Below are 57,671 nucleotides of genomic sequence, written 5' to 3' on the forward strand. Positions count from 1 at the left end.
GGGCATTCTGGAGGCGGACATGACGGCGATCGTGGACGTCGTTGAAATGATGGGCAATGAAATCTTCCTGTACCTGATCACGCGCGACAACAAGCAGTTCATCGCCCGCGTGGACCCGCGCGTGCGCTCCCATGCCGGTGACGAGATCGAGCTGGCCGTCAACATGGCCAACGCGCACATCTTCGACCCGAAGACCGAGATTTCGTTGGCAAGCTGATCGGCTTTCTGTGAGGAGCATGGAGGGCCGGAGTTCCACAGGGGCTCCGGCCTTTTATGTTCGCCAGGCTGAACATGAACGAAAAAATGGAGCGCTTGATTGAAAGTGCAGCAGAGATCATCGCAGCTGCGCGACGCATCGCTGTGCTCACCGGCGCAGGCGTAAGCGCCGAGTCCGGCGTCGGCACCTTCCGCGACGCCCAGACGGGGCTGTGGTCGCGCTTTGACCCGCAGCAACTGGCGAGTCAGGAGGGGTTCGCCGCCGACCCTGGAAGAGTGTGGCGCTGGTACATGCATCGGTTGGAAATGGTGGAACGCGCCCGCCCCAACCCTGGCCATGCTGCGCTCGCCGCCCTGGAGGCGATGACGCCCACCTTCACGCTGATCACGCAAAACGTCGACGACCTGCATGAACGCGCCGGCAGCCGCAACGTGCTGCACCTGCACGGGCGCATCGAGCGCTTCCACTGCAACGGGTGTGGACTTCCTTATACGCTGCGCATGGAAGATCGCGATGCGCCGATGCCGCCAACGTGCACCTTTTGCACCGACTATATTCGCCCAAGCGTCGTCTGGTTTGGTGAGTTGCTCCCCGCCCAGGAGCTGGCGGAAGCGCAGCGCGCCGCTGAAACGTGCGACGTTTTCCTGGTGATCGGCACCAGCGGAGTCGTCTACCCGGCCGCCCATTTGCCCGTGATGGCCAAGCGCCGCGCCGCGCCGATCATCGAGGTGAATCCAGAGGAATCGGCATTGTCCGAAATGGCTGAAATCTGGCTGTCCGGCCCAAGCGGAGCCTTGTTGCCGAGGCTGGTCGAAGCCGTGCGCCTCCGCCGGGCCGGACAGGAAAATCCCCGCTAGCGGCGGCCCCCCTCTTCCGCCGACCATTCCCAGAGCGCGCCGCTCACGAGCGCCGATTGCGTCGCATCGCCGACGGTGATGGTGATCGGCAACGGCTGCGTGCCCGACTGGCGCTGGAGAACGAGGCGATAGGCGTCCGGCGTCAACGTCGGCGGCAGCGCGTAGGTGAAGGTCACGGTGTGCTGCTCACCCGGAGGCAGGATGAAATAGCCGGTGAAGACTTGGGTGCGTCGTTCGCCCCGGTGCGTTTCCACGCTGTCCGGCTCGACCCCGGTCGCTTCGATCAGCTCGCTTCCTCTGGGCGCATAGATGCGCACATAGTCGAAGTAGCAGCGCTCGATCAGGTCGGCGTAGCTGTCGCCGTAGCGCGGGGTCAGGTCGCAGCCCGGGTCTTCGCCATCGACCGTGTGGGTGTAGGTGAGCGTCAAGGTCGCTCGCGCCGGTTCTCCGGCTTCCTCAGGCCACTCCACGCGGTAGTCGAGCGACCGCTGGATGGCGGCGTCGGCCTTGTTATAGCCCATGTTGGTGTCGACCACGGCCAGGAAATCGCTGTTCTCCGCCGGACGCAAGGCGCCATCCCATCCTTGGGCGTGCATGACCGCTGCGGCATTGGGATTTTCCAGCCAGATTTGAATGGAACGCTCGTTGAGCGCCTGCAGTGCGGCGGGCGCCAGCCGGAGGATGTTCACCTGGCCGCTCTCCAGGCGGTCAAGCACGGCGGCCGCCAGCCGCGGAATGAAATCCTTGCGCTTGCTCCACCATTCGCTGAAATCCTGCCCCTGGGCTTCTCCGACTGCGACCTGGCTTTCTGCTGGGCGCTCCCAAAGCTGGACGATCTGCGCTTCGACGTTTGCGCCGGTGATCGGCTCGTCGAAGCCCTCGATTTCGATTTCGCCCAGCGCGCTGAAGATGCGTTTGACGGCGTTGAGGTCAATCGTCAGAATTCCATCGACATGGACGCCGGTGTCGCTCTTGTAGATCGCCTGCGCCACGCGCGCGCTGGTCGGGAAATCCGGCGACCAGTTGGCGTCGCGCATCACCAGCATCGGAATGTTCATGTAGCGCTCCATCGGCGCAGGCGGCGGCGGATAGCGAACGCCCTGACGGAAGATGGCGTAGCTGTCGACGAATTCCAGTTCGGCAATCTTGCCTTTGTCCAGCGTCACGCGGCCGATGGCGGCGATGAAGCCGCCGGTGGCGCGCAGCTCATGGTTGTTTTGCACGAGCACCAGATAGGTCTTAGGTCGATCCATGCCGAGCAGCTTGGGCAACTCCGGCCCGAGTTGGCGCACCAGGTCGGTCAGCGCCAGCAAATCGAGCGGCGACTGTTGCGTCGTCCCTGCCGGCGGAAGGTTGCCGGCGCGCGCGGCGTTTTTCGCGTGCGCTGCACCCGGCCCAAATGCAAAGGCGCCTGCAGCCATGATTGCCAGGATCAACAAAACCGACAGACAAACTTTCTTCCACCCCATAAGCCAGACTTCCTGTCTTGTATTCATCATTCCACCTTACTCGTTCAAACGCCACAAAGGGCCGGCTCTCTGCAATCGACTGCTGTCCAGCCAGGTCGGCGCATCGGCGAAATAGATCGGACGCCGTCCGGCGTACATTTCCACCAGATAGGGGACCGAAACGTCAATCCCTGGCAGGTCAGGATATAGGTCGCGTTGTAGACGTTGATACCAGGCGAACTGATAGAGCGATTCGTTCACCGGAATCAAGCCCGGGGCCGCATCGACCAGCGACCCATCTCCCCAAACGCCGTACCAAACGGCGAAGGTTTCCCGGTCGTTCAGCGTCACGAGGATGCTCTCCGGCTCCAGCTCGGCGCCGATCTGCGCAAGGTATGTGCGCGCCTCTGCGTCGTTCCGCAACGCAATCGTCTCCCAGCGCGTGCTCACGAGCAGAGCGATCGACAACGCCGCAAAAAGTCCTGCGACATACGATATCCGCAGAGGGAAACGCATTGCGAGCCACTCGACGACGCTTTTGAAGCCCACCGTCATTGCGACGCTCAACAACCACGCGACGGGCAAGAGATAAATTTCGCTGTCGCGGGTCTGATACAGGATGGCGTAGACGCTGACCGGCGCAATCCACAGGAGGCTGAACGTGCGCAGCGCAGGCGCAACCCGATCCCAGACCGCCAGCCCGACGAAGCCGAGCGCTAATCCGACCGGAGTGAATTGCTCCGTCACCACATAGGCCCATGTCGTCACCCGCTGAAGCACTGCCCCGAGGGAGGCGCCGACCAGATACCCCCGGTATGCTGCTCCCGTCACCAGCCAGAGAAATCCTTCCCAGTTGTCGGCGTATCCCCAGTTGATCGGTGGTGGACCAACGGCTGCCGCGAGAGGAATGCGGATGTAGAATAGCGCGCCGATCACGCCGCCGATCCCCAGCGCAAGGAGCGGCCCTAGCCAGCGTCTCGCCCCTCTGTGCGACGTGATCAGCGCGTACAAGGCCGCCGGCAACAGCAGCAACAGCGTGAGGTGATGCGCAACTCCCAACGCCACCGCCGCAGCCGTATACCTCAGCCGCAACGGCTTTGCCAACACGGCCCAACCGAGCAGCGCAATCAGCAGGGCATGCAGGCTGTACACCTCCGTGAGTATCGATTGGCTCCACAACAAGGGTGAAGCCATCCACGCCAGCCCGGCCAACAGCCCCCACAGCCAGCGCAAGGGATCTTCCTTGAGCAGGTGCGCCGCCACAAGGACGGTGACAAAGACGCTGGCAGCCCCGAAGCATGCGCTCAGTAGATTGCCGCGCCACGCCAGATCGGTGGCCGGCGCCGCCCAACCGATGAACGCCAGCCAGTGCCGCAAGACCATGACGTAGATCGGGTAGCCAGGTGGATGGGGCACGCCGTTGACCACGGCGGCGGCGAGCAATTCTCCACCGTCGGCGCCCTGATGAGCCCAGGTCACTCCCGGGGCCATTGAAAAGAGATAAAGCAACAGTGCAACCCATGCTGCAGCCAGCCCTGCGATGAAAACCGTTGCAGAGCGCCAACGCGCCTCAAAAAGTTTCACAGCGCACCCAGGCGAGGGCCACCATCAAACCACTGCAAATTACCAGAAATCCGGCGGTTCGGCGGGCGGCAAGCCAACCAGCACCGATGTATAGGTCCATTCGGCGTTCGCCGCCTGCACAACAGCGGCGCCGTCAAGGACAGCGCCGTCCGGCAGATCGCCTTCGGCGACGACGTTGATGTTCACGAGGGCGTTGACGCCGACGGCCAGCTCCGGCCAGGCGGCGACGATCACCGAGGTTCCGTTTTCACTCGCCTCCTCCATGACCTCGCCGCCGTCGGTCGCCGATGCGCTGACAAAGCTCAGGCCTATGGGAAGCTCAAAGGAGAACTGCACATCGGTTGCGCTCGTTTCTCCAAGATTGACGACCGTAAACGACAACGTCACGGACTGTCCCTGGATCGCCTGCACCCACGGCTGGACCGTCAGGCCGATCAGGGTCGCCGAGAGCGGGGAGGATGTGGATAGCGTGAAGACGTCGCGGCTCGTGAGGACGGGGAGCGCCGCCAGTTCCGCTTCCGTCGCATTCACCGTGATAAAGCGAGCCGCCACCCAACCGGTGACTTCGTCGCCAAGACAGCAGACCAGCCACCAGTCGCCGTCAACGCTGCGGCCCAGAAGAGAGACGGTTGTTCCTGAGACGAATTTGCCCAAAATTTCAGAATCCGTCGAGGGTTCTGCGCGCACATTGAGCACGGGCGCGGACACTGCGCCGGTCGGTGCGTTTGCCGGCCGTTGTGAGGCCGGAGCGGCGCCTTCAATCGGCAAGAGTGCAAGTTCTTCCTCCGTATAGCGGGGGATCAAAAACTGCGCGCTGACCCAGCCTTGCGTTTGCGCATCAGAGACGCAGCAAATCTTGAGCCAATCGTTGTTCGGGTTGCGCGCTTGAAGCGTCACGGTGGTCCCCTGCGTAAGCCGACCGATGACGGGGAAGGTTGTCCCCGGCCCTTGACGCACATTGAGCGTCACGACGTTGACGGTCGCAGTCAGAACGGTTGCAGGCTGCACGGACGGCGAGCTCTCCTGAGTAGGCGTCGAGACCGAAGCGCCGCCCTGGTTTGTCTCGGGCCGAGGCGTTGGCCGTGGCGGGCGCGGGGTCGGCGTTGGAGGCTGTGGAGTCGGGGTTGCGGTCGGCGGGGGCGGGATCGTCTGTCGATGCTCCAGTCTGCCGTCCGCTGCCCAGGCTTGTGCGCCTCCCCAAAGAATGGCCGCCGCCAGGAAGAACGCGATCCACAGCTTGTTGCGTTGCACCATTTGCCTCAGAAGACGATAGGCTTTCATTCTGTGCTTTCTCCTTCCGTTGTCCATGCTCCCTCTTCGATGCGCGGTCTGCGCCGACGTTGGATTCGGGAGATTGTGCAAAAGCTAATGTGCGCCGTTGCCGCGAATAATGACGGGAAATGTGCGCAGCAGGATCTCAAAATCTTTGCGCAGGCTGTAATGTTCGATGTAGTCCAGCTCCATTTGCAAGCGTTCGGCGAAACTCAAATCGCCGCGGCCGTTGACCTGCATCGGACCGGTCATCCCCGGTTTCACGGCCAGCCGCTTGCGATGGTGATCCTGATAGAGCCGCACGATGCGCTCTTCCTCCGGGCGGGGGCCGACCAGGCTCATTTCGCCGCGTAGCACGTTGTAGAACTGCGGCGCCTCATCGAGCGAGGTGCGTCGTAGAATGCGCCCCACGCGTGTGACGCGCGGATCGTTTTTCAACTTGAAAGCCGGCTCCTCCAGATGTTCGAGATCGACCAGCTCGGGCAGCCGCGCCTCTGCATCGGCGACCATCGTGCGCAGCTTGACGATGCGAAAGGGGCGGCCGTTTTCGCCGATGCGCACCTGCCAGAAAAAGACCGGCCCGGGCGATTCCAGCTTGATGGCGATGGCTGCAATCGCCACCAGGGGAATCGAAATGGTCAGGCCGATGAGTGCGCCGACGATGTCGATCGTGCGCTTGACCAGCCGCTGCCAACCTGAAATCACGGGTTGACGCGCGCCGGGCGGCGTGCCCGCAAAATGGATCGTGCCGATGAGATAGCCGCTGCCTAGCGCCAGGGCGCGCACCACCAGCATCGGCGGCCCGATCAACGCCAACGCCGGCGAGCGCCGCGCCAGCTTGCGCACGAAGGGCAACGTCGTCAACAAAAACAACAACGCGGCCGCAGCGACGGGGGCCCATAGCCAGTTCAGAGGCGGCCAGATCAGGCCGAGCAACGCAAGCGGCGCCAACGCAATGAGGGCGGCCAGCAACACGATCTGCACTTTCAGCACCTGGGGCGTGTGACTGTCCTGCACCATCCGCTCTGGATGCCAGCGGATCATCAGCGCTTTCCAGAAGCCAATGTAGTATTTGCGCCGAAAATACTCGCGCACGCCGCTGTCATGCAGATGGCTGACCCTGGCGGCGGGCGCAAAGACCAGCCGGTATCCTTTTTGCGCCAGTCGAAAGCTGAACTCCTGGTCCTCGACGCTGGCCGTGGTGAAGATTGGATCGAAGCCCTTGTTTTCAAGAAAGATGGCGCGCCGATAGGCCGCCGAATAGGTGTCGATGAAGTCGATCTGCGCCTGACCGGCCATGCGGTCGTAGCGATCCTCATATTCCGCCTGCACGAAGCGCGGCACCAGGCCAGTCTGCTCGGTCACGTAAGCGCCCTTGGCGCCAGCTACATCCGGATCGGCGAAGGGGGCGGTCATGGCCTCGATCCAGGTCGGCGTTGGCGCGCAGTCGGCGTCGGTGAAAAGCAGCAGAGGAGCGCGCGCGGCCGCCGCCCCGCGGTTGCGCGCCGCCGCCGGCCCGGCGTTCGCCTGCGATAACAAAGTGAGCTGAATGTGGGAGTGCGCCCTGCGCCAGCGATCGATCATCGCAGCGGTGTCATCCGTAGAGCCATCGTCAACGACGATCACTTCATAGCGGCCGGGCGCAACCGTCTGGGCAGCGAGCGCATTCAGGCAACGTTCGATGGTGCCGGCTCCGTTATAGACGGGAACAATGACCGAGCAGAGCAGGGTTTCCGACTGCATGGGTTCGCTCATAGAACCTTCAAATCGGCGCATGGGAGACGTCACAACGCAGTCCAGAACAACGAAAACAGCTTTGCTGCGAGTCTTCTGCGCATCGTGAAAACGGGGTGGCGATGGCCATTCACTCCCTGCCCACGTCATTCCGCTTCGTTGGGCGCCAGGAGTGCAATGACGAAAATGCGATGCGTGGTCGTTGCAGCCGGCCAGCCGGTGACCAGCGTCAATCGCGCATCCGTCGTCGGCGCCACATAGGCGGCCGCCAGCGCTCGCTCCGTTTCACTTGCCCCGAACAAGGGAATGGGCTCTGAAATCGCCGCCACCTCATACGTCGCCGTAGCGCCGGTTTCATCCGAGAGCAGAATCTTCTGCCCGACCTCCACCTCGCCCAAGGCGATTGCTTCAAACACGGCCTCTCCCCGCGCTTGATGGCCGGCGATGACGACATTGCCCAGCGCGCCGACGCCTGCGCTGTTGACCGCCCAGCCCGCAGCGTCTTCAGGCGGCGTCCAGCGCGTCGTGCGCTCGCCCTCCACCGTCACAATTTCCCATGTCATTGGGACTACGGGAACGTCGATCTCCAACTCCGGAATCTGAAGTTGCACGGGTGGGGCGCCGACCGACGGCACAGCCGCCAGATCGACTAGAGGTGAGAGTACAAGCGACGCTGTGATAGGCGTAGACGCTGCATTCTCATCGGCGACCGGCGCGGCGACGATGCTCTCCTCTGGAACGAGAAGCGCCAACTGCTGGCAGCCGGCGGTGAGCACACCGCCGATGAGGAAGACGATGAGAAACCAAAGCCCGCGACGAACATTCATCGGATTCACAAATCCTTTCGAGTTTGAACAGCAGACTCAACAACGGATTCGGATGGTGATAACGGAACAACGGGTTCGGATGACAACGGGGTGATCCTTTGACTTCCGAGTCCCCTTCCTCTCTCCATTCGTCGTTGCACCCTGTTTTTCAGCCAACGCCGGTTCAAACAGCAACGAAGAGAGTGGTCTTGCCGACGCAATGCCAAATCTGTTCCTTCTACATCCGTTATGGCAGACCATGCCAAATTGTAGTGGAATCGAGATCGATCCGCAAAATGAGGGTTGGAAACGGCTGAGCCGCTGACGGTGATTTTTGCCGAGCGCCCGAGAGTCGCTAGAATGGACGGTGGGGAGGGATGCGTCCCGGTGGGCGTCCCGGTCTTCAAAACCGGTGGCAGGCGGCGCAGAGCCGGCTGCGGTGGGTTCGACTCCCACGCCTTCCCGCTGGCAGACAGATTGTGGGAGACGAAGGGCCATGGAGATTTCGTTATTTGACGACAACGCCGAGCTGCGCGTTGAGCGGTGCATCCTTTATCCTTATCCCGACCTGAAGCGCATCTGGACTCGTCTCTGGATCACGCCCACGCAGGCCGAAGAGAAGCCCAACATCGAGGTGATCGTCCTCAATCCGGACGGCAGCGAGAACTGCAGCGTCTTCATGATGGCGCACGCCGAAGCGCGCGCCGAGACCACCCTGCACATGCGCAATCCCATCCCGGGCGCAACCTATCGAGTGGCGGTGGAAATGACGCAGGGGTTGGGTGAGGCGCAAAAGGTGCTCGACCGCCATCTCTTCGAGATGGTGCTCGAATTCCGCAACCCCGAAGCCGGTGAGCCGGGGTTTGGGTTCGGCGTGGATTGGGAAGAGCTCAAACGCAAGGCAGGCGCGCGTGAGTGAGGCGGTCTGTCCCGTCTGTCGTCAGCCTGCGGATGTCCGCCTGCTGCGGATGGCGACGCAACTGACGCCGACCGTCATCCGTTCCGTGGCGCGCGCGTCGCCCGATTGGCGGCCGGAGCACGGCCTCTGCCCGGTGTGCGCCGCCGTTCATCAAAATCACGTCGCAGCGCAGCGCAGTCACTTTTCGCTTCACACTTCAACCGATCCGCACACCACGTTTCCGTACTATCATCGCGAGGAAGAGACGCTGCTCAGCCAGCCGGAGCGCCTGCCTGATTATTCCACCTTCACCGGCGCCGGCGTCGCAATGGCGTTTCTGGACAGTGGTTTTTATCCGCATCCGGACCTCACGCAAGGCCTTTCGTGGCTGGATGGGGAGTGGCATCGCATTCCCCAACGGCGCTGGCGCACTCTCCTGGAGGAGGCCGGCCTGCGCATTCGAGAGTACGCCGACCTGACCGACGGCGCCGAATGCGTCGGCCTCAATGCGCCAAGTCTCTGGGACGGCGCAGGCGATAGCTGGCACGGCCTGATGACAACCAGCATCGCAGCGGGCAACGGCTGTTTAAGCGGCGGCCGTTATCGCGGCTATGCACCGGAGGCCTCTATCGTGGCGATCAAGATCGGACGCAGCGGCGGTCGCATTCCAGAGGAGGACATCCTGCGCGGCCTGGAATGGCTGCTGGAGGAAGACCGCTGGCAGCGCTACAATGTGCGCGTCGTCAACATCAGCGTCGGCGGCGACTTCCCAGAAGAATGGAACCGAAACCCGGTCTGTCGCGCCGCCCACGCGCTGGCGCAGCGCGGCCTCTTCGTGGCTGCGGCGGCGGGGAACCGTGGGGTGGACGAGCTGTTGGCGCCGGCGCAAACGCCCACCGTGATGACGGTGGGCGGCGTCGAGGACCACAATCGCCGTTGGCAGCCGCAGACGCCCGGCGCCGCGGCGCTTTCCCTCTATCATCACAACACGGGCGTCGTCATGTATCGGCACGCCATGATCCGCAAGCCGGAAATTCTGGCGCTGGCGCGCTGGGCGCCTTCGCCGGTGTTGCCGCTCAGCCATGTCTTCTATGAAATGGTTGCCATCGACCACGTGCGTCGCGTGTTGCGCGGGGAGACCGGCGACCTGCCGACGGATGTTTTGCGAGCCGGAGGAGCCGATGAAGAGTTTGCGATGCCCGGCGATGTGATCGTCGACGTCGATCACTGGATGCCGGAAGTGTGGCGCGGGTTGCGGCTGCGCATGAATGCACACAAGTGGGTGCATCGATATTATCAGCACGTGGATGGCACTTCCGTTGCAGTGGCTCAGGTCTCGGCGGTGGCGGCGCAGATGTTTCAGGCCAACCCCAATCTGAGCGGAGAAGAGGTGCGCCAATTGATGTTGGAGACGGCGCTGCCGCTGCCTCATCTCACTTCCGTGCAGACGGGTCCCGGCTTATTGCAGCCTGCGTTGGCGGTCGCAGCCGCCCTGCGCGCAAGCGGAGGCCCTTTGCATGGGTTTCCGATCAGCGGCGCTGCGTTGCGTGAGAACGAATTGCATAAATGGCGACTTCACGGTACATTACCCTTGCATTCTTTTTCCCAGTTTGAAAACTCGGGCTGCGTCGTCTACTTCGGCCTGTGGGCGCCCCACGCGCAGAGCGTAAGCCTGCTTGGCTCGTTCAACCGCTGGCAACCCGATGCGCTGCTGCTGCACCAGGTCCATAATGGATGGTGGCACATTGCGCTTCACTTGCCGCCGGGCGTGCATCTCTATCGCTTCTGGGTGACCGACGCCCGCCACCCGCAGGGACGCTGGATGCGCGACCCGGAGAATCCGGACACTGCCGAGAGCGGCTATGGCGACGCCCACAGCCAAATCGTAATTTCATAAGCGTCAAACCCGACGCCAATCGTACGAAATTGTTCTATGCACGCCCCACACAACAGCCAAGACGAGGACGTCCATGCATCGCGAATATCATAAGTGGTATAGCCCGCGCTTGAATCGAGAGATGGAGCTGTTGATCTTCGGCCACGCCGGCGCGCGCGTGCTGGTCTTCCCCACCAGCATGGGGCGTTTTTACGAATATGAGGATCGCGGCATGGTGGCCAATCTCGCCGATCATCTGGAGAACGGCTGGCTGCAACTCTATTGCGTAGACAGCATCGACGGGGAAAGCTTCTATAACAACTGGGCGCACCCGGCCGGCAAAATCTGGCGCCACATTCAATACGAAGAGTATATTTTGAACGAGGTGTTGCCGCTGAGTTGGTCGAAAAATCCGAACCCATTCTTGATTGCGCATGGCTGCAGCTTCGGCGCGTATCACGCCGTCAACATCGCCTTTCGTCATCCGCACCTCTTTGGCCGCGTGCTGGCGCTGAGCGGCAAATACGACATGAGCAACTTTTTCGGCGGCTATTACGACGACAACATCTACTTCAACACGCCCAGCCACTATGTGCCCAACCTGCATGATCCCAACCAAATCGAGGCGTTGCGCCGCATGGACATCATCATTGTGGTCGGCAGAGACGATCCGCACATCGAAAACAACCGCGCCTTGAGTCGAGCGCTCTGGGAAAAGGGCATCCCTCATGCTTTTCGAGAGTGGGATGGGTGGAGTCACGACTGGCCCTACTGGAAGAAGATGGTGCGGCTTTACATCGGAGGACATGATTGAGCGCCCTGCATGTTCTGTGTTGCGTGGTTTTCAGGTCTTGATGAAGCAGGAACACGCAACACTCTTTCTCACCCTATCACGACCACACCCCAGGAGGAGCAACGATGAGCGTCAAGAAAATCGGTTTACTCGTTGGCCGTGAGTGGAGCTTCCCGCCAGCCTTCATCGAAGAAGTGAACAGCCGCGACGCCGGCGTGACGGCGGAATATGTCAAGCTCGGCGGCACGAAGATGAACGAACCCTGTGAATACGCCGTGCTGGTCGATCGCATCAGCCATGAAATCCCCTACTACCGCACCTACATGAAGAACGCCATGCTGCAGGGCGCCTACTGTATCAACAACCCCTTCTGGTGGAGCGCAGACGACAAATTCTTCGGCGCCAGCCTGATCACGCGCATGGGCATCCCTTCGCCCAAGACCATCGTGCTACCGATGAAGTCCTACCCGGAAGGCGTGGTCAGCGAAAGTTTGCGCAATCTCGTCTATCCGCTCAACTGGGAGGCCATCGTCGCCTACACCGGCCTGCCCGCCATCCTCAAGGACGCCTGGGGCGGCGGCTGGAAGAACGTGTATAAAGTCCACACGATCGACGAACTGATTCGCGCCTACGACGAAACCGGCACGCTGTGCATGATTCTGCAAGAGTTTATCGAATACGACCATTTTGTGCGTTGCATCTGCGTCGGACAGACCAATATCATGCCGATCAAGTATGACCCTAAACATCGGCGCTACATTGTCGAACATGACCATCTGACGCCGGAGCTGGGCGCCAAAATCATCGAGTACGCGCGGCGCATCAACGAAGTGATGGGCTATGACATGAACAGCATCGAGTTCGCCATTCGCGACGGCGTCCCCTATGCCATCGACTTCATGAACCCTGCGCCGGACATGGACATCAACAGCATCACGCCTCACTATTTTGACTGGGCGGTGAAAGCCATGGCCGACTTCGCCATCGAAATGGCGCACAATCCCCGGCCACAGCGAGCGGAGCAGCGATGGGCTCGATATGTAGACTGAATGAATGACCTGATTGTTCTGTTCATCGGCGCGATCCTCGGCGGGCTGTTGACCTGGAGCTGGCTGACCATTTCGCGCCACTGGAAAAGCAGCCGAGATCTGCGCAGCAGCGCGGAAAAAGCCGACAAAGAGGCCGTTGAAAAGCGCAAAAAGGCGCGTGACGATCGCCGCAAATCCTTCGATTTGACATTTCGAGCCCTGATCGAAACGATCTTATTTGCGCTCGCCCTATTTGCGGCTGTGGCGCTGCTGTTGAATTTGCTCGGATGAAAGGAAATCGCTGTGTCGAAGAAGCCGTTGACGGCGCTGGTCGCCTGTGCGGGTTGAGCGTCTAAGCTCCCGCCGGGGACATTAGCGCAGGTCGTGCGCCAACTGGCCGGGCTTTTCCCGGCAACTGAATATCCCGATGTGCTGATCGGCCTGGGGGAGCCGGACGACGCAGCCGTCTTCCGGTTAGATGAGACGCGCGCCCTGATCCAGACCACCGACTTTTTTACGCCGATCGTCGACGACCCATGGACCTATGGCGCCATCGCCGCGGCCAACGCCATGAGCGATGTCTTCGCCATGGGCGGCGAGGCGCTCTTTGCGCTCAATATCGCCGGCTTCCCGGAAAGGATGGACGGAGAGACGATTGCCCAGATTTTCGCCGGCGGCGCAACCAAGGTGCGCGAGGCGGGGGCGGCGATCGCCGGCGGGCACACCGTCACCGCTCCGGAGCCGTTTTACGGGTTGGTGGTGACCGGCGTCATTCATCCCGAGCAGGTGATGCGCAAAGGCGGCGCGCGGCCAGGGGATCAGCTCTACCTGACCAAGCCGCTCGGCACCGGCATTCTCACGACGGCGGCCAAACTGACGGGGGCAGCCGAGCACCCACTGCGCCGTCTCATCCGCAGGGTGCAGCGCCGCCCCGATCTCGACGTCAAGGACCTGGATGCGGCTGTGATTTCCATGCTGCGGCTGAACCGCGCAGCCGCCCAGGCGGCGCGCGAGACAGGCGTGCGCGGCGCCACCGACATCACCGGTTTCGGGCTGCTCGGCCATGCCTGCGAAATGGCCATCGCCAGCGGGCGCGAGAGCGGCGCCGGCTTCGTCATCGAGGCTACCTGCGCGCCGTTGCTTCCAGGGGCGATCCGCTACGTCGAAGCCGGCTATCTGACACGCGGGGCGGTGCGCAATCCCCAACACTTCGGCGAGCACGTGCGCTTTGCGACGCACGTCCCCTCCTCTCTGCGCACGATTCTGTGGGAGTCGGAGACGAGCGGCGGGTTGCTGCTCGCCGTGCCTGCGGCCAATGCGGCGCGCTTCGAGCGACTCTGTGCAGAGAATCAACAGCCGGTGTGGCGCATCGGCGAAGTCGTGAAAGGAGAGGGCGTCCAGGTGGTTTGATTGTGCAACGTTCCCCCTTCTTGTCAATTCCCCCTCTCCAGAGGTTTCAAGGTTTTCTTCGAGTTGATTCGCCCCTGCACAACATGGTAAGCTTTGTGACTGCCGGAACGCTGCAACGTTGTGGATGAGGGGGGGCGATGGCCGCCCTCTCTGTGGAACACTCGGGAGAAAGCTTCTATGCGAATCTATCATGAAATCAATCTCGCCGACCGCTCGATCTCGTCGCGCGAGCTGCACGGTAAGGACATTATCTTCGCCGGCCGTTATCTGATTGCCAAAACCTTCGTCGAGCGAGGACTCGCCCGCGTTGATCCGCTTTCGCCGGAAAATCTGCTGATCTTCTCCGCCGGCCCCTTCGCCGGCACGACCTTCTCGAACGCCAACCGCACGAGCGTGGGCTGCAAGAGTCCGCTCACGGGCGGCATCAAGGAGGCGAACGGCGGCGGCACATTCAGCTATGCGTTGGGGCAGCTCCGCATTGCGGGCTTCACGCTCGCCGGCGCTTCGCCGGATTGGGTGGTGATTCACTTCCGCAAGGATGGCGGCATTGCGTTCGATGACGCAACGCCCTACCTCGGCAAAGGCAACTACGCCGCCGCCGAAATGCTCTACGAACGCTACGGCCGCAAGGTGGCGATTGCGCTGTGCGGCCCGGTCGGCGAGTATCAGGGATTGCTGGCCGGCATCGCCTTCAGCGACAAAGACCTGCGGCCCTCGCGGCTGGCCGCGCGCGGGGGCGTCGGCGCCGTCATGGGCAGCAAGCGCGTCAAGGCGATCGTGGTCGATCTCGATAAAACGCCGCCTTTTGGCGACCCTCGCAAGGTCACCGACAGCATTAAGCGCTACACCAAAATGCTGCGCGAGGATTCCATCGTCATGAACTTCTACAACAAAGTCGGCACGATGGGCATGGCCGATTACCAGAACTACATCGGCGGGCTGCCGGTGCGCAACTTCAGCGCCGGACAGCTGGCCGACGTCTCGGCGGGCGAGGTCTTCAGGATGGGCGGCGACTACATCGGCGAGCTGAACACCTCGCGCGGGGGAGAGCAGACCCACCCCTGCATGCCCGGCTGCGCCATCCAGTGCAGCAACGTCTATGTGGACGCCAACGGCAAGGAGGTGGTCTCGCCGGTCGAATATGAAACGTTGGGACTGCTCGGCACAAATTGCGGAATCACCGATCCGGACGATCTGGCGCAGCTCAACTACATCGCCAATGACCTCGGCGTGGACACGATCGAGACGGGCGCCACGCTCGCCGTGTTGATGGAGGCGGGACTGGCCCAATTCGGCGACGTCCGCTGGATGGTCGATGCGCTGGCCGAGATCGGGCGCGGCACGGAGCTGGGCCGACTGTGGGCGCAAGGCACGGCGCGCGTCGGCGAACACTACAAGGTGCGCCGCGTGCCCGTCATCAAAAAACAGGCGATCAGCGCCTATGACCCGCGCGTGGTGGAGGCGACCGGCATCACCATGATGGCCACCGCCCAGGGCGCCGACCACACCGCAGGCAACCTGCCCCGGCTGAAGACGCGCGAGATGGACCTGGAGACCTTGCTCGACCTGAGTCTGAAACAACAGATCAAGGTGGCCGCCAACGATTCGTTGGGCCTGTGCATCTTCGGGCAGACGGTCACCAACGTCAACCTGGAGTTTCTGGCCGAGGCGCTCAACGCCGCGCATGGAACCGACCTCACGCCCGCCTTTTTTGAGGAGCTCGGGCGCTTGACGCTCTATTACGAGCGCGAGTTCAACCGACAGGCCGGCTTCACCGCCGCCGACGACGAGCTGCCCGCCTTCTTCTACGAAGAGCCGCTGCCGCCCACCAACCAGACGGCGCGCTTCCATGGCGAGCAAGTCCATCCTATGTATGACGCCCTGGAGCCTGCAACGGCGTAGAACAACGCAATGATCATTTGCCCGCAGGGGGAGTTCTTCTTTGCGGGTTCAACCTGGAAACTCACGTATGTCCCTGTTACACCAACTTCACCGCGAAGCCGCTGAACTTCAGCCGCAGCTTGTGGCCTGGCGTCGCGACTTTCACATGCATCCAGAGCTTGGCTTTCAGGAAGTGCGCACCGCCGGCGTCGTCGCCGAGCATCTGCGCGCCCTGGGGCTGGAGGTGACAACCGGCGTCGGCAAGACCGGCGTCGTGGCGCTGGTGGAGCCGGACGAGGCGCCCGCCCATGCGGCGACCGTGCTGCTTCGCTTCGACATGGACGCGCTGCCGATTCACGAAGAAAATGACGTTCCCTATCGTTCACAGACGCCCGGGGTGATGCACGCTTGCGGCCACGACGGCCACACCGCCATCGGCATGGGCGTGGCGCAGCTGCTCGCCCGCCATCGCAACGAGCTGGCGGGACGGGTCAAGCTCGTCTTTCAGCCGGCCGAGGAGGGATTGGGCGGCGCACGGGCGATGATCGCCGACGGCGTGCTGGAGAACCCCAAGCCACAGGCGTCCTTTGGGCTGCATCTGTGGAGCCGGTTGCCGCTCAACCAGGTGGTGGTGCAGTCCGGCCCCTTGATGGCGGGCGCCGACAAAGTCGATCTAATCGTCGAAGGCGTGGGCGGTCACGGCGCCATGCCCCACGAGACCGTGGACGCCATCGTCATCGCCAGTCAGATCGTGCTGTCGTGGCAGACGATCATCTCGCGCAACGTCAGCCCGACTACGCCCGCCGTGATCACCGTGGGGGAGTTTCACGCCGGTTCGGCCGCCAATGTGATCGCCGGGCGGGCGGAACTGTCTTGCTCGATCCGCTCCTTTGACCTGGAGACGCGCGACTTTTTGGTGCGGCGCATGCGCGAGGTGGCTGAAGGCGTCTGCACCGCGCACGGCGCCACATGCGCGCTCACATTCACGCCGGGCGTGCTGCCGACCATCAACTCCGAAGCGGGTGCAGCGCTGATGCGCACAGTGGCAACCGAGCTTGTCGGCGCGCAGAATGTCATCACCCAAACGCCCGCCATGGTCGGCGAGGACATGTCGGAATTTCTGATGCGCGCGCCGGGCTGCTATGTGCTCGTCGGCGCCAACGACCCGCACGGTCCGCTCAACAGCCCGCACCACAGCCCCACCTTCGACTTCGACGAACGCATGCTCTCCACCGGCGTGGCGCTGCTGGCCGGCGCAGCGGTCAGATACCTGGAAGAGCAGGCGAAGCCGCCCGCTGCACAGGAACGGAGCACCCGCCCATGAGCGACGTCCACTTTCTGCGCGTCACAGATTTTGTGAAGGCGCCCGGCGCAAAGCCCTTCAAACACACCTTTTTCCAAAGCCAGCGCCTGCTGGTCGGGCTGAACGTGTTGGCTGCTGGACAGGCGCAGGCCATCCATGAACACGCCGATCAGGACAAGTTCTATTACGTGGTGGCGGGCAGCGGTCGCTTCACCGTCGGCGAGAGCGAGCAGACATGTGAGGCGGGGATGCTGATTGTAGCTCCGGCGGGCGTTCCGCACGGCGTCGTCAACGACGGGGACGATCTGTTGACCTTTCTGACCGTGATTGCGCCGTTCGGCTAAAGCGCGTCAAGCTTTTTTCTTCAGCCTGCGCAGCAGCTCGTCATTGGTGGGCGCTTTCTCCAGGAGCTTCAGCAGGCCGAGCAAGGCGCTCTTGTTGTCGCGCTCGGCGAGGGCGCGGCGCAACAGGGTGAGTTTCTCCATCTCCGCCGGCGTGTAGAGCAGCTCCTCCCTGCGCGTGCCGCTGGCCTTGATGTTGATGGCCGGAAAGATGCGCGCCTCCGCCAGCGACCGGTCCAACACGATCTCACTGTTGCCGGTGGCTTTGAACTCCTCGAAGATCAGGTCATCCATGCGCGAGCCGGTCTCGACCAGAACGGTGGCGAGCACCGTCACCGAACCGCCGTGCTCGATATTGCGCGCCAGGCCGAAGAAGCGTCGCGGAATCTCCAGCGCCCTGGCGTCGATCCCGCCCGACAGTGTGCGGTTGGCGCCTTTGCCGGATAGGTTGAAGGCGCGCGTCATACGCGTCAAGCTGTCGATCAACACGACCACATCGCGGCCGCACTCCAGTTCACAGCGCACGTGCGCCATCGTCAGCTCGGCCAGGCGAACGTGATCTTCCAGGCTCTGGTCGTTGGAGCTGGCGAAAACCTCGGCGGGGACGCTGCGACGAAAATGCGTCACCTCCTCCGGTCGTTCGTCGATCAACAACAGGAGGATGCGCGCCTCCGGCGCAGCCGCATGGATGGCGTGAGTCAGCTCTTCCAGAAGCTGCGTCTTGCCCACCTTAGGCGGCGCTACGATCAGCCCGCGCGTGCCCTTGCCGATCGGCGCGATCAGCTCCACCGCGCGCATCGACAGCCTCCCGCTGTCGCCCAGCCGAAAGCGCTCGCAGGGATCGATGGCAAGGAGCTGTTCGAAGGGTTTGCGCCGGACGAAGGCTTCCGGCGTCAGACCGCAGATCTCCTGGACGTCGCTTAGCTGCAGGCCCCGTTTCGTGGCGCCGGCGCCCCCGCGAACTTCTGCGCCGTCGATAAGGGCGTAACGTTCGACCAGCGCAGCGGGAACGTATACATCCGCCGGCGAGGGCGCAAAGGCGCGCAGCGGGTCGCGCAGATATGCGTCGCCCTGGGGCGTGCGCTGCACGACGCCTTTCACTTCGCTGAACGGTTCGCCCGGCGTCTCGAGCGTCGGCGGGCGGAGGGGGGTGCGAGTTTTGGGTGGGCGGTCAGGCAACCGGCGTTGTGATTTCACCTCGCGGCGATTCTTGGTGCGCGCCATGACGTCAAGATAACATAGAGTGGTGAAAAATGACCAACTCACTGCACCTTTGTGATTCTGTATGCACCATCCCTTTGTTCGCCATCCCCATCGCACTCTGTTGACGCTTTCGCTGCCGGTGCTGATCTCGCTGGTCGCCGAGCCGCTGACCGGCCTGGTCGATACGGCCTTTGTGGCGCAGCTCGGCGCGACGCCGCTGGCGGCGCTAGGCGTCGGCTCGGCTGCCCTCTCGGCCGTCTTCTGGATCTTTAATTTTCTGGGCATCGGTGCGCAGACCGATGTGGCGCAGGCGTTGGGCGCCGGCGACCACGAGCGCGCAGCGCGCGTCATGGGGCTGGGGTTATTGCTGGCGATGCTCTTTGGACTCGGCTCGATCGTCTTCGGCGCTGCGTTGGTCACCCCGATTGCGCGGGGATTGGGCGCAGAAGGCGCAGTGCTGGCATACGCCGAGGCGTATATTTTCGTGCGCCTGCTCGGCGCTCCGGCGGTGATCGCGTCGCTGGTCGCCTTTGGCGTGTTGCGCGGTTTGCAGGACATGCGTACGCCGCTGTGGGTGGCGGTGGCGGTCAATGCGCTCAACATTGCGCTGGACTGGCTGTTCATCTTCGGTGCAGGTCCGATCCCGGCGATGGGGGTGACGGGCGCTGCGGCGGCGAGCACATTTGCCCAGTGGCTCGGCGCCATCTGGGCAAGCGCCGCCATCGTGCGGCGCTTGGGCTGGCCGTCGCGCCTGCGCGTTCAAGAAGCGCGCTCTTTGCTGCGCGTCGGCGGCGATCTTTTCCTGCGCACCGGCTTCTTGACCGTCTTTCTGCTGCTCGCCACGCGCGTCGCCACTAACCTGGGGCCGGAGAGCGGCGCCGCCCACCAGGCTGTGCGCCAGTTTTGGATCTTTGCGGCGCTGGGGCTGGACGCGCTGGCTATCACCGCGCAGAGTTTGGTCGGCTATTTCCTCGGCGCAGGCTGGGTGACGCAGGCTCGTCGCGTGGCGAGGATGGCCTGCCTGTGGAGCGCAGGGATGGGCGCGCTGCTTGGCGTAGGGATGTGGCTCTTTCGCGGCCCCCTCGCCGACCTGCTGGCCCCCCCTGAAGCGCACAGTCTCTTCTTTTCGGCCTGGCTTCTTTCGGCCGTCGTGCAGCCGCTCAACGCGCTTGCCTTCGCCACCGACGGCGTTCACTGGGGGACAGGCGATTTTCGCTACCTGCGCAATGCGGCCTTCGCAGCGATGGCGATTGGCGCGACCGCCTTGCTCGGCCTGGAGGCGACGGGCGCAGCCTCGCTCGCCTGGGTCTGGCTCGTCACCGATGCCTGGATCGCCGTTCGCGCGGCGCTAGGCGTCGTGCGCATCTGGCCCGGCGTCGGCCATGCGCCGCTCTCTCAACCAGACCGTCCACCGAACACCGAATTTCCTTCTGGAAGCGGACAGCAACCGGCAACGCCAGAGCCAACGCCGGCGAAAGGCTAACCATCGTCTAACACCCAATTCACTCAACACCCAAGTCTGGGCAATCGAGCAAATCAAGGAAAAGCTATGCACTACGGAGCCCATTGCTACATCTTCACCGATCGGTGGAGCGATGACGCACTTCCCATCCTTGACCAGATGAAAGCGCTCGGTCTGGACGTAGCCGAGCTTTCCGTCGGCGACGACGTGCGCTTTACGCCGGCGCTGACGAGACGCCGCGCCGAGGCGTTAGGGCTGACGCTGGTGATCGGTCCCGGCGGCGCCTGGCCGCTCAGCGCCGATCTCTCCTCGGACGAGCCGGAGGAGCGCCGAGAGGGGCTGACCTGGCATTGCCGTCAGGTCGATCTGGCGGCGGAGCTCGGCGCCGTCGCCTACGCCGGCGCGCTCTATGGCCATCCGGGTGTGGTCAAGCGGCGGCGTCCGCCGGCGGACGAATATCCTCGCACCGCAGAGGGGCTGCACAAGCTCGCCGAATACGCGGCCCGACGCAACGTCAAGATTGTGTTGGAGCCGATGAGTCACTTTCGCACCCATTTGGTCAACACGGCGGCGCAACTGATGCGACTGATCGATCTGGCCGATCACCCGAACCTCTACGCCCTGTTCGACACCTATCATCTCATCACCGAGGAGCGGGACTACGGCGCCGCACTGCGCACGCTGGCCCCACGGCTCTGGTGCGTGCATACGTGCGAAAACGATCGCGGCGCGCCCGGCGGCGGCCTGGTGCCGTGGGACGACGTCTTCGATGCGCTCTACGAGATTGGCTTCGACGGCCCGCTGACGATGGAGGCGTACAACTCGTCGATCGACGACTTCGCCTACCAGCGCGGCATGTTCCATAACGTCTGCCCCGACGGCGACGAGTTTGTGCGCAAAGGGCTGGCGTTTTTGCGGTCGCACGTCGAGCGCAGATGGAAATAAGCGAGTCTAGAACGAAGCACGTTCGTCTTTCCTCCAGGAGGCGTTAACGCTTCCTGGAAGAAAGACCCTTGCCTTAGAAGGCGGTGGTCATCGGCGTCGGTTGAAGGAGCATCGACGTCGCCTCCACCAATCGCGACAGCTCCTCCGGCGTGTTGTACGCCTGGACGGAAATGCGCATGTAGTGGCCGCCCTGCCAGACGTAGCAAGGGACTTCGATCCGATGTTCTGAATAAAGACGCTCCTTGAACGCAGCGATGTCGGGCTGAAGCGGAAGCGGGGCGACGCCCATCTGGTGGAAAAGGCGCGGCGCTTGCCGTGGGTAACAGGAAGGGACGCCGGTGACCGCTTCGAGCTGCGCCAGCGTTTCCGCCAGCATGGCGTGACAACGCTCGCGCACGGTTCGCCAGTCATGAGAACGTTGGAACTCGATGGCGGCGGGAACGCTCAGGTAGGCGGAAATGTCGTCGGTGCCTTGCCACTGCAGCGCACTGATAAAGTCATTGTCCTCGAACATCGTGCGCTCCGGACCATAGCCCCAGCTCACCACCAGCGGCTCGATCTGCGTCTGAACCTCCGGTCGCACCCATAGGAAGCCCGCGCCCTTGGGCGCGCACAGCCATTTGTGCAGGTTGCCGGTGTAGATGTCGGCGTCGAGCGCGCCGAGGTCGATGTCGATCTGACCAGGCGCGTGCGCGCCGTCGACGACGGTGAGGATGCCCGCCTCGCGGGCGCGGCGACAGAGCGCCTGCACAGGCAGCGTCAGCGCCGTCGGCGAGGTGATGTGGCTCAGAAAGAGCACACGCGTGCGTGGAGTGACGCCTTGCCAAAGCTCCTCGACGATCTGCGCCTCCTCGGCGATGGGCAGCGAAATCGGTTGACGGACCAGGCGGGCGCCTCGCTGGGCGCAGACGAACTCCCAGGCGTTGAGGCACGCCCCGTACTCGTGCGTCGTCGTCAACACTTCATCGCCGGGTTGCAGCGCCAGCGAGCGCGCAACCACGTTGACGCCGAAGGTGGCGTTGTGCACGAAGACCAGGTCCTCCGCTCGAGCGCCGAGATAGGCAGCCAGCGCCTCGCGCGCCGCGCGGAGAAGGCGACTCGATTCGCGTGCAAAAAAGTGGGTGGGCTGACGTTCAAGGCGTCGCTGCCACTCCTGATAGACCTCGAACACCGGCAGCGGCGTTGCGCCGAAGGCGCCGTGGTTGAGATAAATTACGTCGGGATCAAGCTGAAACAGAGAACGAAGCGCGTTCACAAACTCTCCTGACCGATGCAAAAACGAGAGATGATGATAGGAGCCATTATATCTTTTGCGAGGGTCGCAGTGAGAAATTGTGCGGAGCGAAGAAGAGGAATGCCAAATCTAAAGGTCCCCAAAACAAGCGGAGGGCGTCAGCATCTGGACTGACGCCCTCCGCTCACACAGAGAGAAGGAGAAAACCTACATGTGAACCCTGAACCCATTACCCATCCGCCTTCACTATAGTGTGGGCGGGCGATGGCGACAACTGGCAAATGATGTATCCTTTCGTAAGGTTGACTTGGCATGGAAAGGAAGCGGAGGCGAATGCTTGAGGATCTGCGTGGAAAGACCATTATTGTCACAGGCGGCGCGCAAGGGATCGGCAAGGGCATTGCGCTACATCTGTTGCGACTGGGCGCAGCGGTGCTGATCGCCGACCTGGATGAGGAGGCGGGCATGGAGACCGCGTCCGAATGCGCTGCGTGGGGAGAGGTGCGCTTTGTGCAGACGGACGTCGCCGACGAAGCTTCGGTGGCGCGCATGGCGGCCGAGGCGGCGGCGTGGCGCGGCGCCATCGACGGTCTGGTCAACAACGCAGGCATCGCCGATCCCGGCGCGACGCCGGTGGAGCAGTTGAGCCTGGATGCCTGGAATCGCGTGCTCGCCGTGAACCTCACAGGTGCTTTTTTGTGCGTCAAACATGCGGCGCCTCACCTGCGCCGGGCGCGCGGCGCCGTCGTCAACATCGCATCGACGCGCGCTCTGCAGTCCGAACCCAACACCGAGGCGTACTCCGCCAGCAAAGGCGGTCTTCTGGCGCTGACCCATGCGCTCGCCATCAGCCTGGGGCCGGAGGTGCGCGTCAACGCCATCAGCCCGGGTTGGATCGAAGTGAGCGCCTGGAAGAAAGCCGGCCAACGCCGCACGCCCGCTCTGCGCCCTATCGACCACGCCCAGCATCCGGTCGGCCGCGTCGGCGCGCCGGAGGATGTGGCGGCGATGGCGGCTTTCCTCCTGTCGGAAGCGTCGGGCTTTGTTACAGGGCAGAATTTTGTCGTCGACGGGGGAATGACGCGCAAGATGATCTACGTCGAATGAGAAAGGAGAGCTGCGGCTCGCAACCGCAGGTTCTCGACAGACCTCGAAAATTTGGCTAACAGAGGAAGCGCTGCGGTGCGGGCCCTCACCCCCTGCTCCCTTTTACGATATCAGCTGCATCTCGCAGCCGCAGTTTCCCGGCATACAGCAAGGCTGCGCCGGAGGCGATGGCCGGTTCACCCCCGGCGTCTTATAGGCTTCATTGTCCGCGCGCCTGCAAAATGGCGGTTTCCGCTGCGGTCAGGCCCGAAACGGCTGCGCTGATGAGCGCGTCCGCCTCTTGCAGCTGGGCGATGCTGCGGTTTTGAACGGCGGTGGCAAGCGCGCTGGCCGCCTGCGCGTAGCTGAGCGCCGCCGCCTCCAACTGGCTGTGGATCGCCTGGGCGTCGGCGGGCACGGTGAGCTCGCCGACGCTGGCGCTGGTGCGGCGCAACAACGTCAGGGCGGCATTCATGCGCGTCGTCCAGTTGGCGTCCTCAAGCAGCGCATTGTTGGCGTTCACTTCTCGCAACAGCCCGTCGAGGCTGGTCTGCACCAGGTCGAACTGGCGGATCAGCTCGAGCGCGGCCGTGAGATAGGCGTCGAGCTCCTCATTCCGAGGCTGAGGCTGCGGCGTTGGCGTGGGCGTGGGCGTGGGCAACAGGCCGCCAAGACCTGACGCCTGCTCCGGCTGCGGCGCAGCGGCCGGCGCCGCCTCGACGGGCGTTCCATCGATATTGACCACCGGCACGCTTTCCAGCGGAGGCGGATTGGCGACGAGCGCCGCAAAGACCCAGCCGCCATTGTCGAGGCGGAACCACGTGCCGTCGGCGTTGCGCCCGACGATATTGATCGCCTGGCCGGTGACGGTGCCGCCGATCACGTCGAACTCGGTGCCAGGGCCGGCGCGCAGATTGGCGTCCACCGTCACCGTGGGCGTCACGACTCCGGTGGGTGCAGCCTGGCCTGTCACGGCCCGCAAAATTTCATCGTTGACGACAGGGACGGCGGCCTCTGGAGCGGCGACCAGGAAATTGGCGATCCAGGCGCCGTTGCCGAGCAAATACCAGCCGCCATCTTCGCTGACGGCTGCAACCTGAACCTCTTGTCCGGCCGTCGCCTGCCCGACGATGGCGAAATTGGTGCCGGGGCCGGCGCGCAGATTGGCGTTTTCGATCACGGAAGTGGTGATCAGCGGGACGCCGCTGACGGCGGGCGCAGGTGCGGCCTCCACGGTTGGCGTCGTGGCTACGGTTGGCGTCACCGCCTCTGTTGCGGTCAACTCTTCGGTCGGCGTCAGTGTAGGCGTCGCCAGCAGTTCCTCTGGAAGAACCAGTTCGATTTGCGCTGAGCCTGCCTCAAACGGCGCAACGATCACCGAGATGGGCACGGTTTGCGTAAGGAGGTCGGACAATTGCAGCGCAACCGACGCCGGAACGGTTGTAGTCAACGTCTGGGTGACGACGAAATCCAGATCGATTTCCAGCGTCACGGCGACGCTGCTGACGATCAAAGGCGGGGTAAGCTCCTCCGTTGCGGTCACTTCTGCAGCGCCGAGGAGATCGCTTGCCAGCTCTGCCGTCGGGGTCAGCGCCGGCGCTGCGCCGAGCTCCGTCGTTGCGGCTGGAATGCTCTCGGTGAGCGGCGCCGTCGCCTCAAGCCCTGTTTCGGTCGGCGTCAACAGCTCCGTTTCGGCGATGGTCTCCGTGAGCGCCTCCGTCGCCGTCATCTCGCTGACCGCAAGCAACGAGATCGTCAGCGGGATCGACTGGCGAATCTTGATCCGAAGCGGCTGCTCCAACGGCGCAGGCTCCACCGTTGGGGTTGGCGTCGCGTTCTGTTGTTGAACCGCCGCCTGCGTCGCCGACATCTGTAGCAAGAAGAGCGTGAGCAGGCTGAAGGCGAACGTGAGCAGGGTGAGGCTCTTGCGCTGCATGGTCGTCCTCCCTGTTTCGTGAGGAAAGGGTCGATTGTTTCTCGATTATAGCCTATATGTGAATCCTTCTTTTGGCAAGTTGTGCGCAAATCAAGTTTGTTGCGCTCCTTTGGATTGTGTCAGCTTGGGATAACCTCTGGTAGAATGCACGGCTGTGCATTATTGTTAAAAACGCATGGTGAATGGAAACAGTTTCAGATGAGCACGAAAATTATTTACTCGATGATCGGCGTCGGCAAGGTCTATCCGCCCAACAAGCAGGTCCTGCGCGACATCAGCCTCTCGTACTTTTACGGCGCCAAAATCGGCGTCCTGGGGTTGAACGGCTCCGGCAAGAGCACGCTTTTGCGCATCATGGCGGGCGTGGACAAGGATTTCATCGGCGAGACCGTGCTGGCGCCTGGCTATACGATCGGTTACCTGGAGCAGGAGCCGCAGCTTGATGAGAGCAAGACGGTGCGCGAGGTGGTCGAGGAGGGCGTGCAGGAGGTCATCGATGCGCTGCGCGAGTTCGATGAGATCAACGCTCGCTTCGCCGAAGAGCTGACGCCCGAGGAGATGGACGAGCTGATGACTCGGCAAGCCGAGGTGCAGGATCGGCTCGACGCGCTCAACGCCTGGGACCTGGATAGCCGGCTGGAGCTGGCGATGGACGCGCTGCGCTGTCCGCCGGGCGATACGCCGGTGAAGGTGCTCTCCGGCGGTGAACGCAGGCGCGTGGCGCTCTGTCGTCTGCTGCTGAAGGAGCCGGACATTCTCCTGCTCGACGAGCCGACCAACCATCTCGACGCCGAGTCGGTGGCGTGGCTGGAAAATCATTTGCGCGACTACAAGGGCACGGTGATCGCAGTCACGCATGACCGCTATTTCCTCGACAACGTCGCCGGCTGGATTCTGGAGCTGGATCGCGGCCACGGCATCCCATGGAAGGGCAACTACTCCTCGTGGCTGGAGCAAAAGCAGCAGCGGCTGGCTCAAGAGGAAAAGCAGGAGGCGTTGCGCCAGAAGACGCTTCAACGCGAGTTGGAATGGCTGCACATGACGCCCAAGGCGCGACAGACCAAACGCAAGGCGCGCATCAACGCCTACCACGAGCTGCTCGCCCAGGACAAGGAGCGAGCGATGGAGGAGCGAGAGATTTACATCCCTCCAGGGCCGCGGCTCGGCGACCTCGTGATTCGCGCCGAGGGCGTCAGCAAAGCGTACGGCGACAACCTGCTCTATGAGAACCTGACCTTCGACATCCCTCCTGGCGCCGTCGTCGGCATCATCGGGCCCAATGGCGCCGGCAAGACGACGCTCTTTCGCATGATCGTCGGCCAGGAAAAGCCGGACAGCGGGACGCTGACGATCGGCGGCACGGTCAAGCTCGCCTACGTCGATCAGACGCGAGACGCACTGGACCCCAACAAAACTGTCTGGGAAGAGATCTCCGGCGGGCAGGATCAGATCCAACTCGGCGATCGGCTCGTCAATTCGCGCGCTTACGTTGCGCGTTTTAACTTCACCGGCCAGGACCAACAGAAGAAGGTCGGCATGCTTTCCGGCGGCGAGCGCAACCGCGTGCACCTGGCCAAGATGCTCAAATCCGGCGGCAACGTCCTCTTGCTCGACGAGCCCAGCAACGACCTCGACGTCAACACCCTGCGCGCGCTTGAAGACGCCCTGGAGGCCTTCGCCGGCTGCGTGCTGGTGATCTCCCACGACCGCTGGTTTCTGGATCGCATCGCCACGCACATCCTGGCCTTTGAAGGGGACAGCCAGGTGTACTTCTTCCCGGGCAACTACAGCGAATACGAGGAAGATCGTCGGCGTCGCCTTGGGCCGCTGGCCGACCGTCCGCACCGCATCACCTACCGCAAGCTTCGCCGCGCATAAATGTGCTGGCGAGGGAGTCACCCCCTCGCCAGCATGCCCTAACTCATCAATCCGCCCCTTCCATGCTACAATCATGGCATTATGTGGATTCAAAACGTGCATATCCTGAGGGAGCGGAGCTTCGCCGCCATACGATATGGTTTGCCTGTAAGTTTATTGTTGACCATTCTGCTGCTGAGTTCCTGCGCGTCGCCGTTGCGCAGCGCAGGCAGTTTTCTTCACCGCGACGCGATTCTGGTCTGGCACAGCCTGCCTGCGCCGGAGGCCGCCGCCCTTGACGCTGTGCTCGACCGCTATCGCCGCGCCAACCCAGGCGTCGATGTGCTCGTTCAATTCCAGGAAGCCGACCTGGAAGAGCGGTATATGCGCGCCGTCCAGTCCGGCTTAGGGCCTGACCTGTTGATCTCCAGAAGCGTCTATGTGCGCTCCCTGGCCGACGCCGGCGCCCTGCTCGCCGTCGACGAGCTGGCCTCGGATGATTTGCTCGAACGTTTCCTGAGCGTGGCGTTGCGCACGCTTCGCTACAACGAGCGATTGTATGGGTTGCCGGTGGCCCTCGACACTCAGGTTCTCTATTTCAACCGCCGGTTGGTCGAGCAACCGGCGGCCACCGTCGATCAGCTGATGCAGGAGGCCAACGGTGGCCGTCGCATCCTGATGAACAGCCAGTTTGTGGATGCGATCTGGAGCGCCCGGGCGTTTGGCGTCAATCTTTTCGATGAAGCGGGAAGGCCTCAGGAGACCATCGGAGGCATCGCCAACTGGCTGACCTGGATGGAGCAGGTGCGCGACACGCCTGCTTTTATCATCGACGATAACGCGTCGGCGTTGCGCGAGCGCTTTCTGCGCGGAGATATCCCGTACTATATCGGCCATGCCAATGAGCTGAATTTGCTCGAAGAGACCTTCGGCGACGACCTGGGCGTGGCGCAGTTGCCGTCCGGACCCGGCGGAAGCGCGGGCCCCTTCCTTACGACGACGGCGTTGATGTTCAACTCGATGTCCTCTCCTCGGCAGGTGGAGCGCGCCCTCGATCTGGCTCGTTTTCTCACCAGCAGCGACCAACAGGCGGCGCTGATGCGCGAGGCCAACGTCGTTCCGGCCAATATGCGCACGCGCATCTCCGAGGGGCTCTATCCTCAGATCGCCACCATCACCGCCCAGGCGCGCCTTGCCATTCCTTATTTTAACGACGCCCACATCCAGGACGCCTACGCGGCGCTGGCCACCGCTTACAACCGCACCATGATCGGAAGTGCAAGCGCCACAGAGTCGGCGACTGCCGCCCAAACCGCCTTGATCAACGAATTTGGCTTCCCCTCCACCGAAGCTTTCGCCTCCGTCTGCATCGAGAGCGGAGCGCTGCTTCTGTTGGCGCCCGACGTCAACGGCTCGCTTGCTCTGCTGCGCACGCTGGTGGATGGCTTCACAGACGTCTGCCCCAACATTCGAGTGACCGTGCAGAGTTTCGCCACGGAAGGGATGCAAGCGCCCTCTCTTGCGGCGCTCATGACCGCCGGCGCCGACCTGCTGTTTCTGTCGCATCGCGACCTGCCTGCGCTGGTGGCAGCGCGCGCGTTGGCGCCGGTCGATGAGTTGTTGGACGCCACCCTGCTGCAGCAGATGCGCCCTCTCGCCGCCTCCGCCATGCAAATCGGCGGACGAGTGTTCGCTGCGCCTCTCCTCATCGACGTGCAAACGCTGTACTATAATCCTTCCCTGGCCCCCGATCCTGCAGGCACGCTGGCCGACTTACGCTCTCAGGCGCAGGGCGGTGCGCCGATTGTGCTTGACGGCGGGTTCGAGCGTGGAATATGGGGGGTCGGCGCCTTTGGCGGGCAGCTTTTCGCAGCCGACGGTGGATTTGGCCTGTCGCCAACGCCCCTGACGCAATGGCTGGCCTGGCTGCAGGACTCGCAGCGCTTGTATGGCGTCAATATAGCCGTGCAACATGAAGAGGCGCTGGACGCCTTTCTGAGCCGTCGCAGCGCCTATCTCGTCGCCCCCTCGACGCGTTTCAACGATCTTTTGGCCCGCCTCGGCAGCGCTGACGTCGGCGTGACGCTCTTCCCAGAAGGGCCGGCCGGGCCCGGGCGGCCGCTGGCAAGCGTCGGCGGACTGGCGATGCTCTCCCATCGCAGCGCACAACATACGACGCTGATCGAGCGCTTCCTGGACTACGCCGCCAGCGTGCAAGGACAGAGCGCGCTGCTGGCGGCGCATCGTTTCCTGCCGGCCAACGGCGCCGTCTCGCTGGATCGCCGCCCGAACGTTGCGCGCATGGCAGAGCAGCTGCAATCGGCGACGCTGATGCAGAGCCGTCCCTGGCTCGAATGGGTCTTTGCGCTGGGCGACGCAGCCTATCGCAGCGTCCTCGTCGACGGCGTTGCCCCCGAAGAGGCGGTCGCCCAAATGTACGCCGCCCTGGAGGCGGACGCCGATCGCTACGGCCTCGTCGTTCCGACGCCGGACCCCACGCCTACGCCTGCGATCACGCCTTCGCCTCCTGTCACAGAAGAGCCAGCGACGCCTCTCCATACGCCCCTTGAAGAAGAGACGCCGCTCCCGGAAGAACAGGTTGAGGAAGGAGGTGCTCCATGATCGTTGACTTTTCTGTATTGTTCGACCGCCTTGAAGAGCAGATCGTTCTGCTTCAGATCATGCTCGAACGAGAGGCTGTCCGGCGCCAGATTTTCGCCATCCTGCTCATTCTGGCGGTCTCCTGGCTGGCGCCGAAGCTGCTCGACGCGGCGCTCAAGCGTCTATCTGAACAACCTGCAAGCGAAACGGAAGCGCAGGGCGACGCGGATGCCGAACGGCTGCAGCCGGATGAGTCGAAAACCTCGACACAACCCGAATCCTTGCGCAATCGCGTCATTCGCTGGCTGCGCGCAATCGATCTGATTCTCTTTCCGGCGCTCTTCTTGCTGCTGGCGCAACAGACGGTTCTGCACTTCAGAGAGAACGGTTGGCCTGGCGGCCTCATTGAAGCCGTGACGCCCTTTGTCTGGGTCGTGCTGGGCTATCGGGTGGTCGCCGGCTTCATCCTGGCGATGCTGCCCGAGAAGCAGTCTGAGCGTTTCTCCGCCGAGGTGTTGCGGCCTGTCATCTGGATTTTGGTGTTGGTGATCGTGCGCAACGTGCTCTTTTCCACGCTGGGGTTGAGCGATATTTCGCTGCTGCGCTTTGCGGACTGGACCATCAACCTGGGCGACTTGATCGACGGCTTGATTGCCCTGTTGCTGGCGATTCTGCTCGCCGGGGCCGTCCGCAAGGTGCTTTACAACCTGATGGTGCGCAGCGAGGCCGAGCCCGACGTCGCCAACACGGTCAGCAACGCCGTGCGCTACGTCGTCATCAGCCTGGGCGGGTTGATCGGCCTGGGCCGGCTGGGCATGGATCTGAGCGCGCTGGCCTGGATCGGCGGCGGCCTTTCGGTGGGGCTTGGTTTTGGCCTGCAGGAGCTGTTCGGCAACTTCGTCAGCGGCATCGTGCTCGTTTTCGAGCGCATCGTGCGTCCGGGCGATGTGATCGACGTGCAGGGAATGCGCGGGGCTGTGACCAGGGTGTCGATGCGCGCCACCGTATTGCGCACGGCGGACAACTCCGAGATCTTCGTGCCAAACAAGGAGTTGATGACCAAACCGGTGATCGCTCTCACCTATTCCGACAGGATGGCGCGCGTCGTGCTCACCGTCGACGTCGCCTACGACGCCGACCTGGCGCTGGCCGAGCGCGTCCTGCTGGAGACGCTCCAGCGCCATCCTTTGATCCTTTCCGAACCGGCGCCCGGCGTGTTGACGACTTCGATGGAACCCTACAGCATTCGTTTTCTCGCCTTTGGTCACGTCGCGGAATTCGGCGATTCTTTCCGCGTGCGCAGCGAACTCTATCAAATGGTGCGCGACGCCTTCCGATTGCATGGAATTACAATCCCCTACCCGCGCCAGGAGGTCTATGTCCTTTCTGAAGACGCCGCGTAGACCCTGAAGAGGTTGCGCTCCGGCAAGAAGCAAGGCGGGGGAACAAGCGCTCGGTTCAAAGTTTGTTGGCCGCTACATAGCGCCAGGCGGACAACCCCGCCTTGGCGCCCTCCCCGATGGAGACCGGCACCTGTTCGGCGCAGATGTTGGTGACGTCGCCGGCGGCGAAGATGCCCGGCATGCTGGTGGCGCAGTTCTCATCGACGACAATATGGCCGAACGCATCCAACGTCACCAGGTCGCGCACGGCGCTGTTGTTGGGCAGCAGCCCGAACTGCACGAAGACGCCCTCCACGGGCAGGCGGCGCACCTCGCCGTTGACCCCTACGATGTCGATGCCTGTTACATAGTCATCGCCTACGATCTGCTGCACTTCCCAGCCGCGAAAGACATCGATGCGCGGGTGTCCCAGGATCGCTTCGGCCTTCTCGCGATCGGCGACAGGTTGAGGCCGCGCCTCGATGTAGTCGATGTGAGCGGCCAGAGGGATCAGGATCTGCAGCGCTGCAATGGCGCGTTCGCCGCCGCCGATCACGGCGACCTTGCGGCCGCTGAAAAACGGGGCATGAGAAATGGCAGAGTAGCTGAGACCTTTGCCCCAATAGTCCATCTCGCCTTCGACGAAGAGGCGTTGGGCGCGCACCCCGGTGCATACGACGACGCTGCGGCTTTCGACTTCACCCCCCTGACTGAGCTTCAGCCTGAACGCGCCGTCGTCGAGTCTTCTCACCGCATCGACCGTGTCAAGAATGTGGTGTTGCAGCGCAGCTGAAACGCGCTGCGCCAGCTCATGGACAAGGCTGGCGCCCCAGACCGTCTCCTGATGAGGAACATCGCGCAGCGCGAACGGATAGAAGACCTTTCCGCCAAAATCAGGGCTGATCAAGGCGACGTTCAGGCGGGCGTAAAGCAAATAGGCGGCGGCCGCCAGTCCGGCCGGGCCGCCGCCGAGCACGACGGCGTCGAATCGTTCTGTCATGGGTTTCACCTGCTCTTCAATTTGACCCGTCGCAAGGCGGCTAACAGCCGCTCCGGCGGGTCGGCTTTGCTGACAAAGGCGTCGGCGCCGGAGGCCAGCGCATGCAGGCCGGCTTCCGGTCGACCGCTCAACACGATAATATGGAGGCCGGGACATTCGGCGTACAGGGAGTTTATCACATGCCGGGCGCTGTGCACAGCGTTCAGACCGGGAAGTTCCCAATCCAGCAGCAACAAGTCTGGATGCAGCGCCGAAACGCGTTCCATCAGTCCGGCGACGTCGGCGGCTTCTCCGACGATCGACAGGTCTGGCTCCTGTTCGAGCAAGAAGCGCACTGCAGAACGCAGCGCAGGCTGGTCATCGGCCAGCAAAACGCGCACGCGCTTCCCTCCAGACCATGGTAAACATCGTCTCATCAAGTTGCGGTCAGACATGGCCCCGCTGCCACCACCTCCGGATCAACGGAGTTGACATATTTCTCAAAATTTTTCGTGAACATTTCGGCAAGCCGGCGCGCCTGCGCATCGTAGGCGCACGGATCGGCCCAGGTGGAGCGTGGGTCGAGCACCTCGGCAGGGACGTCTGGGCAAGCGAGCGGGACGCGCAGGTTGAAAAGCGGATCGGTGCGATAGCCCACGTAGTCCAGGTCGCCGTTCAGCGCAGCATTGATCATGGCGCGCGTGTAAGCGATCTTGATGCGGCTGCCGACGCCATAGGGGCCGCCGCTCCAGCCGGTGTTGACCAGCCAGACATCCACCTTGTGTTGCTGAATGCGCTCCGCCAACATATGTGCATACACGCTTGGATGCCAGACCATGAACGGTTCGCCGAAGCAGGCGCTGAAGGTGGCCTGCGGTTCGGTCAGGCCCCGCTCCGTGCCGGCGACCTTGGCGGTGTACCCGGAGAGGAAGTGATACATCGCCTGCGCTGGCGTCAGCCGGGCGATGGGCGGCAGCACGCCGAAAGCGTCCGCCGTCAGCATCACGATGTGGTTAGGATGGCCGCCGACCCCTTTGCGCGTGGCGCTGGGGATGTGGCTGATCGGATAAGCGGCGCGCGTGTTTTCGGTCAACGAGTCGTCGTCGAGATCGATTCGCCCGGTGGCGGTGTTGTAGCCGACGTTTTCGAGGATGGTGCCGAAGCGACGGCAGGCTTCGTAAATTTCTGGCTCGGCGGTGCGCGACAGTCGAATTGTCTTGGCGTAGCAGCCGCCCTCCAGGTTGAAGACGCCGTCGTCGCTCCAGCCGTGCTCGTCGTCGCCGATCAGCGTGCGTTTGGGATCGGTCGACAGCGTCGTCTTGCCGGTGCCCGAAAGCCCAAAGAAGATGGCGACGTCGCCGCTGCGGCCGAGATTGGCGGAGCAGTGCATGGGCAGAACGCCTCGCTTGGGCAACAGATAATTCATCACGGTGAAAATAGCCTTCTTGATCTCTCCGGCGTATTGCGTGCCGCCGATCAACACCAGTTTCTGCTTGAAATTGATCATGATGAAGACTTCAGAGCGCGTGCCATCGATGTCTGGGATGGCGTGAAAGCCCGGCGCTTGAATCAACGTAAATTCGGGCTTGTGCACCGTCAACTCTTCGTCGTTCGCCTGAATGAAGAGATTGCGGGCAAACAGGCTCGCCCACGCCGTCTCGGTGATGACGCGAATCGGCATGCGATAGGTGGGGTCGGCGCCGACGAAGCAATCCTGCACAAAGAGATCCCTCCCTTGTAAATAAGCCATCAGGCGGGCGTACACGACGCGAAAACGCTCTTCTGAAACAGGTTGGTTGACGTTGCCCCATGCAATATCCTCGCGCGTCTCGTCCTCTTCGACGATGAATTTGTCGCGCGGGGAACGGCCTGTGTATTGCCCGGTGCGCACGACCAACGGACCCAAATGGGCGAGATGGCCCTCGAAACGTCGAATGGCCTGTTCATAGAGCAGCGGCGTGTTGAGCGTCCAAAAGACATTGTTCGGATTGTAGACGCCATGATGTTCGAGTCCATAGGGACTGTGAGGTCGCATGGATGACATAATTGCTTCACTCCTTCGCCAGAGAATGACAACCTGAGAACAACGCGCAGAGAAGCCCGCCAAAGGCGGTGGGGCCGGACGTCGGTATCAACGCACCCTTACTCAAAGCAATTGATAGTTGCAAAGCGGTTGCAAAACCCTGGGCCGGTCGTGAATGCATGATCTTACACATGGGTGTTCGGAGAGTTCAGCGTCCGACTCCCCCAGTGTAGCCCCTTTTTCAATCGAAAGGGCTAGGCATCCGGAGAGAATCCACTTTGTCTGAGGTTTAGTTGTTCCCCTGGTCAACTGACCAGGGTTGGAGAAAGGCTTCAGCGCACTCGATTGCACCGACTCCTGAAATGCGCAATCCCCCTCCAGGAAGCTCGACGCTCCCTGGAAATGTAAAATGGCTGCGCAACTTCGATGTTCATGGTAGACTACAGATAAACCCTTGAACGGATTCATCTCTTCAAGCGTATGCGAGTCCTCTACCTCTATAAAGATTACCACCCTGTCTTCGGCGGCATTGAGAATCATATCCGTCAGCTTGCCGTCGGGCTGCGCAGCCTGGGGGTGGAGACGCAAGTGCTGGTCACCAATACGACGCGGCGCACCCTTCAACAGGAAATCGACGGCGTGCCGGTCGTCAAGACGGCGCGATGGATCAACGTCTCCTCCGCGCCCGTCAGCCTGAGCTTCTATGCGTGGCTGCGCCGGCTGGAAAGGGACATCGACATCGCCCATGCGCACATGCCCTATCCGCCCGGTGAGCTTGGGCAGCTTTTGTGGGGGCGCAGCCGCCGTTTTGTTGTGACCTATCACAGCGACATCGTGCGTCAGCGCGTCTTGGGGACGCTCTATCGACCCTTTCTGTGGGAGACGTTACGCCGCGCCGATCTGATCGCTGTTTCCAATCCCGTTTACATTCAGGACTCGCCGTTTCTGCGCGTGCACGCCGAAAAGTGCCGGGTCATTCATTTCGGCGTCGACCTCGAGCGCTTTGAACGGACGCCGGCGGTCGAGGCGGAGGCGGCGCGCTGGCGCGCGCGCTGGCCGGATCGCCTGCTCGTGCTCTTCGTGGGGCGGCTGCGCCACTACAAGGGCGTCGACGTGTTGATCGACGCAGCGGCTCGACTGTCTGCTTCTGCCCATTTTCTGATCGTCGGCGTCGGCCCTCTCGCCGCCGCGTTGCAGCATCAGGCGCAGCGCAATGGCGTCGCCGATCGCGTGCATTTTCTCGGCGAGCTGAGCGATGAAGCGGTGACGGCGCTCTATCACGCCGCCGACGTCTTCGTGTTGCCCTCCACCAACCGCGCCGAAACCTTCGGCATCGTCCAGCTGGAGGCCATGGCGTGCGGGTTGCCCGTCATCTGCACGGAGCTGGGCACCGGCACCTCCTACGTCAACCAGCACGGCGTGACCGGCCTGGTCGTTCCACCCCAGAACTCCGAGGCGCTGGCCGCAGCGCTTCGGCAGTTGCTCGAACATCCTGAGCAGCGCCGGGCTTTTGGCGCCGCCGGCCGACGCCGGGTCGAGCAGGCGTTCACGCGTGAGGAGATGCTGCGCCGGACGCTGGCGTTTTATGAAGAGGCGCTGGGGCGATGAAGTATCTTCTTGACGTGCGCACCGCCGCTCCCCATTTCCCCGGCATTGGACGCTACGTCGCCAATCTCGTCTCGGCGCTCGTGGAGCATTTACGTGCGGATGAACGGCTCATGTTGTTGGGCTATCCTGCGCAAGAGGAGCAATTCGCGGCTTGCTTGCGCGCCGGCGTCGAGATGCTGGCGTGCGACGTCTCTCCCTTTGCGCTGCAACAGCAATGGAAAGTTCCTCCGTTGCTCCACAAGCAAAGGAAAAATGCAAAGGCGTCGCTCTATCACAGCCCCTATTATCTGATGCCCTACCGTCCGGGGCTTCCGACTGTGTTGACCTTTTACGACCTGATCCCGCTGCGTTTCCCCTCTTACGTTTCGCGCCGCGCCCGGCTGTTGTTTCGTTTTGCTATGCACATGGCGCTGCGCGCTGCGCGCCACGTGATCGCCATCTCGGAGGCTTCGCGGCGCGATCTGCTGGCGACCTTCGCCGCGCCGGCGGAGCGCGTCACGGCTGTGCCGTTGGCGGCGGACGCCCGCTTCCGCCCTCAGCCCAGGCAAGTTATCGAACGCCTGCGCGCGCGCTACGCGTTGCCGCAGGCGTTCCTGCTCTATGTGGGCAGCAACAAGCCGCACAAGAACCTCGTCACCCTGGTGAGCGCCTATGCGGCGTTGAAGGCTTCGGCGCCGCCTTTGCTGGTGGCAGGCCCGTGGGACCCCCGCTATCCGGAGGCCATGCAAAGAGCGCAGGCTCTGGGATTGGGAGAACGCATCCGCTTCCTGGGTCTCGTCGAGGACGTTGATCTGCCCGCCCTGTACAGCGCAGCGTTGGCGTTTATCTTTCCGAGCCGCTATGAAGGGTTCGGCCTGCCGACGCTGGAGGCGATGGCCTGTGGAACGCCGGTGGCGTGCAGCAACGTTTCCAGCCTGCCGGAGGTGGTCGGCGAGGCTGCGCTGCTGTTCGATCCGACCGATCTCGGGGCGCTGACGGAGGCGATGCAGCGCCTGGTGGAGGATAGGGCGCTGCGTCAAGCGCTGAGCGAACAAGGTCTGCGCCGCGCGGCGACCTTTTCCTGGGAGCGCAACGCCGCTGCTACGCTCGACATTTATCGACGAACGGCTGAGAAGACGTAGATCTCTTTGACGAGGGCGACTCCGTCGATGCGACGCATCCCTTTCTGGAATTTCCTTTTCTGGTCGGCGTTTGGAATTCACGCAGCGACCTTTGCGCTGCGACTGGAGGTCTTCTGGCCCACGCCTGCTCTGTTCGATTTCTCCTCATTCTACATGGGAGGGTGGGCGGCTCGGCTTGGCCTTTCCCCCTATCGTTGGCCGGAGGCAACGTTGTTGACGCTGGCCGAGCGCACGCAGACCCCGACGCCGATCCCGTTGCTCAACAGTTTCCCTTTGTGGGCGTGGCTGATGCAGCCGTTCTCCTGGCTGAGTTTTCCGGCGGCGGCGTGGCTGTGGTTGGCGCTCCAGCTGTTGATGCTCGTCTGGTGTGCGAGAACGCTGGCGGGGCTTGCCGGCGTCGAAACGCGCCGGGGGCGGGCGCTGGTCTTTGTTCTGCTGATGACCTTCGGGCCGACGGCGTTGACTTTGGCCCTGGGGCAGAGCGCCATCATTGCGTTGACGGCTGCGCTCCTGTTGGCGGACCCGCTTTGCGCCGTTCGCCCTTTGCGCCGGGGCGCAGCGCTGGCGGCGTGGCTGGCCGCGTTGGCGACGAAACTCTTTCCTCTCTTCTGGCCTTTCGCCTTCTTGCTGCAACGTCGGTTTGCTCTGGCGATGGCGACGATGGTCGCCCTGCTTTTATTTGCGGCGGCTCATATGCTGCTCACGCCGACGCTGATGGCCGACTACTTCCTCGCGTTCCTGCCAGGGCGCGCCGGCGAGTTCGCTGCGCTCGCCGGCCGCGACGATCAATCGCTGCCGGCGACGCTTCAGCGTCTGTTTGCAGGGGAGGCGCCTTGGGTTGCATCGGCGCTGACGGCTGCGGCGCTGGTCGGAATCGGCCTGTTCGTTGTGCGGCTCATCCTCCGCGGCGCGCGGATGCAGGAGCACACTGCGCCCTTCTGGGCGTGGGTGCTCTTCTGTTTGCTGCCTTTCCCCCACACCGAACGATATAACCATGTCCTGTTCGCGCCGGCGATGGCGTGGCTCTGGGGGCGGAGTGAGCGCAGCCGACGCTTTGCGGTTCTTGGCTATGCGCTGGCTGCGGTGGCCCGGCTCACCCGACTCTGGGAGCAACTGCCTCCGCCCCTCTTCGCCATCCTCTCGACCGCCGGCGTCGTTGCAGTGCTTGTGTTGATCGTGGGAATTGCGGAAGCGATGAAATCCACAAATTCGTTGCGCGTGCCAACGGCCGTCGTTCGCCCACAGCCTGACCCGTTTCCCTCTGAATCCGTTGTCGCCTCCCCCGATGACCCTCGTCCGCCCACAGCCTAATTCGTGACAATCTAATTCGTTTCCGTCTGAATCCATTGTGAAGTTCTTGACCCGTTGCACCGCCTACGTTAACATTGGCCTGATGCAGGCATTATGTGCGCTATGCAGAGGACGTTCAACTTTGATGGTGAAGCTTTGATGGTGAATCGAACGAAGCTGGATCAATGGTGTGACAGCGTGCTCGAGGCGGGGTGGCTGGCTGCGCTGGTCGTCTCGCCGCTTTTTTTCAACGTCTTTTCCAGCCGCGTCTTTGAGCCGGACAAAATCAGCCTGGTGCGCACGATTGCGCTGGTGATGATGGCGGCGTGGGCGATCAAGCTCGCCAACGGCGGCTACGCCTGGCTGCCCGGCGGCGACGATTCGTCGGAGGCGCGTGGGCAAGGGGCCAACTGGCGCGGCTTCGTGAAGAATCCGTTCATCTGGCCGGTTGGGCTGATGATCCTGGCCTTTGCGCTCAGCACCATCTTCAGCGTCGCCGTCTTCGTGAGCTGGTTCGGCTCCTATCAACGCCTGCAAGGGACCTACAGCTTTCTGGCCTACGTCACGATTGCGGCCCTGACCGCCGCAACGATGCGTCGGCCCGAGCAGCTGCGACGCTTCCAACATGCGGTCATCCTCACCAGCCTGCCGATTTCGATCTACGGCGTGATCCAGCATTACGGCCTCGATCCCTTGCCCTGGGGCGGCGACGTGCAGACGCGCGTGGCCGCCAACGCGGGCAACGCCATCTTCCTGGCCGCCTATCTGATCATGGCCTTTTTCCTGACGTTGGAGCGCGTCTTCACCAGCTTTGTGCGCTTGATGGGCATCGGCCAGCCGACGAACGCGCAGCCGCAGGAGTGGCAATCTTCCCTCGCCGGCGGCGCGTATCTGTTTGTGCTGCTCGTTCAGGCCATCGCCATCGTCTGGACGCAGAGCCGCGGCCCCTGGCTGGGATGGGTGCCCGGCGTCTTTCTGTTTGGGCTGCTCACCGTCAGCGCAGTGCGCCCGCGCTATTTCCGCGCGCTGTTGAGCCTGGCCGTCGGAGGCGTGGCGGCGGTGGTGCTCCTCATTCTGGCCGCCAACTTCGTCCCCGCCTTTGGCTTTATCAAAGAGGCGCCCTACGTCGGCCGCTTTGTCAACGTGCTGGAGATCGACAGCGGCACGGGCAAGGTGCGCCAGTTGATCTGGGGGGGCGCCACCCAGATGCTGTTGCCGCATGAGCCGCTGACCTTCCCGGATGGCAGCCAGGATAACGCCAACTTCCTGCGCCCTCTCGTCGGCTATGGGCCGGAAGCAATGTGGGTGGCCTTCAACCCCTTCTATCCGCCGGAGCTGGCGCAGATCGAGGCGCGCAACGCCAGCCCGGACCGTTCTCACAACGAAGCGTGGGACAGCCTCGTCATCACAGGGCTGCTCGGCTTTATCGGCTACATTGCGCTTTTTGTGGCGATCTTTTACTGGTCCTTGCGCTGGCTGGGCCTCATCAAGCAGCGCCGCGACTCGCTGCTCTTCGGCGGCCTGGTGGCGTTTGGGGGGATCGGCGTTTCACTGCTCCTGATGGCGTTCGATGACTGGCAGTTGCGCATGGCGGGGCTGGGGTTGCCCTTCGGCATCGTCACCGGCTTCGGCGCATATGCGGCGCTGGCGGCGTTCCTTCATGCGCGCCACAGACCCGACCGAGCAGACCTGCCGCGGCTGATGATGATCATCGCCCTGCTGACGGCTATCGTCGCCCACTATCTGGAGATTCACTTTGGCATCGCCATCGGCGCCACGCGCACCCATTTTTGGGTCTTCACCGCTGTGCTGATGCTGATCGGGATGCGGCTCCTTCCCGTGCTCTCCACGGAGCTGGCCATGGCCGAAGAAGGGGAGGAGGCGGCCTCCGCCTCGACGCCTCCAAAGCGGGGCCGACAGGGCAAAGCCGCCGCCCCGACCCGTCGCACGCGTGCGGTCGGCGTACACGCTCCTCGCCTGCCGCGCACGGTGATGACCGACGCGCTGATCTTTCTGACCTTCGTGTATATCTACACGACGAACGCCGCAGGGCTCGCCGATCCGGTGCGCATTCTGAGTGAGAGCATCTTCGTCAATCCCAAAACCGGGGCGACAAGCCCGGCCATCTTCTTCTTGATGCTCTTCACCTGGCTGGTGGCGGCCACCGTTGGCCTGGCGGAAGAGTCGCTGGCGCAGCGCAGGGCGCCGGATTTGGGGTGGTGGTTGACGGGCTACGCGCTGCATGCCGGCCTGGTCTGGGGCGCCTGGCTGGTCTACGGGCTGATTCAGGCGACGCGCCTGGCGCCGATCCAACCGCCGCCGGGGATCACCAATCAAGAGTTTCTCAACCTGCAACTCGAACGCATCGGCGGCCACTTTGGATTCTACACCTTCATCGTCATCCTGTGGATGGCGACGGCGGCCACGGTCTACGCCTGGCCCGCCCTGCGCGCTCGCGCGCTGCCCGCCGTTGGACGCAGCTGGGCCGCGGCGTCCACAGGCGTCGCCGCGGTTGCGCTGGCGGCGTTTCTGATCCTCACCGTCAACGTCACGCTGGTGAAGGCCGACATCGTCTACAAACAAGGGCAACAGTTCGACAGCCAGGGCAACTGGCTGAGCAGCGTGGAGCTGTACAAACGCGCCCTGGCTACGCGCAAGACCGAGGACTATTACATGCTCTTCTTGGGGCGGGCGCTGCTGGAGCTGGCGAAACAGGCGCCTCCCCACGGCGCTGCGACGCTGCCGGAGCCGCTGACGCTCGACGACGTGCTGGCGCTGACGCCGGACGTGGTGGCGCAGCTTGGCCGCAACGACCTCTTGCGCGCCGCCGAAACCGTGCTCCTCGAGGCGCAGCGCGTCAACCCGCTCAACACCGACCACACCGCCAACCTGGCGCGGCTCTATCGGAGCTGGGCCGACCTCTCCGACGACCCGGCCGTCCGCCAGCAGCGCCTGGAACAGAGCATCGCCATGTACGACATCGCCGTGACGCTCAGCCCCAACGCGGCGCACCTGTGGAACGAACGCGGCAACGCGCTGATGGCCGCCGGCCGCACCGAAGAGGCGTTGGCCTCCTTTGAGCACAGCCTGACGCTCGACCCGCTCTTCGACCAGACGTATCTGCTGCTGGCCGATTATTTCGAGCGCACGGGGCAGACGGATCGCCTGCTGGAGACGCTGCGCAAAGGCGTCCAGCTCTTCGAGGAGGCGCAACGACCGCAGTCCGCAGCGCAGATGCTCAGTTATCTAGGCGTGATCGAGGCGCGGCAGGGCAATCTGGAGGCAGCCGCCGAAGCCAATCGACGTCTGCTCGAGCTGCTGCCGGGCAACGCGCAGGCGTTGCGCAACCTGGCGATCCTTGCGCGCGACCAGGGCAATCTGGAGCAGGCGATGGCTTACGCGCGCCAGGGGCTCGCCTCCGCCACCAGCATCGAAGACCGAATCGGGCTGCACCAACTGGCTGCGGATCTCTATCAACGCCAGGGCGACGTCCAAGGGATGATCGCCGAGATGGAGGCGATTCGCCAGCTGGCGCCCAATGACGTCAACACGCTGCGCACGCTCAGCTCGCTCTACGCCACGACCGACAACCAGGAGAAGGCGCTTGAAGTGGCTCAAACGCTGATGGCGCTCGATCCGAACAACTATCAATATGCCGTCGAAGCCGGCATGGCGCTGCTGCGTCTGAACCGGCGCAGCGAGGCGCTGGCGATGTTCCAGCAAGCCAGGACGCTGGCCCCCCCGGATCAGCATGCCGCCATCGATGCGCTGATTGCAGAAGCGAGCAGTTGAGGCCCCCTATGCCCGACACGTTGCCGATGACGGCGTTTATTCTGATCGGGGCGAGCACGTTGCTGCTCACGCTCGGCGTGGTGCCGGTGATGCGCCGCGTGGCGTTGCAAACCGGCACGGTCGATAAGCCTTCCGCGCGTAAGATTCACGCGTCGCCGGTGCCGTTGCTCGGCGGCGCCGCCATCTACGTGTCGTTCATTCTGGCGCTGGTCTTCTTCGGCGACCGCGACTACATCAACGAGGTCGTCGGCATTTTCGTCGGCGCCACGCTGATGAGCTTCATGGGGCTGGTCGATGATCGCTGGGGATTGAGCAGCTATGTCAAGTTGTTCGGCCAGCTCGTCGCCGCCGGCGTTTTGATCTATTCCGGCGTCCGCGTTCAGATTTTCGGCGCCTGGCTGGACGTGGTCCTAACCCTGGTGTGGGTGGTTGGCATCACCAACGCGTTGAACCTGCTCGACAACATGGACGGGTTGAGCGGCGGCGTGGCGATGATCGCCGCCATCTTTTTCACGCTGCTGGCGGCGATGAGCGGGCAATATCTGGTCGGCGCGTTGGCGGCGGCGTTGGTGGGCGCCTGCGCCGGCTTCCTGATCTATAACTGGAACCCGGCGCACATCTTCATGGGCGACGCAGGCAGCCTCTTTCTGGGCTTTATGCTGGCGGCGGTGGCCATCAAATTGCGTTTTCCGAGCAACAGCGTCACGGTGACCTGGATGATCCCGGTCCTGGTGCTGGGGCTGCCCATCTTCGACACGACGCTCGTCTTCATCAGCCGGTTGCGCCGCGGCAAGAACCCGCTGACGACGCCGGGCAAAGATCACATCAGCCATCGCCTCGCCTATTTGCTCGGCAGTCGCCGCGAGGCGGTGTTGGTCTGTTACCTCATCTGTTGCGCGTTCGGCGTGGCGGCGATCTTTGTCTCGCAGGCTTCGTTCCACGAGGCTTTCGCCGTTGCGTTCGCTGTCGCCGGGCTGTGCCTGTATGCGTTGTGGCGGTTGGAATTTCGCAACGACGGCGTGCGCCCTCAATAGATGGTGGAATCCCACCCATTCTCAAGGAGAAAATCATGCCCAAAGACCCCTATATTGAACTGATTGAGCAGCAGTGGCCCTCGATCGCCGAAACGTACAACCGCTTCGCCGAACAGCGGCCGATCATGTTGATCGACGTGCAGAAGGCCGAAATCTACGCCTATCCGTTTGAAGAATTCCTCATGGTGCTCGAACCTGTTTCGCGGCGCCAGGTCGAAGACCAGTATCGCCGCGCGCTGGCAAACCGACAGATGGTGCTCTTCGTGCGCGACGTGGACAACAACGTCTTTCAATCCTACACGCTGGCGCTTGAGGACTGAACGCGTCGCTCAGGCGGCAGAGAGCGTTTTGACAAAAAAGATGACGCAACGCAAGCAAGTCACCATCTACACCGACGGCGCCGCCGAGCCGAATCCGGGGCCCGGCGGCTACGGCGTGGTGTTGGTTTACGGCCCCCATCGCAAGCAAATCTCCGGCGGCTTTGCGCGCACCACCAACAACCGCATGGAGCTGATGGCGGCCATCAAAGGACTGGAGCTGCTTAAGGAGCCGTGCGACGTTACATTGGTCAGCGACTCCAAATACCTGGTCGACGCCATGACGAAGGGCTGGGCAAGACGATGGCGCCAGCAGGGGTGGAAGCGCTCGAACAAGGAGCCGGTCGTCAACCCTGACCTGTGGGAGCGGCTGCTTGCGCTGTGCGACAAACACCACGTCACCTTTGCGTGGGTCAAAGGCCACGCCGACCATCCGGAAAATGAGCTGTGCGATCGCCTGGCCGTGGAGGCGCTGCAACAGCCCAATCTGCCGCCCGACGAAGGATACGTGGAGGCGATGGCGCCGGCCGCTCAGAACGACTCTCCCAAAACGGGCCTTTTCTGCCGGGCCTGCGGGGCGGAGCTGGAACGACGCCCGACCAAAAGCAAGCCGAAGCCCGGACAGCGCTACTTCTATGCATATCATCATTCCTGTCCGGGCTGTGGACGCATCTATCTGGTGGAGGAGGCCAAACGGCCCATTTCAGAGGCTTTCCGTCAAGAGTAACGATCAACTGCGCCGACCGCAGACGTCTACGGCCCACCTTCCAGCTTCGCCAGTTCGGCGCGCGCGGCGGCCAGCTCCGCTTCCAGCCAGGCGATGTGCGCCTCCAACGCCGCGCGCCGTTCAGAGAGGCTTTGCGGCGCCTCCAACGCTGCCTCCGCCGCTTTCTCAAAGCGACCGTCGGCGCGCAGGGCCAGCAGATGCAGCGCCCACAACGCCGCCGCCACCATGCTATCCGCCAGACGATAGGCCAGCTCGCCGGAGGAGAGCATGGCGTTCGGGTCGCCCATGACGACGAGCAGCACACGGTAGAGCACCTGCGCCAGCGTGAAGAGCAGCGCCAGGGCGCCGACCAGCGCTACGCCGTAAAGATAGATCTTACGCGGCCAGGAGTTGCGCTCGACGGCGCCCGCGGCGTCGGTGCGCTCGGCGATGGACTGCGCCCGACGCCAGAAGACGACCCAGACCGGCGCGCCGACTGCGAGCAGCGCCACGCCGTTCGCCAGCGGCTCGCGCCAGAGGCCTCCGACCAGCGCGGCGTCGATCAGCGCATGCAGCAGCTCGACGGCGCCCACCCAGAGCAGCGCCAGCCCTGTGGCGGTCACAAGATAGGTGTACACGCGGCGCACGGTGGCGCTTTCGTTGCTGTCCCCGTAGGCGTCCGTTTCCTTGCGCAGCGTCGCCCAACACCAGCGCCAGACCACGGCGCCCACCGGAATGAAGGAGACCGGCCCCGTCATGCGGTCGAGCAGCCCGGCGAGCGAATCGCCGCCTTCGCCGATAACCATCAGCACACCTTCGCGCAGCAACAGCGCCGCCGGCGTCAAGGTGGTGATGGCGCCGATCAACACGCCGAGATAGAGATAGATGCGGCGCATGACGGCGCGTCCTTCCGCGGGGTTGAGGGTCAGCGCGTCCTGCCATTGACGCCAGATGGCGTGGAAAAGCCAGCTTCCAATGAGCGCCTGACTGACTGCGTCCGCCAGCGGTCGTCGCCACCATCCCCATTCCAGTGCGCCGAACGCCCGGTCAAGGGCCATCTGCAATCCAATCTGAATCAACATGTGGCCGCCCCAAATGGCGATTCCCAACCCCGTCAGCCCGGCGAGCACAAGAAACAACTGGCGAACGAAGCGGGCGAAGCGCGCCTCCTGGCCCCAATCGCCATCGTTGAGCAACACCGCGCCCCACTGATAAATCAGGCCAACGCCCACGAGGGCCATCAAACCCCACTGCAGCCAGCCCGCCGGCCAGGACTGGATGGCGCCGAGGGCGCCGCCAAAGGCCAGCCAACCGATCTCGCGCAACAGCCGACCGAGGTTCGAGAGCATCACGATCAATCCGGCTGCGGTGGACCCATACAGAAAAAGTTTGCGCCAGACGGAGCGGCGTTCGTCGAGCGCATCGCCAAAGCGCTGCGCCAGCCCCCAGTGAATCAAAAAGATCGGCGTGGCGACGAGCAACGCGCCGATGGAATTGGCGGCGGTGGTGCGCAGGAAAGCGCCCTGCAACATGCTGTCGCGCTCCAGCCACGCCCGGCTGAGCATGCCGATCAGCTCATTGACGGCCGCCAGCGCCGCCATCTGACTCACGAACGCAACCAGATAGATGTACAGACGCCGTACAGCTGTCAGTCGGGTGATTTTCGCATTGTTTTGCATTTGAACCCCTGTCAACATGATGAAATCGCTCTCAATTCTGTGCGCGCCGTTTGATCAACGCGTCCTTGCCGCCGTTCAGAGGGCGTCAGCCATCCCTGGGGCGTCAATAGAAATATTCCTGCGTGTTGATTTTCCAGGCGCCGTCCTCGCGGACGACCTCGACGATGCGCTCCGACGTCCAGGTCGAGCCGCTGCTGAAGAGGCCGCCGGTGGCGTAGGCGTCGATGGCGACGGTCACGTACGCGCGGTTGGCGTTCTCGGGGTCCATGCGCACGTTCAGGATGCGCAGACGGCGCGCGGCATCCCCGTAGATGTACGCGTCTCCACGCAAGGGGCCATAGCCGCGTTCGCTCTCCACCTCCTCCAGCACGCGCTTGCTGTACTGGGCGCGCGCCATGGCGATGTCGCCTGCCTTCAGCGCCAAAAAGGCATTGTAAATCGGCGTCTCCGGCGCATCCTCCGTGCGATAAGCGGGCGGCGCCTCCCCCGCTCCTTGAATATTGACGGTCACAAGCGCTGCAGCGATCAACAGCCCAACGACGACCAGCACGGCGACCGTAAATTTGTCGAGTCGAATTTTCACGCTTTCCTCCTGATCGAAATCTGCTTTTCCGAAACAATAGAGGCCCTTCCTTGCCGTCGCATTTGCAGCATTCTCTGCAGCGCATGGGAGTCCGGCGACGGCTTGGGGATAGGCTTTCACTCGTCTGACACTTCTAAGCGTAACGCAACCCTTGTCACATTTCAATGCGCAAAAGTGTATCATTGACTGCAACACCCCTGCGCAGCCTCGTTGCACATCGTGCACCATCGAGCGGTTCGCTGCATCATCGCATCTTTTGTTATAATCACAGAAGCTTCTATAGAACATCGGTTCCGATTATGCAAAGTTCCTGAGCACGGACGCGATCCAAGATGGCCGACGATTTTGTGCACTTGCACGTCCATTCCGAATATTCGCTGCTGGACGGCCTGGGGCGCATCAAGTCCCTGGTCAAGGAGGCGGTGAAGCTGGGGCAGCCGGCGCTGGCATTGACCGACCACGGCGTGATGCACGGCGCCATCGAGTTCTTCCGCGCCTGCCGCGAGGCGGGCATCCGGCCCATCATCGGCATCGAGGCTTATCAGACGGTGTGGGGTCGCCCCATGACGGGGCGCGACCCCCAGCTCGACCGCGACAACTATCACCTGCTGCTGCTGGCCAAAAACATGACCGGCTATCGGAACCTGCTCAAGATCGCCACGCGCAGCCAGTTGGACGGCTACTATTACAAGCCGCGCATCGATCATGAATTTCTCGCCGCCCACGCCGAAGGGCTGATCGCCAGCACGGGCTGCCTGGGCGCCGAGGTGCCGCAGTTGCTGGCGCAGGGCAAAGAGCGCGAGGCCTACGAACGGCTGGGCTGGTACGTCGATGTCTTCGGCAAAGAGAATTTTTTCATCGAGCTGCAGGAGCACTCGATCCCGGAGCTGGTGCAGGTCAACAAAATTCTCGTGCCCTGGGCGGAGAAGTTCGGGCTGAACCTGGTCGTCACCAACGACGTGCATTACGTGCGCGAGGAGGATGGCGGCCCGCACGACGTGCTGCTCTGTGTGCAGACCGGCGCCACGCTCGACCAGCCCAACCGCATGCGCATGAGCGACGGCAGCTATTTCCTCAAAAGCCGGGCGCAGATGGAGGCGACTTTCCGCCCCTTCATCGACCTGCCGGCGAGCGCCTTCGACCACACCCTGCGCATCGCCGAAATGTGCGAGGTGGACCTCGAAGACCCAACCTACCACCTGCCCGATCTGCCCATCCCAGAAGGCTTCACCTACGAGACCTATCTGCGCCACCTGACGGAAGAGGGCCTGCGCCGACTCTACGGCGACCGCGCCGACGACCCGGAGGTGCAGGAGCGCAAGGAGCGCGAGCTGCGCACCATCCACGAAATGGGGTTCGACGTCTACTACCTGATCGTCGCCGACCTCTGCAACTTCGCCCGCAGCCGCAACATCTGGTGGAACGTGCGCGGGTCGGGCGCCGGCTCGCTGGTCGCCTACTGCATCGGCATCACCAGCATCGACCCGCTCAAGAACAACCTGATCTTCGAGCGCTTCCTCAACCCCGGTCGCGTCACCATGCCCGACTTCGACCTGGACTTTCCCGATGACCAGCGCGAGGAGATGATCCGCTACACCGTGCAAAAATATGGGGAAAGCCAGGTCGCGCAGATCGCCACCTTCAACCGCATGAAGGCCAAAGCTGCGGTGCGCGACGTCGGCCGCGCCCAGGGCATCGAGCTGGCCAAAGTCGATTACATTGCCAAGCTCATCCCCGGCATTCCGGGCAAGCCGGTCACGATCAAGGACTGCCTGACCGAGGGGCATGAGTTCTACAACCAGGAGCTGGTCGATCTCTACAACAAAGAAACGTGGGTGCGCAAGCTGCTCGACACCGCCATGCAGCTCGAGGGCGTGGCGCGCAACGCCGGCGTGCACGCCGCCGCCGTGATCGTCGCCGACAAGGAGTTGACCCACTACACGCCGCTCATGCGCGGCAGCAAATCCACCGTGACCAGCACCATCGCCCAGTATGAATTCCCCATCCTGGAGTCGATCGGCCTGCTCAAGGTGGACTTTCTGGGGCTGAGCACGCTCTCGGTGATGCGCGAGGCCGCCCGGCTGATCAAGGAGCGCCACGGCGTCGAGTACACGCTGCAGACCATCCCCTACGAAGGCGAGGCGGCGCGCGAGGCCTTCAAGCTCCTCTCCAGCGGCGAGGTGAGCGGCGTCTTCCAGGTGGAAAGCCAGGGCATGCGTCGCGTCCTCACCGAGATGAAGCCCACCACCTTCGAGCACATCGTCGCCGTCATCTCACTGTACCGCCCCGGGCCGATGGAGTACATTCCCTCCTTCATCCGCCGCATGCACGGCCAGGAGCCGGTCGAGTACAAGCATCCCGCCCTTCAGTCGATTTTAAGTGAGACTTACGGCATCTGCGTCAGCGGCGACGCCATGATCACCGAGGCGCGCACCGGGCGCCGCTATCGTCTGGCGGACATCGGCAAGCTGCGCGAATTTTATGTGCAGGGCGTTGATGAAAACTGGCAGCCGGCGGTCGGCCGCGTGACCCACTGGATCGACAGCGGCGAAAAGCCGGTCTATCGCGTGGTGTTGCGCAACGGGGCCAGCGTCAAAGTAACCGAAGATCACCGCCTGTTGACCGAGACAGGCTGGCGTCCCTTACGAGAATTGCGCCCCGGCGACTTTGTAGCGACGCCTCCTTATCTGATAGGACCGGACGCAGCGCCCCAGCCGGAGGACCGTCGCCGTTTGCGCGTTTTGGCCTATCTGTTGGCGGATGGCAGCCTGGCGAGCATGGCGTGCGTCGACTTTGTCTCCAAGGACCCGGTGCTGTTGGCTGAATACCAACGCTGCCTGGAAGCCTTTGAGGGCGTTCGACCTCATATCACGCAGCAGGTGCGCGGCGTCATTCGCATCGGCGCCTCGAAAGAGCGGGGGAGCGCCGGCTATCATACGCCGAATGCGCTGCTGGAATGGCTGCGAGCGCTCGGCTTAAAAGCGCCGGCGGGGCAACGCCCCGGCGGGTTGCGCAGTCACGAAAAAGTGATCCCAGACTTTATTTTCGGGCTAGGAAATGAGGAGATTGCTTTTTTCCTCGCCTCTTTGTGGGATTGTGACGGATATGTAGGGCGCAAGCTTTGCCATTATAAAACCGTCTCCCAACGCCTTGCAGAACAGATTCAAACACTGTTGCTGCGGCTGGGAATTCGCTCCACCGTCTACCAATCTCACTATAGGATTGGCGCCGATCAAGCCACGCAACGCACCGGCTACCAGGTGACGGTCTATGATACGGCGAGATTTGCCGCTTGGGTGCAACCGCATATGATCACGGCAAAGCGCACCATCGCCTGCACGCAGCAGAGTTTCTCCACCCTTGCTCAACAGCCATTTCTCGACGAAGTCGACGCTGTGCGCACGTTGTCCTATCGTGGAATGATGAAGGCGTACGGCGTGGATCGCCAGCATTTTCATCCAAAGCGCCGCAACCTCTCTCGCATCTCGGCGCACGTTGCAGCGCAACTTGCCGAAGCGTTGCCTTTGCCCGAGACCCGTAAACGGCTCGGCGTGATTTGGGAAGAAATTGCATCGATTGAGTACGTTGGGGTGGAGCATGTCTATGATCTGACCGTCGAAGGACTGCACAGCTTTGTGGCCGACAACATCGTGGTTCACAACTGCGTCTATCAGGAACAAATCATTCAGATTCTAAGCCACCTCGCCGGCTACACCCCAGGTGAAGCCGATCTGTTGCGCCGCGCCATCGGCAAGAAAAAAGCGTCGGAGATTGAAAAACATAAGAAGATTTTTATTGCAGGCTGTGAAAAGAACGGAATCGATCCTGCGATCGCTGCAGAAATTTATGCGGATATAGAATTTTTTGCAAGATACGGTTTTAACAAGTCGCACGCCGCCGACTACGCCGTCATCACCGTGCAGACGGCCTATCTGAAGGCGCACTATCCGGTCGAATACATGGCGGCGCAGCTCCTGGTCGAGCGCGACAAGACGGAGAAGGTGGCCAATTTCATCAACGAATGTCGGCGCATGGGCATCGACGTGCTCCCGCCCGACGTCAACTACTCCGGCCTTGACTTTGAAATTCAACAGCGCCCCGCCGACACGCCGACGTTGGCGCACCGCGATCCGAACCTCGGCTACCCCTTCCCTGTGCCCGAAGGCAGCGCCATCCGCTTCGGCATGGCCGCCATCAAGAACGTGGGCGAAGGGCCGGTGCGGGTGATCCTGGAGGCGCGTCAGAAAGGCGGCCCTTTCAAGAGCCTGGAAGATTTCTGCGACCGCGTCGATCTGCGCCAGGTCAACAAGCGCGCGCTGGAGTGCCTGATCAAGGCGGGCGCGTTCGACCGCTTCGGCAAACGCAGCCAGCTGCTCGCCGTGCTCGACCAGATGGTGAGCGCCTCCGCCGCCGTGCACGACGCCCGCGAGAGCGGCCAACTTTCCATTTTTGACATGCTTGGGGCTGCGAAAGAGGAAGCCCATGTCTCTCCGATCAAGCTGCCGGACATCGAAGAGGTGAAGGGCCGTGAGAAGCTCCAATGGGAGAAAGAGCTGCTCGGCGTCTACTCGATCAGCCACCCGCTGCACCAGCTCAAGATCGACTTCAAACGCATCACCACTTGCTCCTGCGCCGAGCTGGACGAACGCTACGACGGCAAAGGCGTGACGCTGGCGGGAGTGATCACGAACGTGCGCGTCATCAACACCAAAAAAGGCGACCAGATGGCCTTCGTCCAATTGGAAGACCTGCAAGGCGGCTGCGAGGTGGTCTTTTTCCCCAAAGCCTACGCCGAATTCAAAGAGAAGCTTGTCGTAGATTCGGTGGTGATCGTCAAAGGCAAGGCGCAGACGCGCGAAGGCCAGACGACGCTGCTGGCCGACATTGTGCAGACGCACGTGGAAAGTTACATCGGTGTCGAGGAGGAGACGCCGGCCTTGCAGACGCCCCTGTTTCAGGATGCGCCGCCCCAGAATGGCGCTGCGCCGTCGACGAGGGGTGGAAATGGGTTCGCAAGCGACATGGAAGCGTGGGAAGAAGCGGAGATGAGTCCCTTCTACAACGAACCGCCGCAGTGGACGGACGACGAGGAAGCGGACGCCGTCGCATTGTCGCCAGCGGCGGAACCGTCGGCGATTCCCATCCACGGCGAAGCAAAAAGCCCCGAAGACCAACACAGCTTCCAGAACGGCGCTGCGTTGCACAGCGCAGAAAGCGCCGCCCCGTCAAAAATCGGGCCGGAGGCAGAACCGGTCGAGCCTGAAACGTCCGAAACGGCGGCGGATAAGACGCAGCGATCCGCCTCTGAATCATCGCCTGAAGCGTCATCCGTTGCCTCCGGCGAGGAGACGCGTCGTCCGTCAATCTCCAAAGTCGTTTCCCATCCCCGTCCGATGCGCCGGCTGTTGATCAACTTCCGTCGCACCGGCAATCTCGAACGCGATAAGTATCGGCTCCGAGAGCTCTACGAAACCGTGCGAGAGCCGAAAGGCCGCGATGCGTTCGTCATTCGGCTTCTAGACAACGGCAGAATCGTAGAGCTCTCCTTTCCTAACGACGGCTGCACAATCACCGAGAAGCTCAAGACGGAGCTTCAGAAACATTTCCGGGTGGACTATGAGATTGAGGAGCTGGCCGAACCCTGACGCGGCCTGAACAAGGCGTCATCGGGTCGAGACGGGAAGCTGCAACGGCTCCTCATGCAGCTTTCGCCAGGCGCGGTTGTAGTAAAGCAGCGGTCTACGCGCTTCTGACGCGCTGGCGGCCACCACCTCGCCGACGAAGATCGTGTGATCTCCGCCGTCATAGGCGTGACGCACGCGGCAATCGAGCCAGCCCGGCACCCCCGGCAAAATCGGCGCGCCGGTCACCGCGTTCTGAACCTCGATATCGGCAAAGCGGTCCGCCAACTCCGGCGTCATGCCGGCGAAGCGCATTCCCCATTCCAGATGCTCCACCCCCAAAATATTCACGGCGAAAAAGCCGCTCTGTTCGATCGCCTGATGGGTGAACAACTTGCGCGCCACGCAGATCAGAATTTGCGGCGGCTGCAGACTTACGCTGGTCAGCGAGCTGGCAGTGATGCCCACCGGACGACCATCCCCGCTCAACGTCGTCACCACGGTCACGCCAGACGCCCACTGCGCCATCGCATCTTTGAAAGTTTGTGCATCCACGCTCATTGGATTCATCTCCACAGTTTTCGACTGATTCAATCGTTGCGCAACGATGCGGTCGCCTCCCAGGATACGCCTTTCAGGAGGTTTTAAACTCCTTGAGAGATCGGCCAGCTGCGCAATTTCTTTGATTTCATCACAGTACGCCTCAAGTGAAATCACGGGATGTAAGGGCAACTCCCCTCACCTGCGTGCGTCTCGAAGCGACCGCTCACAAATTTTAACATCAAAGCGTTGATTGGGGGCGCAGCGCTTTTGACAGAAAAACCAATGAAGCCGACAATGGCGGACAAAAATTGTGAAAAGAAGCACAAATCGACATTCACCTGCGAAGTCTATTGGGAAGCGATCAAAAATGAATCGATCCATTGCAAGCCTTTTGTTCATCTCGGCGGCGCTCTTAAGCGCCGTGTTGGCGTTAAGCGGCTGCGGCGACGAGACGGCGACCCTGGCGACGAGCACGCCGATCGCGGTGTACACGCCCTGGTCTACGGAGCCGGCGACAGCCGCCTCTTCTCTTGCAGCCTCCCCGGCGACGCCCACCGCCAGCCCGGTTGCGACGCTTGTCCCTTCGCCGACGCCGCAGCCGACAGACACGCCATCGCCGTCACCGACGGCGACCGCAACGGCCACCGCCTCGCCGACGGCGACGCCTTCACCCCAGCCAACGCCGACCGAAGCAGCCGCCGAGCCGCCCTCCACAGACGGCGCCCCCGCCACGACCCCCTCCGCCGATGCACCGACGGACGGGCTGCCTGCGGAGCTCGCCGCGCAGCTCGCCACCGCCGATCCCGACAACGGCGAACAGCTGACCGTTGTCTATGGCTGCATCGCCTGCCATTCCTTGCAGGCAGGGCAAACGACGGTGGGCCCCTCCTGGCACAATCTGGGGGCGGTTGCAGCGACGCGCGTGGAAGGCCAGTCGGCTGAAGCCTATCTCTACTTCAGCATCGTGGACCCCAACGCGCATCTGGTCGAAGGCTTCCAGGCAGGGTTGATGCCCGCCACCTACCAGGACATGCTCACGGCGGAGCAGATCGCCGACATCATCGCCTATCTATTGACGCTCAAGGCCGATTGAGTCGATGCAGTGATCGTTCATAGCGATCGTTCATTTGGGAGGCCATCTCGGGTTTGATAAAATTCCCCTGACGATGAACGGCGCTTCTCATCCGAAAATGAAATGAAGTGAGCCTATTATTTCAATCCGGATAGCTTTGCGAATCATTCCAGACAGGTGCAAAAGGAGACGGTCACGCCATGAAAGCCATGCTCTATCTCCGCGGAAAAGAAGAGCCTGCGGCCATTCTGGACGAAGTGAAGATTGTCACCATGAATGACAACCACAAGCTCAGCCCCATTCGGGTGATGTTCAAAACCCGGAAATTCAACGCTGGCCCCACCATGACCGAGCTGCACCGCGACGAGAAAATGCATGTGCGCTTCGAGGACGGCCGCTCCGCCGATGTGTTGTTGCAACATTTTAGCCTGGATACAGAAGGCAACACCGTAGGCGTGTTGCGCGTGTTGGGCGACATCGTGGAAACGGAGCCTGCATAGCCGCTGCGGCATGGATGGAACTGCGCCGCGCTTTCTGGCGTCTGATCGAATGACGACCGGCCAGCTTGTCAGGCTGGCCGGTCTGGTTGTGCTTGAAAGACAGGTCGTAAGCGACCGGAGCGTTCACGCAAAGACGCACAAAAGCGGTTGAACTTATGTCAGCGATCGTTCCAGAGCATTCCGCATCGACGCTCTCAACGCCCCCTTCAAAGCCCTCTCGTCGCTCTAATTTCTGGGTGGGGTTCGCCGTGGGCTTCAGCCTGTTGACCATCGTCAGCTGCAGCGGCGTTGGCCTCGCCTTGGGCGTCAATCGGCTGAACCTGGCGGAGCTGCAGGGCGCCAAAGCAGCCTGGACGCCTCCTCCCTACACGCCGACGCCCACGCCGGCGCCGACGACAAGTGCAGGGCTTGCCAACCTCTCCACGCGCTTTGCGCCCCAACAGACGGTGCGCAACCTGACCAACAGCCGCGTCAACGTGCGCGCCACGCCGGGTTATTTGAGCAAGCCCGCCGGCGACGTCTTGGGCATGGTGGCTCCAGGCGCCACGCTTCTGATCCTCGGCGAAAATCAGCTTGCGGACAACCTGACCTGGTGGCGCGTGCGCGCCACGTTGACGGACGGCCGCGTGGTCGAAGGCTGGGTGGCCGAAGCGACAGCCTCAGGCGTGCAGATTCTGGGCGAGTAGCTCAGTTCGTCGCCTCATGCCAGCCCAGCAAAGAGGGCGACTCTGGATCGTGGGCGGCGTAATTGGCGGCTGCGCGGGTGAAGCTGCGGGTGGCGTAGCAATATTGACAGCCGAAAAGGCAGGAGTCGTACATGCCGATGTCGCGGCTTGTCACGCAGCCGCAGGCGTCGCGCTGTCCGGAGTCTTTTTTGAGGTCGAGACGCAGGCCAAAGATGCGCGCGATCAGGGCGTCGTCGATGCACTTGCCCGGCTGCACGCCGTAGCCGCTCAGGTCTAACTCCTCTGCGCAGCTCACAATCTCCATCTCGCAGCGCGTCGCCGTCTCGACCAGGCTGTGCATCAACCCGTCAAAATCGGGAACGCCTTCCGGCGTCTGGTCGGGAATCGTCACCCCCTGGGCGACCCGGTTGCGCAAGCGGGATTGCACTTTGCGATACATATCCACGACGCTGATCACCACGCGTTCGGTGTATCCCCGCAATTGCGCCGCGATCCAGGCGAACCGTTCGCGGTGAAACGCGGCGTCGGTGAGGGAGCTGAACAGGAGCGGGTCGTAGCGCCAGATCACGCGCTCACGCCCGACGCGCTCCGACAGCCGGCGAAAGGTCTCGATGGCCGTCTCCACCGGCGGCGTTTTTGTTTCCAACAGACGGGGATAATCGAGGATCGTGTACTGGAAATAATAGCGATACCCGCGTGCCTCGAGTTCATCGAGCGAAGCCATCAGCGGCTGCGCATTGCGCGTCCAGAAGACGATGACGTCCACATCCTCCGGCCGCAGCGAGATGCGGCTGACCTGGCGCGGGTTGAAGGGGTTAGGGACGGTGCAAGCGCCGGCGCGTATGCGGTTCATGAACCATGTTGCGTAAAAGGCAGGGATGTCGGTGCGACGACTGGCGCTGATGATCATAGTCAAAGCATACAACATCCGGCTTCGATTGCCCGAACGCTCGGGTAGGGTTTTCCCTCCGGATTGTGTACAATACAGAAAAGATGGTTGTTTGACCGTGCAAAGGTCATCTCTTATCGATTATATACGCTTTTCTGGCTTATCCAGAGGAAAACTCTATGCCCTTGCTTCCGCCCACCATCGCCATGCGCGAAGTCCCGCGTCTTCGTCCGGTGCGTCAGATTTTTCCACGCCCGCGACATCCCGATGTCTACGCCGGCGCATACGCCGAAGCCGCGGCGCAACTGCGCGCCCTGGGTGCGCGGCCCGGCGCCCGCGTGGCCATCGGCGCAGGCAGCCGCGGCATCCGCGACATTGTCACGGTGGTCAAGGCGACCGTGGCCGCCTGCAAAGACGCCGGGCTGTCGCCCTTTGTCACGCCGGCGATGGGCAGCCACGGCGGCGGCACGGCGGAAGGGCAGCGCCAGGTGCTCGAACATCTCGGCGTGACGGAGGAGAACGTGGGCGCGCCCATCATCTCCGACACGGCGGTCGAGCAGATCGGCGTGACAAGCTGGGGGATGCCGGTCTACTTCGACAAGGTGGCGCTCTCGGCGGACTACATCGTGCCGGTCAACCGCGTCAAGCCGCACACGGACTTCGCCGGCACGCACGAAAGCGGGCTGTGCAAGATGCTCGTCATCGGCTTCGCCAATCACATCGGCTGCTCGCGCGTGCATGAGGAGACCTTCGCCCGCTTTCATGAGGTGATCCCGGCCACCGCCGCCGTCGTGCTGGAGAAGGTTCCGGTCGCCTTCGGCATGGCGATTGTGGAGAACGCCTACGACGAGACCTATATCGTCGAGGCGGTGCCGCGCGAACGCATCCTGGCGCGCGAGGCGGAGCTGCTGCGCATCGCCTACGCCAATATGGCGCGCCTCCATTTCGATCACATCGACGTGCTCATCGTCGACGAAATCGGCAAGAACATCAGCGGCGCGGGCATGGACCCCAACATCACGGGGCGCACGGCCGGGGGCATTCTGCCAGGGTACACCGGCCCCACCATCACGCGCATCATTGTGGCCGGCCTGACCGAAGCCACCGCCGGCAACGCCATCGGCATGGGCGTGGCCGACTTCACGACGGCCCATCTCGCTGCGCAGTTTAAGCCCGAGCCGACCTACACCAACGCCATCGCTGCGGGCACGCCGGAGAGCGCGCGGCTGCCCGTCGTGTTGCCCACGCTCGACGACGCCGTGCGCGCTGCGCTGCATTCCTGCGGCATCGGCGACTGGTCGCAGGCGGCCATCGTGCGCATCAAGAACACGCTGCACATCGACAAAATTTGGGTCTCCGACGCGCTGGCGCCTGTGGTCGAAGCCAATCCCAATCTGGAGTGGCTGCAGGAAGGATGAAAACGGTCAGCGCCCGTTCACCCTCAGCGTCGTCTCCACGTCTTGTCCATGCGTAAGGCCATAGGGCAGGCAGAGGGGAAGCCCCGTGCGTGGGTCGGGCATCACGTCGGCGTCCACGCCGAAAACCTCGCGCAGCAGCGTCGGCGTAACCACGTTGCGCGGGTCGCCGCTGGCGACGATGCAGCCGTTGCGCAACGCCACAATATGCTGGGCATGCCGCGTAGCGTGGTTGAGATCGTGCACAACCATGACGATTGTACGCCCTTCCTCACGATTCAACCTTTCAAGCAAATGCAAGACTTCAATCTGGTGCGCAAGGTCAAGAAAAGTGGTCGGCTCATCGAGTAAAATAATATTGGTCTCTTGCGCCAGGGTCATGGCAATCCAGGCGCGCTGACGCTGGCCGCCGGACAATGCATCGACTGGGCGATCGGCCAGCGCTGCTATTCCGGTGATCTCCAAGGCTTTAATCACGGCGGCTTCATCATCCGCCGCCCACTGTTGAAACCACGACTGATGCGGGTAACGTCCCTGCGCCACCAACTCTCGCACGGTCAATCCTTCCGGAGCCACAGGTCCTTGAGGCAAAATGCCGAGCTGTTTGGCCAGCTCGCGCGTCGGGAGTCGATGAATATCCTGCCCGTTGAGTAAAACGG

44 protein-coding genes, 1 tRNA gene and 1 pseudogene (2 of these 46 running past the window's edge) are annotated in these 57,671 nt (G+C 62.7%); 30 read left to right on the forward strand and 16 right to left on the reverse strand.

The window, feature by feature from the left end; all coding sequences use genetic code 11:
• Positions 1-217: the 3' portion of an ABC transporter ATP-binding protein gene (ugpC, locus tag Q0367_RS16510; RefSeq protein WP_297637836.1), read on the forward strand. 890 nt of this gene lie to the left of the window's left edge; only the last 217 of its 1,107 coding nucleotides appear in the window; the start codon falls outside the window, past its left edge; its stop codon occupies positions 215-217.
• A 74-nt stretch (positions 218-291) separates the two neighbouring features.
• Positions 292-1,074 (forward strand): NAD-dependent deacylase, encoded by a 783-nt coding sequence (locus Q0367_RS16515; RefSeq protein ID WP_298983602.1) that lies wholly within the window; start codon positions 292-294, stop codon positions 1,072-1,074.
• On the opposite strand, the gene Q0367_RS16520 is transcribed toward Q0367_RS16515, so the two are convergent.
• From Q0367_RS16520 to Q0367_RS16540, 5 genes are all read right to left on the reverse strand, one after another.
• The gene (locus tag Q0367_RS16520; protein WP_298983606.1) at positions 1,071-2,573 is read right to left on the reverse strand and encodes a DUF4012 domain-containing protein; all 1,503 of its coding nucleotides are present in this window, start codon (positions 2,571-2,573) and stop codon (positions 1,071-1,073) included. The two genes, Q0367_RS16515 and Q0367_RS16520, sit on opposite strands and share 4 nt — an antisense overlap.
• Before the next feature lie 6 nt (positions 2,574-2,579).
• Complete coding sequence (locus Q0367_RS16525) at positions 2,580-4,106, reverse strand: protein O-mannosyl-transferase family (protein WP_298983608.1); 1,527 nt, start codon at positions 4,104-4,106, stop codon at positions 2,580-2,582.
• 39 nt (positions 4,107-4,145) lie between these two features.
• Positions 4,146-5,387, reverse strand: a complete 1,242-nt coding sequence (locus tag Q0367_RS16530) for an SH3 domain-containing protein (protein ID WP_297637823.1) — start codon at positions 5,385-5,387, stop codon at positions 4,146-4,148.
• Positions 5,388-5,471: 84 nt separating this feature from the next.
• Positions 5,472-7,121, reverse strand: coding sequence for a sugar transferase (locus Q0367_RS16535; RefSeq protein ID WP_298983611.1), 1,650 nt, complete (start codon positions 7,119-7,121; stop codon positions 5,472-5,474).
• A gap of 137 nt (positions 7,122-7,258) precedes the next feature.
• On the reverse strand, positions 7,259-7,939 hold the full coding sequence (locus Q0367_RS16540) for a class F sortase (protein WP_298983613.1): 681 nt from the start codon (positions 7,937-7,939) through the stop codon (positions 7,259-7,261).
• Positions 7,940-8,287: 348 nt separating this feature from the next.
• Here Q0367_RS16540 and Q0367_RS16545 point away from each other — a divergent pair.
• The 10 genes from Q0367_RS16545 to Q0367_RS16590 all read left to right on the forward strand — a co-directional run bounded on the left by Q0367_RS16545 (position 8,288) and on the right by Q0367_RS16590 (position 17,451).
• Positions 8,288-8,384 (forward strand) — tRNA-Sec (locus Q0367_RS16545).
• 30 nt (positions 8,385-8,414) lie between these two features.
• Positions 8,415-8,837 (forward strand): hypothetical protein, encoded by a 423-nt coding sequence (locus tag Q0367_RS16550; RefSeq protein WP_297637814.1) that lies wholly within the window; start codon positions 8,415-8,417, stop codon positions 8,835-8,837.
• On the forward strand, positions 8,830-10,713 hold the full coding sequence (locus Q0367_RS16555; RefSeq protein ID WP_298983615.1) for a S8 family serine peptidase: 1,884 nt from the start codon (positions 8,830-8,832) through the stop codon (positions 10,711-10,713). Before Q0367_RS16550 ends, Q0367_RS16555 begins: the two co-directional genes overlap by 8 nt.
• 73 nt (positions 10,714-10,786) lie before the next feature.
• On the forward strand, positions 10,787-11,506 hold the full coding sequence (locus tag Q0367_RS16560; protein ID WP_298983617.1) for an esterase family protein: 720 nt from the start codon (positions 10,787-10,789) through the stop codon (positions 11,504-11,506).
• Positions 11,507-11,610: 104 nt separating this feature from the next.
• Entirely contained in the window at positions 11,611-12,534 is a 924-nt protein-coding gene (locus Q0367_RS16565) for a RimK family alpha-L-glutamate ligase (RefSeq protein ID WP_297637806.1), read from the forward strand.
• Complete coding sequence (locus Q0367_RS16570; protein WP_298983620.1) at positions 12,535-12,804, forward strand: hypothetical protein; 270 nt, start codon at positions 12,535-12,537, stop codon at positions 12,802-12,804.
• Between the two features lie 12 nt (positions 12,805-12,816).
• A complete protein-coding gene (gene selD / locus Q0367_RS16575; RefSeq protein WP_298983622.1) occupies positions 12,817-13,923 on the forward strand; it encodes a selenide, water dikinase SelD in 1,107 nt (368 codons plus the stop codon).
• Positions 13,924-14,100: 177 nt separating this feature from the next.
• Positions 14,101-15,825, forward strand: a complete 1,725-nt coding sequence (locus Q0367_RS16580; RefSeq protein WP_298983624.1) for an aldehyde ferredoxin oxidoreductase C-terminal domain-containing protein — start codon at positions 14,101-14,103, stop codon at positions 15,823-15,825.
• A 67-nt stretch (positions 15,826-15,892) separates the two neighbouring features.
• Positions 15,893-17,128 carry a M20 family metallopeptidase gene (locus Q0367_RS16585; protein ID WP_297637794.1) on the forward strand — a complete coding sequence of 412 codons (1,236 nt, stop codon included), beginning with the start codon at positions 15,893-15,895 and terminating at the stop codon, positions 17,126-17,128.
• A complete protein-coding gene (locus Q0367_RS16590; protein WP_297637792.1) occupies positions 17,125-17,451 on the forward strand; it encodes a cupin domain-containing protein in 327 nt (108 codons plus the stop codon). The genes Q0367_RS16585 and Q0367_RS16590 overlap by 4 nt, the downstream gene beginning before the upstream one ends.
• 6 nt (positions 17,452-17,457) lie before the next feature.
• Here Q0367_RS16590 and rho read toward each other — a convergent pair whose 3' ends face one another.
• On the reverse strand, positions 17,458-18,714 hold the full coding sequence (rho, locus tag Q0367_RS16595) for a transcription termination factor Rho (RefSeq protein ID WP_297637789.1): 1,257 nt from the start codon (positions 18,712-18,714) through the stop codon (positions 17,458-17,460).
• Between the two features lie 19 nt (positions 18,715-18,733).
• On the opposite strand from rho, the gene Q0367_RS16600 reads away from it, so the two are divergent.
• Both Q0367_RS16600 and Q0367_RS16605 read left to right on the forward strand, forming a co-directional pair.
• Complete coding sequence (locus tag Q0367_RS16600; RefSeq protein ID WP_297637785.1) at positions 18,734-20,134, forward strand: MATE family efflux transporter; 1,401 nt, start codon at positions 18,734-18,736, stop codon at positions 20,132-20,134.
• 66 nt (positions 20,135-20,200) lie between these two features.
• Positions 20,201-21,058: a sugar phosphate isomerase/epimerase gene (locus Q0367_RS16605; RefSeq protein WP_297637782.1), complete on the forward strand. Its 858-nt coding sequence runs from the start codon at positions 20,201-20,203 to the stop codon at positions 21,056-21,058.
• 73 nt (positions 21,059-21,131) lie between these two features.
• Here the strand turns inward: Q0367_RS16605 and Q0367_RS16610 are convergent, their stop codons facing one another.
• Positions 21,132-22,313, reverse strand: coding sequence for an aminotransferase class V-fold PLP-dependent enzyme (locus Q0367_RS16610; protein WP_297637779.1), 1,182 nt, complete (start codon positions 22,311-22,313; stop codon positions 21,132-21,134).
• 312 nt (positions 22,314-22,625) lie between these two features.
• Here Q0367_RS16610 and Q0367_RS16615 point away from each other — a divergent pair, with 312 nt between their 5' ends.
• Positions 22,626-23,399: an SDR family oxidoreductase gene (locus tag Q0367_RS16615; protein WP_297637766.1), complete on the forward strand. Its 774-nt coding sequence runs from the start codon at positions 22,626-22,628 to the stop codon at positions 23,397-23,399.
• A gap of 199 nt (positions 23,400-23,598) precedes the next feature.
• On the opposite strand, the gene Q0367_RS16620 is transcribed toward Q0367_RS16615, so the two are convergent.
• Complete coding sequence (locus tag Q0367_RS16620) at positions 23,599-25,314, reverse strand: SH3 domain-containing protein (protein ID WP_297637764.1); 1,716 nt, start codon at positions 25,312-25,314, stop codon at positions 23,599-23,601.
• 198 nt (positions 25,315-25,512) lie between these two features.
• Here Q0367_RS16620 and ettA point away from each other — a divergent pair, with 198 nt between their 5' ends.
• The 3 genes from ettA to Q0367_RS16635 all read left to right on the forward strand — a co-directional run bounded on the left by ettA (position 25,513) and on the right by Q0367_RS16635 (position 31,175).
• Positions 25,513-27,192 carry an energy-dependent translational throttle protein EttA gene (gene ettA / locus Q0367_RS16625; RefSeq protein WP_297637760.1) on the forward strand — a complete coding sequence of 560 codons (1,680 nt, stop codon included), beginning with the start codon at positions 25,513-25,515 and terminating at the stop codon, positions 27,190-27,192.
• 96 nt (positions 27,193-27,288) lie between these two features.
• Entirely contained in the window at positions 27,289-29,793 is a 2,505-nt protein-coding gene (locus tag Q0367_RS16630) for an extracellular solute-binding protein (protein ID WP_298983629.1), read from the forward strand.
• A complete protein-coding gene (locus tag Q0367_RS16635) occupies positions 29,790-31,175 on the forward strand; it encodes a mechanosensitive ion channel family protein (RefSeq protein ID WP_297637745.1) in 1,386 nt (461 codons plus the stop codon). The genes Q0367_RS16630 and Q0367_RS16635 overlap by 4 nt, the downstream gene beginning before the upstream one ends.
• 55 nt (positions 31,176-31,230) lie before the next feature.
• Here the strand turns inward: Q0367_RS16635 and Q0367_RS16640 are convergent, their stop codons facing one another.
• The 3 genes from Q0367_RS16640 to pckA are packed head-to-tail and all read right to left on the reverse strand — an operon-like array spanning position 31,231 to position 34,168.
• Entirely contained in the window at positions 31,231-32,154 is a 924-nt protein-coding gene (locus Q0367_RS16640) for an NAD(P)/FAD-dependent oxidoreductase (protein WP_297637742.1), read from the reverse strand.
• Between the two features lie 5 nt (positions 32,155-32,159).
• On the reverse strand, positions 32,160-32,534 hold the full coding sequence (locus Q0367_RS16645; protein WP_297637739.1) for a response regulator transcription factor: 375 nt from the start codon (positions 32,532-32,534) through the stop codon (positions 32,160-32,162).
• Positions 32,535-32,569: 35 nt separating this feature from the next.
• Positions 32,570-34,168: a phosphoenolpyruvate carboxykinase (ATP) gene (gene pckA / locus Q0367_RS16650; protein WP_363325882.1), complete on the reverse strand. Its 1,599-nt coding sequence runs from the start codon at positions 34,166-34,168 to the stop codon at positions 32,570-32,572.
• A gap of 468 nt (positions 34,169-34,636) precedes the next feature.
• Between pckA and Q0367_RS16655 the strand changes: the two genes are divergently transcribed.
• The 7 genes and pseudogenes from Q0367_RS16655 to rnhA form a co-directional block, all read left to right on the forward strand.
• Positions 34,637-35,764: a glycosyltransferase gene (locus Q0367_RS16655; protein WP_297637733.1), complete on the forward strand. Its 1,128-nt coding sequence runs from the start codon at positions 34,637-34,639 to the stop codon at positions 35,762-35,764.
• Positions 35,761-36,885, forward strand: coding sequence for a glycosyltransferase family 1 protein (locus Q0367_RS16660; RefSeq protein WP_297637729.1), 1,125 nt, complete (start codon positions 35,761-35,763; stop codon positions 36,883-36,885). Before Q0367_RS16655 ends, Q0367_RS16660 begins: the two co-directional genes overlap by 4 nt.
• Positions 36,886-36,912: 27 nt before the next feature.
• A complete protein-coding gene (locus tag Q0367_RS16665; RefSeq protein ID WP_297637716.1) occupies positions 36,913-38,196 on the forward strand; it encodes a glycosyltransferase family 87 protein in 1,284 nt (427 codons plus the stop codon).
• Positions 38,197-38,334: 138 nt separating this feature from the next.
• Positions 38,335-41,967, forward strand: coding sequence for a tetratricopeptide repeat protein (locus tag Q0367_RS16670; RefSeq protein WP_297637714.1), 3,633 nt, complete (start codon positions 38,335-38,337; stop codon positions 41,965-41,967).
• A gap of 8 nt (positions 41,968-41,975) precedes the next feature.
• Positions 41,976-43,001 carry an MraY family glycosyltransferase gene (locus Q0367_RS16675; protein WP_297637711.1) on the forward strand — a complete coding sequence of 342 codons (1,026 nt, stop codon included), beginning with the start codon at positions 41,976-41,978 and terminating at the stop codon, positions 42,999-43,001.
• A gap of 35 nt (positions 43,002-43,036) precedes the next feature.
• On the forward strand, positions 43,037-43,321 hold the full coding sequence (locus Q0367_RS16680; RefSeq protein WP_297637708.1) for a hypothetical protein: 285 nt from the start codon (positions 43,037-43,039) through the stop codon (positions 43,319-43,321).
• A gap of 40 nt (positions 43,322-43,361) precedes the next feature.
• A pseudogene (gene rnhA, locus Q0367_RS16685) lies at positions 43,362-43,817 on the forward strand (ribonuclease HI); the annotation flags it as partial.
• A gap of 254 nt (positions 43,818-44,071) precedes the next feature.
• Here the strand turns inward: rnhA and Q0367_RS16690 are convergent.
• Together Q0367_RS16690 and Q0367_RS16695 are read right to left on the reverse strand one after the other, a co-directional pair.
• Positions 44,072-45,703 carry a DUF5671 domain-containing protein gene (locus Q0367_RS16690; protein WP_297637702.1) on the reverse strand — a complete coding sequence of 544 codons (1,632 nt, stop codon included), beginning with the start codon at positions 45,701-45,703 and terminating at the stop codon, positions 44,072-44,074.
• A gap of 103 nt (positions 45,704-45,806) precedes the next feature.
• On the reverse strand, positions 45,807-46,286 hold the full coding sequence (locus Q0367_RS16695) for a hypothetical protein (protein WP_297637699.1): 480 nt from the start codon (positions 46,284-46,286) through the stop codon (positions 45,807-45,809).
• Positions 46,287-46,618: 332 nt separating this feature from the next.
• Between Q0367_RS16695 and dnaE the strand changes: the two genes are divergently transcribed.
• Positions 46,619-51,931, forward strand: coding sequence for a DNA polymerase III subunit alpha (gene dnaE, locus Q0367_RS16700; RefSeq protein WP_298983637.1), 5,313 nt, complete (start codon positions 46,619-46,621; stop codon positions 51,929-51,931).
• An 18-nt stretch (positions 51,932-51,949) separates the two neighbouring features.
• Here the strand turns inward: dnaE and Q0367_RS16705 are convergent, their stop codons facing one another.
• The gene (locus Q0367_RS16705) at positions 51,950-52,468 is read right to left on the reverse strand and encodes a flavin reductase family protein (protein WP_297637693.1); all 519 of its coding nucleotides are present in this window, start codon (positions 52,466-52,468) and stop codon (positions 51,950-51,952) included.
• A 349-nt stretch (positions 52,469-52,817) separates the two neighbouring features.
• Here Q0367_RS16705 and Q0367_RS16710 point away from each other — a divergent pair, with 349 nt between their 5' ends.
• From Q0367_RS16710 to Q0367_RS16720, 3 genes are all read left to right on the forward strand, one after another.
• On the forward strand, positions 52,818-53,543 hold the full coding sequence (locus Q0367_RS16710; RefSeq protein WP_297637690.1) for a cytochrome c family protein: 726 nt from the start codon (positions 52,818-52,820) through the stop codon (positions 53,541-53,543).
• Positions 53,544-53,722: 179 nt separating this feature from the next.
• Complete coding sequence (locus Q0367_RS16715; RefSeq protein WP_297637687.1) at positions 53,723-54,022, forward strand: hypothetical protein; 300 nt, start codon at positions 53,723-53,725, stop codon at positions 54,020-54,022.
• 155 nt (positions 54,023-54,177) lie between these two features.
• Entirely contained in the window at positions 54,178-54,708 is a 531-nt protein-coding gene (locus Q0367_RS16720; RefSeq protein WP_298983640.1) for a hypothetical protein, read from the forward strand.
• A gap of 1 nt (position 54,709) precedes the next feature.
• Here Q0367_RS16720 and Q0367_RS16725 read toward each other — a convergent pair whose 3' ends face one another.
• The gene (locus Q0367_RS16725; RefSeq protein WP_298983660.1) at positions 54,710-55,618 is read right to left on the reverse strand and encodes a DUF1848 domain-containing protein; all 909 of its coding nucleotides are present in this window, start codon (positions 55,616-55,618) and stop codon (positions 54,710-54,712) included.
• A 158-nt stretch (positions 55,619-55,776) separates the two neighbouring features.
• Here Q0367_RS16725 and Q0367_RS16730 point away from each other — a divergent pair, with 158 nt between their 5' ends.
• The gene (locus Q0367_RS16730) at positions 55,777-57,015 is read left to right on the forward strand and encodes a DUF362 domain-containing protein (RefSeq protein WP_298983643.1); all 1,239 of its coding nucleotides are present in this window, start codon (positions 55,777-55,779) and stop codon (positions 57,013-57,015) included.
• 6 nt (positions 57,016-57,021) lie between these two features.
• Here Q0367_RS16730 and Q0367_RS16735 read toward each other — a convergent pair whose 3' ends face one another.
• Positions 57,022-57,671, reverse strand: the 3' portion of a protein-coding gene (locus tag Q0367_RS16735; RefSeq protein ID WP_298983645.1) for an ABC transporter ATP-binding protein. 169 nt of this gene lie beyond the right edge of the window; 650 of the gene's 819 nt are visible here — the last part of the coding sequence; the start codon falls outside the window, past its right edge; the stop codon is at positions 57,022-57,024.

It is taken from the genome of uncultured Caldilinea sp., assembly GCF_937128415.1.
Classification (GTDB): Bacteria; Chloroflexota; Anaerolineae; order Caldilineales; family Caldilineaceae; genus Caldilinea.

What these genes read in the sequence shown, in the direction of transcription:
- Q0367_RS16540 (WP_298983613.1), bottom strand. Translation starts at nt 7,939, where the DNA reads ATGAATGTTCGTCGCGGGCTTTGGTTTCTCATCGTCTTCCTCATCGGC.
- Q0367_RS16565 (WP_297637806.1), top strand. Translation starts at nt 11,611, where the DNA reads ATGAGCGTCAAGAAAATCGGTTTACTCGTTGGCCGTGAGTGGAGCTTC.
- Q0367_RS16720 (WP_298983640.1), top strand. Translation starts at nt 54,178, where the DNA reads ATGTCAGCGATCGTTCCAGAGCATTCCGCATCGACGCTCTCAACGCCC.
- Q0367_RS16590 (WP_297637792.1), top strand. Translation starts at nt 17,125, where the DNA reads ATGAGCGACGTCCACTTTCTGCGCGTCACAGATTTTGTGAAGGCGCCC.
- dnaE (WP_298983637.1), top strand. Translation starts at nt 46,619, where the DNA reads ATGGCCGACGATTTTGTGCACTTGCACGTCCATTCCGAATATTCGCTG.
- Q0367_RS16520 (WP_298983606.1), bottom strand. Translation starts at nt 2,573, where the DNA reads ATGATGAATACAAGACAGGAAGTCTGGCTTATGGGGTGGAAGAAAGTT.
- Q0367_RS16730 (WP_298983643.1), top strand. Translation starts at nt 55,777, where the DNA reads ATGCCCTTGCTTCCGCCCACCATCGCCATGCGCGAAGTCCCGCGTCTT.
- Q0367_RS16725 (WP_298983660.1), bottom strand. Translation starts at nt 55,618, where the DNA reads ATGATCATCAGCGCCAGTCGTCGCACCGACATCCCTGCCTTTTACGCA.
- Q0367_RS16710 (WP_297637690.1), top strand. Translation starts at nt 52,818, where the DNA reads ATGAATCGATCCATTGCAAGCCTTTTGTTCATCTCGGCGGCGCTCTTA.
- Q0367_RS16515 (WP_298983602.1), top strand. Translation starts at nt 292, where the DNA reads ATGAACGAAAAAATGGAGCGCTTGATTGAAAGTGCAGCAGAGATCATC.
- Q0367_RS16690 (WP_297637702.1), bottom strand. Translation starts at nt 45,703, where the DNA reads ATGCAAAACAATGCGAAAATCACCCGACTGACAGCTGTACGGCGTCTG.
- Q0367_RS16600 (WP_297637785.1), top strand. Translation starts at nt 18,734, where the DNA reads ATGCACCATCCCTTTGTTCGCCATCCCCATCGCACTCTGTTGACGCTT.
- Q0367_RS16605 (WP_297637782.1), top strand. Translation starts at nt 20,201, where the DNA reads ATGCACTACGGAGCCCATTGCTACATCTTCACCGATCGGTGGAGCGAT.
- Q0367_RS16585 (WP_297637794.1), top strand. Translation starts at nt 15,893, where the DNA reads ATGTCCCTGTTACACCAACTTCACCGCGAAGCCGCTGAACTTCAGCCG.
- Q0367_RS16715 (WP_297637687.1), top strand. Translation starts at nt 53,723, where the DNA reads ATGAAAGCCATGCTCTATCTCCGCGGAAAAGAAGAGCCTGCGGCCATT.
- Q0367_RS16660 (WP_297637729.1), top strand. Translation starts at nt 35,761, where the DNA reads ATGAAGTATCTTCTTGACGTGCGCACCGCCGCTCCCCATTTCCCCGGC.
- Q0367_RS16670 (WP_297637714.1), top strand. Translation starts at nt 38,335, where the DNA reads ATGGTGAATCGAACGAAGCTGGATCAATGGTGTGACAGCGTGCTCGAG.
- Q0367_RS16530 (WP_297637823.1), bottom strand. Translation starts at nt 5,387, where the DNA reads ATGAAAGCCTATCGTCTTCTGAGGCAAATGGTGCAACGCAACAAGCTG.
- ettA (WP_297637760.1), top strand. Translation starts at nt 25,513, where the DNA reads ATGAGCACGAAAATTATTTACTCGATGATCGGCGTCGGCAAGGTCTAT.
- Q0367_RS16655 (WP_297637733.1), top strand. Translation starts at nt 34,637, where the DNA reads ATGCGAGTCCTCTACCTCTATAAAGATTACCACCCTGTCTTCGGCGGC.
- Q0367_RS16635 (WP_297637745.1), top strand. Translation starts at nt 29,790, where the DNA reads ATGATCGTTGACTTTTCTGTATTGTTCGACCGCCTTGAAGAGCAGATC.
- Q0367_RS16560 (WP_298983617.1), top strand. Translation starts at nt 10,787, where the DNA reads ATGCATCGCGAATATCATAAGTGGTATAGCCCGCGCTTGAATCGAGAG.
- Q0367_RS16675 (WP_297637711.1), top strand. Translation starts at nt 41,976, where the DNA reads ATGCCCGACACGTTGCCGATGACGGCGTTTATTCTGATCGGGGCGAGC.
- Q0367_RS16615 (WP_297637766.1), top strand. Translation starts at nt 22,626, where the DNA reads ATGCTTGAGGATCTGCGTGGAAAGACCATTATTGTCACAGGCGGCGCG.
- Q0367_RS16680 (WP_297637708.1), top strand. Translation starts at nt 43,037, where the DNA reads ATGCCCAAAGACCCCTATATTGAACTGATTGAGCAGCAGTGGCCCTCG.
- Q0367_RS16665 (WP_297637716.1), top strand. Translation starts at nt 36,913, where the DNA reads ATGCGACGCATCCCTTTCTGGAATTTCCTTTTCTGGTCGGCGTTTGGA.
- Q0367_RS16570 (WP_298983620.1), top strand. Translation starts at nt 12,535, where the DNA reads ATGAATGACCTGATTGTTCTGTTCATCGGCGCGATCCTCGGCGGGCTG.
- Q0367_RS16550 (WP_297637814.1), top strand. Translation starts at nt 8,415, where the DNA reads ATGGAGATTTCGTTATTTGACGACAACGCCGAGCTGCGCGTTGAGCGG.
- Q0367_RS16580 (WP_298983624.1), top strand. Translation starts at nt 14,101, where the DNA reads ATGCGAATCTATCATGAAATCAATCTCGCCGACCGCTCGATCTCGTCG.
- Q0367_RS16535 (WP_298983611.1), bottom strand. Translation starts at nt 7,121, where the DNA reads ATGCAGTCGGAAACCCTGCTCTGCTCGGTCATTGTTCCCGTCTATAAC.
- Q0367_RS16640 (WP_297637742.1), bottom strand. Translation starts at nt 32,154, where the DNA reads ATGACAGAACGATTCGACGCCGTCGTGCTCGGCGGCGGCCCGGCCGGA.
- pckA (WP_363325882.1), bottom strand. Translation starts at nt 34,168, where the DNA reads ATGCGACCTCACAGTCCCTATGGACTCGAACATCATGGCGTCTACAAT.
- Q0367_RS16705 (WP_297637693.1), bottom strand. Translation starts at nt 52,468, where the DNA reads ATGAGCGTGGATGCACAAACTTTCAAAGATGCGATGGCGCAGTGGGCG.
- Q0367_RS16620 (WP_297637764.1), bottom strand. Translation starts at nt 25,314, where the DNA reads ATGCAGCGCAAGAGCCTCACCCTGCTCACGTTCGCCTTCAGCCTGCTC.